Origin of the sequence: Nocardioides sp. Root240 (assembly GCF_001428825.1) — a bacterium.
In the GTDB taxonomy this organism is placed as follows: domain Bacteria; phylum Actinomycetota; class Actinomycetes; order Propionibacteriales; family Nocardioidaceae; genus Nocardioides.
On sequence record NZ_LMIT01000013.1, the window covers coordinates 71,105 to 115,313 of the forward strand.

General features: G+C 71.5%; 45 protein-coding genes and 1 pseudogene. 9 read left to right on the forward strand and 37 right to left on the reverse strand.

Annotated features, from left to right (window positions below; all coding sequences use genetic code 11):
• Window positions 1-330 precede the first annotated feature (330 nt).
• Window positions 331-1,176 carry a serine protein kinase RIO gene (locus ASE20_RS17705; protein ID WP_056895909.1) on the forward strand — a complete coding sequence of 282 codons (846 nt, stop codon included), beginning with the start codon at window positions 331-333 and terminating at the stop codon, window positions 1,174-1,176.
• Window positions 1,177-1,183: 7 nt separating this feature from the next.
• Here ASE20_RS17705 and metX read toward each other — a convergent pair whose 3' ends face one another.
• Both metX and ASE20_RS17715 read right to left on the reverse strand, forming a co-directional pair.
• Complete coding sequence (gene metX / locus ASE20_RS17710) at window positions 1,184-2,278, reverse strand: homoserine O-acetyltransferase MetX (RefSeq protein ID WP_056895910.1); 1,095 nt, start codon at window positions 2,276-2,278, stop codon at window positions 1,184-1,186.
• 9 nt (window positions 2,279-2,287) lie between these two features.
• Entirely contained in the window at window positions 2,288-3,574 is a 1,287-nt protein-coding gene (locus tag ASE20_RS17715; RefSeq protein WP_056895911.1) for an O-acetylhomoserine aminocarboxypropyltransferase/cysteine synthase family protein, read from the reverse strand.
• A 76-nt stretch (window positions 3,575-3,650) separates the two neighbouring features.
• Here ASE20_RS17715 and ASE20_RS17720 point away from each other — a divergent pair, with 76 nt between their 5' ends.
• Window positions 3,651-4,586 carry an LOG family protein gene (locus ASE20_RS17720; RefSeq protein ID WP_157538686.1) on the forward strand — a complete coding sequence of 312 codons (936 nt, stop codon included), beginning with the start codon at window positions 3,651-3,653 and terminating at the stop codon, window positions 4,584-4,586.
• Here the strand turns inward: ASE20_RS17720 and ASE20_RS17725 are convergent, their stop codons facing one another.
• Complete coding sequence (locus tag ASE20_RS17725; protein ID WP_056895913.1) at window positions 4,587-5,729, reverse strand: glycosyltransferase family 4 protein; 1,143 nt, start codon at window positions 5,727-5,729, stop codon at window positions 4,587-4,589.
• A gap of 131 nt (window positions 5,730-5,860) precedes the next feature.
• On the opposite strand from ASE20_RS17725, the gene ASE20_RS17730 reads away from it, so the two are divergent.
• On the forward strand, window positions 5,861-7,573 hold the full coding sequence (locus ASE20_RS17730; RefSeq protein WP_056895914.1) for a TIGR03767 family metallophosphoesterase: 1,713 nt from the start codon (window positions 5,861-5,863) through the stop codon (window positions 7,571-7,573).
• Here ASE20_RS17730 and ASE20_RS17735 read toward each other — a convergent pair.
• The 3 genes from ASE20_RS17735 to ASE20_RS17745 all read right to left on the reverse strand — a co-directional run bounded on the left by ASE20_RS17735 (window position 7,566) and on the right by ASE20_RS17745 (window position 9,957).
• Window positions 7,566-8,366: a GNAT family N-acetyltransferase gene (locus tag ASE20_RS17735; protein WP_157538687.1), complete on the reverse strand. Its 801-nt coding sequence runs from the start codon at window positions 8,364-8,366 to the stop codon at window positions 7,566-7,568. The two genes, ASE20_RS17730 and ASE20_RS17735, sit on opposite strands and share 8 nt — an antisense overlap.
• A gap of 8 nt (window positions 8,367-8,374) precedes the next feature.
• Window positions 8,375-9,514 carry a 23S rRNA (adenine(2503)-C(2))-methyltransferase RlmN gene (gene rlmN, locus ASE20_RS17740; protein WP_056895916.1) on the reverse strand — a complete coding sequence of 380 codons (1,140 nt, stop codon included), beginning with the start codon at window positions 9,512-9,514 and terminating at the stop codon, window positions 8,375-8,377.
• Window positions 9,515-9,582: 68 nt separating this feature from the next.
• The gene (locus tag ASE20_RS17745) at window positions 9,583-9,957 is read right to left on the reverse strand and encodes a hypothetical protein (RefSeq protein ID WP_225869232.1); all 375 of its coding nucleotides are present in this window, start codon (window positions 9,955-9,957) and stop codon (window positions 9,583-9,585) included.
• A 77-nt stretch (window positions 9,958-10,034) separates the two neighbouring features.
• Between ASE20_RS17745 and ASE20_RS17750 the strand changes: the two genes are divergently transcribed.
• Both ASE20_RS17750 and ASE20_RS17755 read left to right on the forward strand, forming a co-directional pair.
• The gene (locus ASE20_RS17750; protein WP_056895917.1) at window positions 10,035-10,826 is read left to right on the forward strand and encodes a tryptophan 2,3-dioxygenase; all 792 of its coding nucleotides are present in this window, start codon (window positions 10,035-10,037) and stop codon (window positions 10,824-10,826) included.
• Complete coding sequence (locus ASE20_RS17755) at window positions 10,823-11,938, forward strand: hypothetical protein (protein ID WP_200952861.1); 1,116 nt, start codon at window positions 10,823-10,825, stop codon at window positions 11,936-11,938. Before ASE20_RS17750 ends, ASE20_RS17755 begins: the two co-directional genes overlap by 4 nt.
• Here ASE20_RS17755 and ASE20_RS17760 read toward each other — a convergent pair.
• The 8 genes from ASE20_RS17760 to rpsB all read right to left on the reverse strand — a co-directional run bounded on the left by ASE20_RS17760 (window position 11,923) and on the right by rpsB (window position 18,792).
• Window positions 11,923-12,810 (reverse strand): phosphatidate cytidylyltransferase, encoded by an 888-nt coding sequence (locus tag ASE20_RS17760; RefSeq protein ID WP_056895919.1) that lies wholly within the window; start codon window positions 12,808-12,810, stop codon window positions 11,923-11,925. The genes ASE20_RS17755 and ASE20_RS17760 overlap by 16 nt on opposite strands.
• A 25-nt stretch (window positions 12,811-12,835) precedes the next feature.
• Window positions 12,836-13,390 (reverse strand): ribosome recycling factor, encoded by a 555-nt coding sequence (gene frr / locus ASE20_RS17765; RefSeq protein WP_200952884.1) that lies wholly within the window; start codon window positions 13,388-13,390, stop codon window positions 12,836-12,838.
• Between the two features lie 45 nt (window positions 13,391-13,435).
• Entirely contained in the window at window positions 13,436-14,149 is a 714-nt protein-coding gene (pyrH, locus tag ASE20_RS17770; protein ID WP_056895921.1) for a UMP kinase, read from the reverse strand.
• Window positions 14,150-14,207: 58 nt separating this feature from the next.
• Window positions 14,208-14,480, reverse strand: coding sequence for a hypothetical protein (locus ASE20_RS17775; protein WP_056895922.1), 273 nt, complete (start codon window positions 14,478-14,480; stop codon window positions 14,208-14,210).
• On the reverse strand, window positions 14,477-15,733 hold the full coding sequence (locus ASE20_RS17780) for a hypothetical protein (protein ID WP_056895923.1): 1,257 nt from the start codon (window positions 15,731-15,733) through the stop codon (window positions 14,477-14,479). Before ASE20_RS17780 ends, ASE20_RS17775 begins: the two co-directional genes overlap by 4 nt.
• Window position 15,734: 1 nt before the next feature.
• Window positions 15,735-16,931 (reverse strand): SPFH domain-containing protein, encoded by a 1,197-nt coding sequence (locus ASE20_RS17785; protein WP_056895924.1) that lies wholly within the window; start codon window positions 16,929-16,931, stop codon window positions 15,735-15,737.
• Window positions 16,932-17,084: 153 nt separating this feature from the next.
• On the reverse strand, window positions 17,085-17,894 hold the full coding sequence (tsf, locus tag ASE20_RS17790; RefSeq protein WP_056895925.1) for a translation elongation factor Ts: 810 nt from the start codon (window positions 17,892-17,894) through the stop codon (window positions 17,085-17,087).
• A 40-nt stretch (window positions 17,895-17,934) separates the two neighbouring features.
• Complete coding sequence (rpsB, locus tag ASE20_RS17795) at window positions 17,935-18,792, reverse strand: 30S ribosomal protein S2 (protein WP_056895926.1); 858 nt, start codon at window positions 18,790-18,792, stop codon at window positions 17,935-17,937.
• A 311-nt stretch (window positions 18,793-19,103) separates the two neighbouring features.
• On the opposite strand from rpsB, the gene ASE20_RS17800 reads away from it, so the two are divergent.
• Window positions 19,104-19,688 (forward strand): M23 family metallopeptidase, encoded by a 585-nt coding sequence (locus ASE20_RS17800; RefSeq protein WP_082612540.1) that lies wholly within the window; start codon window positions 19,104-19,106, stop codon window positions 19,686-19,688.
• On the opposite strand, the gene ASE20_RS17805 is transcribed toward ASE20_RS17800, so the two are convergent.
• The 11 genes from ASE20_RS17805 to rplS form a co-directional block, all read right to left on the reverse strand.
• The gene (locus tag ASE20_RS17805; protein ID WP_056896372.1) at window positions 19,636-20,532 is read right to left on the reverse strand and encodes a tyrosine recombinase XerC; all 897 of its coding nucleotides are present in this window, start codon (window positions 20,530-20,532) and stop codon (window positions 19,636-19,638) included. The genes ASE20_RS17800 and ASE20_RS17805 overlap by 53 nt on opposite strands.
• 85 nt (window positions 20,533-20,617) lie before the next feature.
• Complete coding sequence (dprA, locus tag ASE20_RS17810) at window positions 20,618-21,763, reverse strand: DNA-processing protein DprA (protein WP_056895927.1); 1,146 nt, start codon at window positions 21,761-21,763, stop codon at window positions 20,618-20,620.
• Entirely contained in the window at window positions 21,760-23,367 is a 1,608-nt protein-coding gene (locus ASE20_RS17815; RefSeq protein ID WP_056895928.1) for a YifB family Mg chelatase-like AAA ATPase, read from the reverse strand. Before ASE20_RS17815 ends, dprA begins: the two co-directional genes overlap by 4 nt.
• Window positions 23,367-23,735 (reverse strand): YraN family protein, encoded by a 369-nt coding sequence (locus tag ASE20_RS17820; RefSeq protein ID WP_056895929.1) that lies wholly within the window; start codon window positions 23,733-23,735, stop codon window positions 23,367-23,369. The genes ASE20_RS17815 and ASE20_RS17820 overlap by 1 nt, the downstream gene beginning before the upstream one ends.
• A gap of 128 nt (window positions 23,736-23,863) precedes the next feature.
• A complete protein-coding gene (locus ASE20_RS17825; protein WP_056895930.1) occupies window positions 23,864-25,471 on the reverse strand; it encodes a pilus assembly protein TadG-related protein in 1,608 nt (535 codons plus the stop codon).
• On the reverse strand, window positions 25,471-25,959 hold the full coding sequence (locus ASE20_RS17830; RefSeq protein ID WP_082612542.1) for a TadE/TadG family type IV pilus assembly protein: 489 nt from the start codon (window positions 25,957-25,959) through the stop codon (window positions 25,471-25,473). The genes ASE20_RS17825 and ASE20_RS17830 overlap by 1 nt, the downstream gene beginning before the upstream one ends.
• Window positions 25,960-26,124: 165 nt before the next feature.
• On the reverse strand, window positions 26,125-27,891 hold the full coding sequence (locus ASE20_RS17835) for a pilus assembly protein TadG-related protein (RefSeq protein ID WP_157538688.1): 1,767 nt from the start codon (window positions 27,889-27,891) through the stop codon (window positions 26,125-26,127).
• A gap of 123 nt (window positions 27,892-28,014) precedes the next feature.
• Window positions 28,015-28,323: a DUF2469 domain-containing protein gene (locus ASE20_RS17840; RefSeq protein ID WP_036546742.1), complete on the reverse strand. Its 309-nt coding sequence runs from the start codon at window positions 28,321-28,323 to the stop codon at window positions 28,015-28,017.
• Between the two features lie 10 nt (window positions 28,324-28,333).
• Window positions 28,334-29,020, reverse strand: a complete 687-nt coding sequence (locus tag ASE20_RS17845) for a ribonuclease HII (RefSeq protein WP_056895933.1) — start codon at window positions 29,018-29,020, stop codon at window positions 28,334-28,336.
• A gap of 8 nt (window positions 29,021-29,028) precedes the next feature.
• Window positions 29,029-29,901, reverse strand: coding sequence for a signal peptidase I (lepB, locus tag ASE20_RS17850; protein ID WP_082612543.1), 873 nt, complete (start codon window positions 29,899-29,901; stop codon window positions 29,029-29,031).
• Window positions 29,902-30,052: 151 nt separating this feature from the next.
• Window positions 30,053-30,415: a 50S ribosomal protein L19 gene (gene rplS / locus ASE20_RS17855; RefSeq protein ID WP_056895934.1), complete on the reverse strand. Its 363-nt coding sequence runs from the start codon at window positions 30,413-30,415 to the stop codon at window positions 30,053-30,055.
• A 186-nt stretch (window positions 30,416-30,601) separates the two neighbouring features.
• Between rplS and ASE20_RS17860 the strand changes: the two genes are divergently transcribed.
• Window positions 30,602-31,801 carry a Fic family protein gene (locus tag ASE20_RS17860; RefSeq protein WP_056895935.1) on the forward strand — a complete coding sequence of 400 codons (1,200 nt, stop codon included), beginning with the start codon at window positions 30,602-30,604 and terminating at the stop codon, window positions 31,799-31,801.
• 61 nt (window positions 31,802-31,862) lie between these two features.
• Here the strand turns inward: ASE20_RS17860 and ASE20_RS17865 are convergent, their stop codons facing one another.
• The 6 genes and pseudogenes from ASE20_RS17865 to rpsP all read right to left on the reverse strand — a co-directional run bounded on the left by ASE20_RS17865 (window position 31,863) and on the right by rpsP (window position 35,832).
• A complete protein-coding gene (locus ASE20_RS17865) occupies window positions 31,863-33,119 on the reverse strand; it encodes an ammonium transporter (protein WP_056895936.1) in 1,257 nt (418 codons plus the stop codon).
• Between the two features lie 173 nt (window positions 33,120-33,292).
• Window positions 33,293-33,760: a GNAT family N-acetyltransferase gene (locus ASE20_RS25660; protein ID WP_225869258.1), complete on the reverse strand. Its 468-nt coding sequence runs from the start codon at window positions 33,758-33,760 to the stop codon at window positions 33,293-33,295.
• Between the two features lie 12 nt (window positions 33,761-33,772).
• A pseudogene (gene trmD, locus ASE20_RS25665) lies at window positions 33,773-34,447 on the reverse strand (tRNA (guanosine(37)-N1)-methyltransferase TrmD); the annotation flags it as partial.
• Window positions 34,444-35,013 carry a ribosome maturation factor RimM gene (rimM, locus tag ASE20_RS17875; protein ID WP_200952862.1) on the reverse strand — a complete coding sequence of 190 codons (570 nt, stop codon included), beginning with the start codon at window positions 35,011-35,013 and terminating at the stop codon, window positions 34,444-34,446. The pseudogene trmD and the gene rimM, both read right to left, overlap by 4 nt.
• Before the next feature lie 83 nt (window positions 35,014-35,096).
• The gene (locus ASE20_RS17880; protein WP_056895938.1) at window positions 35,097-35,336 is read right to left on the reverse strand and encodes an RNA-binding protein; all 240 of its coding nucleotides are present in this window, start codon (window positions 35,334-35,336) and stop codon (window positions 35,097-35,099) included.
• Window positions 35,337-35,340: 4 nt separating this feature from the next.
• On the reverse strand, window positions 35,341-35,832 hold the full coding sequence (gene rpsP, locus ASE20_RS17885; RefSeq protein ID WP_056895939.1) for a 30S ribosomal protein S16: 492 nt from the start codon (window positions 35,830-35,832) through the stop codon (window positions 35,341-35,343).
• Between the two features lie 311 nt (window positions 35,833-36,143).
• On the opposite strand from rpsP, the gene ASE20_RS25325 reads away from it, so the two are divergent.
• The gene (locus ASE20_RS25325; protein WP_056895940.1) at window positions 36,144-36,878 is read left to right on the forward strand and encodes a hypothetical protein; all 735 of its coding nucleotides are present in this window, start codon (window positions 36,144-36,146) and stop codon (window positions 36,876-36,878) included.
• A 15-nt stretch (window positions 36,879-36,893) separates the two neighbouring features.
• On the opposite strand, the gene ASE20_RS17895 is transcribed toward ASE20_RS25325, so the two are convergent.
• Genes ASE20_RS17895 through ffh form a run of 4 tightly spaced genes read right to left on the reverse strand, consistent with a single transcriptional unit; the run spans window position 36,894 to window position 40,680 of the window.
• Window positions 36,894-37,976, reverse strand: coding sequence for an amidohydrolase family protein (locus ASE20_RS17895; RefSeq protein ID WP_056895941.1), 1,083 nt, complete (start codon window positions 37,974-37,976; stop codon window positions 36,894-36,896).
• Between the two features lie 43 nt (window positions 37,977-38,019).
• Complete coding sequence (locus ASE20_RS17900) at window positions 38,020-38,388, reverse strand: NYN domain-containing protein (protein ID WP_056895942.1); 369 nt, start codon at window positions 38,386-38,388, stop codon at window positions 38,020-38,022.
• On the reverse strand, window positions 38,385-39,104 hold the full coding sequence (locus ASE20_RS17905; protein ID WP_056895943.1) for a hypothetical protein: 720 nt from the start codon (window positions 39,102-39,104) through the stop codon (window positions 38,385-38,387). The genes ASE20_RS17900 and ASE20_RS17905 overlap by 4 nt, the downstream gene beginning before the upstream one ends.
• Before the next feature lie 7 nt (window positions 39,105-39,111).
• The gene (gene ffh, locus ASE20_RS17910) at window positions 39,112-40,680 is read right to left on the reverse strand and encodes a signal recognition particle protein (protein ID WP_056895944.1); all 1,569 of its coding nucleotides are present in this window, start codon (window positions 40,678-40,680) and stop codon (window positions 39,112-39,114) included.
• 251 nt (window positions 40,681-40,931) lie between these two features.
• Here ffh and ASE20_RS17915 point away from each other — a divergent pair, with 251 nt between their 5' ends.
• Complete coding sequence (locus ASE20_RS17915; RefSeq protein ID WP_056895945.1) at window positions 40,932-41,711, forward strand: histidine phosphatase family protein; 780 nt, start codon at window positions 40,932-40,934, stop codon at window positions 41,709-41,711.
• Between the two features lie 13 nt (window positions 41,712-41,724).
• Here the strand turns inward: ASE20_RS17915 and ASE20_RS17920 are convergent, their stop codons facing one another.
• The gene (locus tag ASE20_RS17920) at window positions 41,725-43,962 is read right to left on the reverse strand and encodes a [protein-PII] uridylyltransferase (protein WP_056895946.1); all 2,238 of its coding nucleotides are present in this window, start codon (window positions 43,960-43,962) and stop codon (window positions 41,725-41,727) included.
• 7 nt (window positions 43,963-43,969) lie between these two features.
• On the reverse strand, window positions 43,970-44,209 hold a 240-nt coding region (locus ASE20_RS17925; RefSeq protein WP_225869233.1), incomplete at its 5' end, for a P-II family nitrogen regulator.

Here is a 44,209-nt window from a genome sequence, read left to right on the forward strand (position 1 = left end):
GTTGACCCGCCACGCGCACCGAGCCAAGACACATCTCGGCTACGAGGTCCACCAGCTCGGACCCGACCGCTGGATCTGGCGCACCCCCNAGCGAGGGCACGAGCACGATCGCCCCGGCCGAGTACTCGTTCCTGCGCTGCTTCCGGATCGAGCTCGCCCTCGCCGCCTGACGGTTCGTCGCAAATCGGTTGCCGCCGGGCGCTCCGGTCCTCCACCATCGAGCTGTCGTCCGCGATCGCGCGGACGCCCGTCGAGAGGAGCGCGACATGTCCATGACTGTCATCGGCCTGCCCGCAGACCGTTTCCTCTCGACCCACAGGAGCACCTGTCTTGTTCCAGGAGAACCTCTCCCCTGACATCGATCCACGCTTCGTCTTCGACTACCAGTCCTACGACGAGCTCGAGCCCGGCCAACGGTGGTCGACCTGGCTCTCTGTCGAACCGCTGTCCCGCGGCCCCGAGCCCCGCCCCGACTGGGTGGTCACCTCACAGGGCGCGATCGACACCGACCTCGGCATCCTGAAGACCGGCAAGGAGGCCGACGTCTTCCTGCTCGACCGCACCGACCCGCACGACCCGGCCCAGTCCGTGGTGATGGCGGCGAAGCGGTACCGCGCGCCCGACCACCGGACCTTCCACCGGTCGGCGAGCTACACCGAGGGACGCAGCATGAAGCGCTCCCGCGACGAGCGCGCCATCAAGCGCAAGAGCACCTTCGGCCGCGAGGTCGCCGCGGGCGAGTGGGCGATCTCCGAGTGGAGCGCGCTCAACCGCTGCTGGGAGCTGGGGCTGCCGGTCCCCTACCCGGTGCAGGTCGACGGCACCGAGATCCTGATGGAGTGGATCTCGGTCGACGGCGAGACCGCGCCCCGCCTGGCCCAGACCCGGCCCGACCCCGCGCTGCTGGCGTCGTACTTCGACCAGCTGCGCGACGCGATGGCCGTCCTCGTCCAGGCGGGACTCGTGCACGGCGACCTGTCGCCGTACAACATCCTCGCCGCCGGCGACCGCCTCGTGGTGATCGACCTGCCCCAGCTGGTCGACCTGGTCGGCAACGCCCAGGGCTTCGACTTCCTGCTGCGCGACTGCACGAACGTGTGCTCGTGGTTCGTGCGACGGGGGCTCGAGGTGGACCCGCAGGAGCTGTTCGGCGACCTGATGGCGCACGCGTTCTGAGCGCCGTTCAGCGCAGGAACTCCGCGACCATGTCGTGGTAGCCCGGCGGCTCCAGCAGGAACGAGTCGTGGCCCCACGGGGAGCTGATCTCCGTGTGGGCCACGGCCACCCCGCGCGCGGCCAGCTCGTCGCGGATGCGCAGCGAGTGGGTCGTCGGGAAGCGCCAGTCGGAGTCGAAGGACAGCAGCCGGAACCGGGTCGACGGTACGACGCCCGGGTGGCTCCCGAACGGGTCGAAGTAGTCCATCGGCCGGGTCAGGTGGAGGTAGGACAACGCGTCGAAGCGGCGCAGGAAGGACTCCCCCTGGTGCTGCAGGTAGTCCTCGACCTCGAAGTCGGCGTCGAGCCGCTTGGCCAGCCCCGACGTGGCGCGCCGGTGGCCGAACTTCGCCTCGAGCGAGGAGCCCGAGACGTAGGTGATGTGGGCCATCATCCGGGCGACCTTGAGGCCGTGGCGCGGGGTGACGCCGTGCTCGGCGTACCGGCCTGCGTGGAAGTCGGGGTCCTCGAGGATCGCCGCGCGGGCGACGGAGGAGAACGCGATGTTCTCGGTGGTCAGGCGTGAGCTGGCGGCGACGAGGACCGCGCGGTCGATCCGGTCCGGCTCCTGCAGCGCCCACTCCAGGACCTGCATGCCGCCGAGGGACCCGCCGACGGCGGCGTGCAGCCGGTCGATGCCGAGGTGGTCGAGCAGGCCGCGGTGGGCGGCGACCAGGTCGGCCATGTCGAGCAGCGGGAAGTCGGGGCCGTACGCGCGGCCGGTGGCCGGGTCGATCGACTGCGGACCGGTGGTGCCCGAGCAACCGCCGAGCAGGTTCGCGGAGACGACGAAGAGGCGCTGGGTGTCCAGCGCCTTGCCGGGACCGATCAGGTTGTCCCACCAGCCCGGCCGTCGGGCGCCCTCGTGCCAGCCGGCGGCGTGCGCGTCGCCGGTGAGTGCGTGGCAGACGACGACGGCGTTGTCGCGCGCGGCGTTCAGCTCGCCGTAGGTCTCGTAGGCGACCTCGACGTGCGCCAGCTCGGCGCCGGAGGCGAGCACCAGCGGGCCGCGCTGCGTGAGCACGGCCCGCTGGGTCGCGACGACCCCGACGGAGTCAGTCACTGGCGACGGTCACTTCGCGGCGATCAGGGCCTGCTCGAGGTCGGCGAGGATGTCGTCGATGTTCTCGATGCCGACCGAGAGCCGGACCAGGTCCTCGGGCACACCGGCCGCCTCGAGCTCCTCGGGCGTGAGCTGCGAGTGGGTGGTGCTGGCGTTGTGGACCGCGAGGGACTTGGCGTCGCCGATGTTCACGAGGTGGCTGAACAGCTCCAGCGACTCGATGAAGCGCTTGCCGCCGTCGCGGCCACTCGTGAGGCCGAAGGAGACCAGGCCGCCGTACCCCTTGCCGGTGAAGAGCCGGTCCGCGACCGCCTTGGACGGGTCCCCCTCGAGGCCCGGGTAGTTCACCCAGGCGACGGCCTCGTGGGCCTGGAGGTACTTCGCGACGGCGAGCGCGTTCTCGCTGTGCCGCTCCAGGCGCAGGTGCAGCGTCTCCAGGCCCTGCAGGAAGAGGAACGAGTTGAGCGGCGCGATCGCAGCGCCGGTGTTGCGGAGCAGGACCGTGCGGGCGCGGATGATGTAGGCGAGGTTGCCGACGGCCTCCGTCCACACGACACCGTGGTACGCCGAGTCCGGCGTGGTCAGGCCCGGGAACCGCTCGGAGTGGGCGGCCCAGTCGAAGTTGCCGGAGTCGACGATGACGCCGCCGATCGACGTGCCGTGCCCACCGATGTACTTGGTCGCGGAGTGCACCGCGACGTCGGCACCGTGGTCGAAGACCCGCTCCAGGTACGGCGTGGTGACCGTGTTGTCGACCACGAGCGGCAGCCCGGCGGCGTGCGCGGCGTCGGCCCAGGCGCGGGTGTCGACGACATTGATCTTCGGGTTGCCGATGGTCTCGGCGAAGACCAGCTTGGTCCTCTCGTCGACGTGCTTCGCGAGGTCCTCGGGCCGGTTCGGGTCGACGAAGCGGACCTCGATGCCGTACTGCGGCAGCGTGTGCGCGAAGAGGGCGTAGGTGCCGCCGTACAGCGTCGAGATGGCCACGATGTTGTCGCCGGCGTAGGTCAGGTTGAGCACGGCGTAGGTGATCGCGGCCGATCCCGACGCCACGGCGAGGGCCCCGACACCGCCCTCGAGCTGCGCGACGCGCTCCTCGAACGCCGACTGCGTCGGGTTCATGATCCGCGTGTAGATGTTGCCGGGCTCGGCGAGGGCGAACAGGTTCGCTGCGTGCTCGGTGTCGTTGAAGACGTACGACGTGGTCTGGTAGATCGGCACGGCGCGCGCATTGGTCGCGGGGTCGGGCTGCTCCTGACCGGCGTGCACGGCGAGGGTCTCGGGACGGTGGGTCATGAGTTAACTGTAGTGACTTGATCAAGAAACATGTGAACAAGGCGTCCAGCCCTTGAACCGGGTAGCGTCCGGCGGCGTGAGGAGCACCCGCAGCAGGACCGTCGTCGTCGAGGCCCGCACCGACACCGACCGCCAGTGGCAGTCCGGCGCCGCCGAGGCCGCCGCGGCCCACCTCGCCGGCCTCGACGTCACCCGCGACGCGCTTTACTCCCCCGCCGAGCTCTACGACCGTGACGTCTACGCCGACACCTTCGACGCCCGCGCCAACGTGTGGGCGCGGGCGGCCTGCGGCCCGGCCGAGGCCCTCGCCGAGGTGTTGCACGACCAGGCGGTCGACACCGCGCTCGCCACCTGGGTCCGCGACCGGCCGCTCGTCGGCGTGATGGGCGGGCACGCCGCGGACCGCGGGACGGTGGCGTACGCCGACGCCGCCCGGCTCGGCGCGCTGCTCGGCGACCGTCACGTGGTCGCGACCGGCGGCGGTCCGGGCGCGATGGAGGCGGCCAACCTCGGCGGGCGGATGGCGGGCCTGTCGGCAGCGGCACTGGAGGAGGCGCTCGGGTTGGTGGCCGCCGTACCGTCGTTCCGGCCGTCGATCGACGCCTGGGTCGGCGCCGCCCGCGCGGCGCTCGCCCTGTCGCCCGACCCGCGGCCCTCGCTCGGCGTCCCGACCTGGCACTACGGCCACGAGCCGCCGAACCTCTTCGCCACGGCGATCGCCAAGTACTTCCGCAACGCGCTGCGCGAGGCGATCCTGCTGCAGGTCTGCGACGCAGGCATCGTGTTCCTGCCCGGGGCCGGCGGCACGGTGCAGGAGATCTTCCAGGACGCATGCGAGAACTACTACGCGACCGACGCGGCCGTCGCGCCGATGGTGCTGGTCGGGCGCACCTACTGGACCCGGACGCTGCCGGCCTGGCCGCTGCTGCAGGCCCTCGCGCAGGGCCGGGCGATGGAGGGCCACGTGCACCTCGTCGACACGGTCGACGAGGCGGCCGCCCTGTTCAGCTGATCACGCCGCCCGGTACGACGGCCGCTCGGACGCCTGCGGCCCGATGACCGCGCGGTAGTGCTCCAGCAGCTGCTCGTTGATCGCGAACCACGACCGCTCCTGGACCGCCCGCAGCGCGGTGGCGCCCATGGCGGCCCGGAGCTCGGGGTCGGACGCGAGCCGGTCGACCGCGGCAGCCAGGTCCCGGCCGTCGCTGGGCCGGTAGAGCAGGCCGGTCGCACCGTGGGCGACGACGTCGATCGGTCCGCCCGCGGCGGGGGCGACCACCGGCACGCCGGAGGCCAGCGCCTCCTGGGCGGACTGGCAGAAGGTCTCGTAGCGGCCGGTGTGCACGAAGACGTCGAGCGAGGCGTAGGCGCGGCTCAGGTCGTCACCGTGCAGCAGGCCGAGGAAGCTCGCGCGGTCGCCGAGCAGGTTCCGCAGTCGGGGCTCGTCCGGACCGCCACCCACCACGACGAGTGCGTAGCGCGGGTCGTCGGCGAGGTGGGTGAGTAGGTCGAGCTCCTTCTCGGCGGCCACGCGGCCGACGTACCCGATGACGAGGCGGCCGTCGGGCGCGAGCCGGCGGCGCAGCGCCTCGTCGCGGTGGCGCGGGTGGAAGGCCACGAGGTCGACGCCACGCCCCCAGCGGTGCACGTCGGGGACGCCGAGCTGCTCGAGCTGGTCGATGCTGGCGGTCGACGGGGCGAGCGTGCGGTCCACCTGGAGGTGGATGCGGCGGGTCAGGCCGGCCATCGCCCGGGCGCCGCCCGGCAGGTCGTAGCGCTCGGCGAAGCCGACCAGGTCCGTCTGGTAGATCGCGACCGTCGGGATGCCGAGCTCGTGGGCGGCGCGTGCGGCCTGGTAGCCGAGGGTCGCCGGCGAGGCGATGTGGACCACGTCGGGGCGGTACTGCGTCATCAGGTGGCGCAGCCGGCGACGGGTCTCCAGGCCCAGGCGGAAGTCGGGGTAGAACGGCAGGTTCGCGCCGCGGGCCCGGTGCACGCGGAAGCCGGCGTACGTCTCGGGGCCGGTCGGGGCGACCAGCTGGGCGTGGTGCCCCTCGGCCGACAGGTGCTCGAGCACACGGCGTACCGAGTTGGTGACACCGTTGATCTGCGGCAGGAACGACTCGGCGACGACGAGGACCCGGAGCTTGTTCATGGGGCTGACGCTAAGGACGTCGCGTCAACACCTCGTCACCTGGTCGCGAGTGTCCGGCGACCGACAGGTGAACGGCGAGGGTCCCTGAAATCTGAACGTGACTCAGGTCATAAACCCGTCGTTGAGTCCGCGTGGAGATCTCTCGCCGTGACCTGATCCGCAAGACCATCGCTGCCGGCGGGCTCGCCGCTGCCGCCACCACGATGCCCGGCATCCTCCGGTCCTCCGCCCACGCGGACCCGGCACCGGTGTCGCTGCCCCCGACCTACGCCCCCGGTACGCCGGGCTTCGGCGGCTACCGACCCGTGATCGCGGTCGCCGCCGAGGACCACACCGTCCGCGCCGGGCTCGGCGTCCCTGCGAACGCCGGCCGCGCCCGCCAGGGCCTGCTCGCCTTCGTCCAGCTCAGCGACGTGCACGTCGTCGACGCCCAGTCCCCGATGCGCCTGGAGTGGACCGACCGTCTCGACGACCCGAGCCCGCTGCCCGCCACCGGGTTGTTCTCGTCGTCGTACCGTCCGCACGAGATGCTCACCGGACAGGTCGCCGACTCGATGGTGCGCGCGATCAACCAGATCGCCGCCGGCCCCGTCACCGGCAAGCCGCTGGCGCTGGCGATCCAGACGGGCGACAACTCCGACAACTCGCAGCTCAACGAGGTCCGCTGGAACATCGGGGTGCTCAACGGCGGCCAGGTGCGCGTCGACTCCGGCAACCTGACGCGGTGGGAGGGCGTCGCCGACAGCACGGCGGCGACCTACGACACGGCGTACTGGCACCCGCACGGCAACCCGGCCGGCAAGCCGGTGGACCGGCCGCGCGCGGAGTACGGCTTCCCCGTCGTACCGGGGCTGCTGGACGCGGCCCGCCGGCCGTTCACCGCCGAGGGCCTGAACATGCCGTGGTACTCGGTGTTCGGCAACCACGACGGACTCGTGCAGGGCAACTTCCCCACCAGCACGCTGCAGCTCAACCTGCTCGCACTCGGTGCGCTCAAGATCGTCTCGCCGCCGCTCGGCCTCAACCCGGCCCAGCTGCTCGACGACCTCATGACCGACCCGGCCGACCTGCTGACCAACCTGCTCGGCGGCGCGCTCAACACCGTGGTCCGCGCCGTGACGCCCGACCTCAACCGCCGCCTGCTGACGCGCAAGCAGGTCGTCGAGCAGCACTTCACGATGGGCGGCCTGCCGTTCGGCCACGGCTTCACCGCCACCAACCGCCAGCAGGGCACGGCGTACTACAGCTTCGACCGGGGCGCCTTCCGTTTCATCGTCATGGACACGGTCAACCCGAACGGGTACGCCGACGGCTCGCTCGACAAGACGCAGTTCGCCTGGCTGACGGCGCTCCTCGAGCAGTCGGCCGACAAGGTCGTGATGGTGTTCAGCCACCACACCTCCGACACCATGGGCAACCCGCTCGTCGCGACCGGCGGCAGCATCGAACCGCGCGTCACCGGCGGCACCGTCCTCGACGCCCTGCTCGCCACGCCCAACGTGGTCGCGTGGATCAACGGCCACACCCACCGCAACAAGATCACCCCGCGCCCGCGCCCCGCCGGCGGTGGCCTGTGGGAGATCACCACGGCCTCGCACATCGACTGGCCGCAGCAGGCCCGGATCATCGAGGTCGCCGACAACCACGACGGCACCCTGTCGATCTTCACCACGATGGTCGACCACGCCGGTCCGGCCTCCTCCGGCGCGGGCACCGCCAACGCCCAGGAGCTCGCCGGTCTCGCCCGCGAGCTGTCGGCCAACGACTGGCACCACCACCTCGACGGCTCGGGCGCGCCCGAGGACCGCAACGTGGAGCTCCTGGTCACGAACCCGCTCAGCTGATGGGGAGCAGCCAGGACCGCTCCTGACCGAAGCCCGCGAAGCCGGCCCGGCGCAGGATCGGGCCGGACGTCTGCACGCGTCCCTTGACGATCGCGAGGTCGGCTCCGTGCTGCCGCGCGTAGGCCAGGCGCGCGGCGAGGACCGCGCGGTAGATCCCCCGCCCGCGCGCCTCGGGGACGACCACCCCTCCCCAGAGCCGGGCGTCGGCGCCGGCCATGGTGAGCCCGCCGGAGCCGACAGCCCGGCCGTGCTCGTCGTACGCGACGACGGCTCCCCCGCCCCCGGTGCGCACCTTGGCCTGCTCGCCGGGGAAGGTCGCCTCGAGCGTGGCCCGGTCGGTCGCCGTACCCCCGAACACCTCGGCGCTCAGCCGGACGGCATCGGCGAAGACCGCCAGGTCGTCGCTCCAGCGCAGCTCGACGTCCGGCGCCGGCAGGTCGTCCTCGTCGCCGAGCGAGCAGGCCAGCACGTCCACCGTCTCGTCCAGCACCGCCCCGCGGGCGACGAGCGCCTGCTCGAGCCCCACCGGCGCATCGAGCCGCACCCACCACGCGACGTCTGCTGACGCCGGTACGGCGGGATCGACCATCGGGCGGGCACGCTCGAGCACCTCGTCGACGACCTGCTCGATGGGCCTGCCGGCGAGGGTGTGGACGACCTGGACCGGGCGCTCGGTCCAGTCGGGGTAGCGGACGAGCAAGTACTCGTCAGCCTCGGCGCGGGGCGCACCGGCGGGCACGAACGCCCAGGCGGCGCTCGCGGCCAGCACCCGGTCCCGAGGTGGTGGGGTCATGCCCCAGGTCACTCCGAGGCGGCCAGCTGCCCGCAGGCCGCGTCGATCTCGCTTCCCCGCGTGTCCCGCAGCGTCGTCGCGATGCCACGGCCGTTGAGGATCCGGACGAACTCGTCCATGTCCTCCTCGCGCGAGCGCGTGAACTGCGAGCCGGGGATGTCGTTGAGCGGGATCGGGTTGATGTGGACCCAGCCGGTGCCGCGACCCTCCGCCGACAGGACGTCGGCGAGCAGGTCGGCCCGCCAGGCCTGGTCGTTGATGTCGCGCATCAGGGCGTACTCGATCGAGACGCGGCGGCCGGTCTTCGAGAAGTACTCGTGGGCGGCGTCGACGGTCTCGGCGACGGAGAAGCGGGTGTTGATCGGGACCAGGTCGTTGCGCAGCTCGTCGTCGGGCGCGTGGAGCGACAGCGCGAGGGTCACCGGGATGCCCTCGTCGGCGAGCTGGCGGATCCGTGGGACCAGGCCGACGGTGGAGACGGTGACGTGGCGGGCGGAGAGGCCGAGGCCCGAGGGGGCCTCCTCGGTGAGCCGTCGCACGGCGCCGAGGGTCGCCTTGTAGTTGGCGAGCGGCTCGCCCATGCCCATGAACACGACGTTGGACAGGCGGCCGGGACCGCCGGCGACCTCGCCGGAGGCCATGGCACGGGCGCCGACGACGACCTGGTGCACGATCTCGGCGGTCGACATGTTGCGGGTCAGGCCGCCCTGGCCGGTCGCGCAGAACGGGCAGGCCATGCCGCAGCCGGCCTGGCTGGAGATGCAGATGGTGGCGCGGTCCTTGTAGCGCATCAGCACCGACTCGACGAGCGAGCCGTCGAAGAGCTTCCACAGCGTCTTGACCGTCTTGCCCTTGTCGGCGCTCTGCTGCCGGATCGGGTCCATCAGGTCGGGCAGCAGCGCGCCCACCAGCTCGGCGCGCTGCGCGGCCGGCAGGTCGGTCATCTCGGCGGGGTCGTGGACCAGCCGGCCGAAGTAGTGGGTGGACAGCTGCTTGGCGCGGAAGCCCGGCAGGCCCATCTCGACCAGCAGGTCCTTGCGCTCGTCCGAGGTCAGGTCGGCCAGGTGCCGGGGAGGCTTCTTGCGTCCACGCGGCTCGGCGAAGACGAGGGGAAGCGACTTCGGGGCGGTCGCGGGCTGCTCGGACATCACCGTCGATTGTCCCACCGTCGGCGTACGGCGCCCAATCCCGCGAGGTCAGCCTCGGTGGGCGGGGCTCAGGCGTCCTTCTTCAGCAGGAAGAACAGCACCGCGGCCGCGACACCGCCGACCACCACGATGGTCGCGACCATGCCGAGCAGCATGTAGCGCGCGAACCGGCGGGTGCGGCGCGGCACCAGCATCGCGATGGGTACGACGAGCAGCAGGAGCACGAACGGGAAGAGCTCCTCGGCGCGGTCGTAGCCGGCGAGGCCCTTGATGACGGCGGCGTACACGCCGGGCACGACGATGATGGAGACCATGCCGGTGAAGAAGCCGGCGAGCGGGAAGAAGACCGGGTGCCCGCGGTGGAACCAGTCGGGCCGCCGCGACCGCTCGGTCCCGTCGTCCGTCTCGTCCGCCGTGGGGCGGCCCTCGATTCGCTGGTTCATGTCCGGGCGATCGTAGCCAACCCGTGCGCAGCGCGTCGTGCTGGCCGCCACCCGGGCCGACCTGTGACAGTAGTCGGGTGACCGACCAGCACCCCGCGTTGACCTACAGCAGCTACCTCGCCCTCGACGACGTCCTCGCCGCCCAGCACCCCCGCTCGGACGAGCACGACGAGCTGCTCTTCATCGTCATCCACCAGGTCTACGAGCTCTGGTTCAAGCAGATGCTGCACGAGCTCACCGGCCTGCAGCAGCGCCTCGAGGACGGCGACACCGCGCGCTCACTGCACACGCTGGGCCGCGTGCTGGCGATCCTCAAGGTGGCCGTCGCGCAGGTCGACGTCCTGGAGACGATGACGCCGCGCCAGTTCACCAGCTTCCGCGGCCGGCTCGACGCGTCGAGCGGCTTCCAGTCCGAGCAGTTCCGCGAGCTCGAGGCGACCCTGGGCCGCCGTGACCGCCGCGTCTTCGAGCACTACCCCGAGGGCAGTCCCGGCCGCGGGCGGATCGCGGCCGCGATGTCGCGCCCCTCCGTCTTCGACTCCTTCCTGCGCTACCTGGACCAGCTGGGCTACGACGTCCCGCCGGCCGCCCTCGAGCGGGACCTCACGACCCCGTGGGAGCCCTCCCCCGACGTCCAGCGCCTCCTCCTCGCCGCGTACGCCGACGACGGCGGTGCCGCGCAGGTGGCCGAACGGCTGGTCGACCTCGACGAGGGCCTCCAGGAGTGGCGCTACCGGCACGTGAAGATGGTCGAGCGGACCATCGGCGCGAAGATGGGCACCGGCGGCTCCTCCGGGGCGCAGTACCTGTGGAGCACGGTCACCCACCAGCTCTTCCCTGACCTGTGGGCGATCCGGAGCGAGATGTGAGCCTGGCCACTCACTACACGCACTTCCGCGTCGCCGAGCGGCTGCTCCTCACCGGCCACGCCCACCAGGCCTGGCCGGACGTCGCCCGCGACGCGGTGCTCGAGGCCTACGACGACGCCGCGCTCGCCGTCGACGAGAAGTGGGCCAGGGCCGAGGTCCGCGCGGAACGGCTGCGGACCGGGGTCCGGACGCTGCTCGACGACCCCGGTGCCGAGGTGACGCTCGGGGCCAGCGCGCACGAGCTGCTGGTGCGCTTCCTGTCCGCGCTCCCCCTGCGCGCGCGGCCGCGGCTGGTCACCACCGACGGCGAGTTCCACTCCACCCGGCGTCAGCTCGACCGGCTCGAGGAGGAGGGCGTCGAGGTGGTGCGGGTGCCGACCGCGCCCGCCGAGACACTCGCCGAACGGCTCGCCGGCGCCGTGGACGACCGTACGGCGGCGGTCGTGGTCTCGTCCGTCCTGTTCGAGACCGCGCGCATCGTGCCGGGTCTCGCGGCGGTGGCGCAGGCCTGCGAGCGCTCAGGCACGGAGCTGCTCGTCGACGCCTACCACCAGCTCGGCGTCGTACCGCTCTCGGTGCGGGACGACGGTCTCGCCGAGGCCTGGGTCGTCGGCGGCGGCTACAAGTACCTCCAGCTCGGCGAGGGCTGCTGCTTCCTACGGGTCCCGCCGCACGCGGCCGGGACGCGGCCGGTGGTCACCGGTTGGTTCGCGCACGACGGGGACCGGTTCGCGGGGTCGACGTACGACCCGACGAGCCACTACCGCGCGGCGCGCGTGCTCGACTTCTTCGACGAGCAGGGGCTGACGCCGGCAGTGCTGCGGGAGACCTCCCGACGCCAGCGCGGGATCCTCACCGACGCCTTCGACGCGCTCGACCTGCCCGAGGACGTCGTCACCCGCGACCGGGACACCCCGGCCGAGGAGTTCGGCGGCTTCCTCGCGCTCAGCTCACCGCACGCGGCACGACTCCGGGCGACGCTGGCCGAGCGCGGGGTGCGCGCGGACCACCGCGGGCCGTACTTGCGGCTCGGCCCGGCGCCGTACCTCTCGGACGAGCAGCTGACGACTGCCGTGGCGCTGCTCGGCGAGGTCGGTCAGAAGACGCCGTAGTGCAGCAGCAGCCAGATCGGGGCGATCGTTGCGAGCAGCGAGTCGAGGCGGTCCATCAGGCCGCCGTGGCCCGGGATCACCTGGCTCATGTCCTTGATGCCGAGGTCGCGCTTGATCACCGACTCGCACAGGTCGCCGAGCGTGGCCATCACGACCGCGATCAGGCCCAGCGCGACGCCGATCCACCAGTCGCCCTCGAGCAGGTAGACCACCAGCGCGACACCCGCGCCGACGGTGGCGATCGCCGAGCCGGCGAAGCCCTCCCACGACTTCTTGGGCGAGATCACCGGCGCCATCGGGTGCTTGCCGAAGAGCACGCCCGCGATGTAGCCGCCGATGTCGGAGGCGATCGTCACCAGGATGAAGGTGATGATCCCCTGGACGCCCTTGTCGTCGAGGCCGCCGCCGTTGCGGCCGCCCTCCGCGAGGAGGAGCGCCACGAACGAGCCCAGGAAGGGCAGGTAGACCAGCGAGAACACCGACGCGGTGGCGTTCTTGACGTAGCCGTCGATGCCGCGGCGCAGCAGCCACAGCATGATCACCAGGGCTGCGACCGCGGTGGCGGTGACGAGCGCGGCCGAGCCCCACAGGTAGGCGACGACGACCATCACGACCCCGCCGACCATCAGCGGCTGCTCCGGGAGGTCGATGTCCTTGGCCAGCAGCCCCTTCCGGAGCTCCCAGACGGCCACCACCACGGCGATCGCGACGATCGCCATGAAGGCGGGCTTCCAGATCAGCAGGGACGCGGCGATCGCGCTCAGGAGCACGACGGCGGAGCCGACGGCGGCCTTGAGGTCGCGGCCGGCCCGGCCGTGGTCCTTCTGGGGTACGGACGCGGCAGGTTGTCCAGACGACGGCGTTGTCGACATCGGGTGCGGATGAGTGCTCTGAGGATCAGACCTCGAGCAGCTCCGCTTCCTTGCTCTTGAGGAGCTCGTCGATGGCGTCGGTGTGCTTCTTGGTGAAGCCGTCGAGCCGCTTCTCGGCGCCGGTGACGTCGTCCTTGCCGACCTCGCCGTCCTTCTCGAGCTTCTCGAGGCCCTGCTTGGCCTTCTGGCGGACCTGGCGGACGGCGACCTTGCCGCCCTCGGCCTTCTCCTTGGCGAGCTTGATGAAGCCCTTGCGGCGCTCCTCGGTCAGCTCGGGGAACACGCAACGCAGCACCTGGCCGTCGTCGGACGGGTTGATGCCGAGGTCGGAGTCGCGGATCGCCTTCTCGATGTTGACCTTGGCGCCGGCGTCGAACGGCGAAATGATGATCACCCGCGGCTCGGGCGCGCTGAACGACGCGAGCTGCTGGATCGGGGTCGGGGCGCCGTAGTAGTCGACGAGGATCTTGCTGAACATGCTCGGGTGCGCCCGGCCTGCCCGGATCGCCGCAAACTCCTCACGGGTCGCGTCGACCGACTTGCCCATCTTCTGGTCGGCCTCGTTGAGGATGTCGTTGATCACCGGATCTCCATTCTTGCCTGGTTCGGGGGCGTGCAGCAGGCTTCAGCCTGCGCTGACCCGCGTGCCGATCTTCTCACCCTGCACCACCCGCAGGATGTTGCCCTCGGGCTCCATGCCGAACACGATCATCGGCAGCTTGTTCTCACCGCACAGGGCGAAGGCGGTCTGGTCCATGATGCGCAGGCCCTGGGCGATCGCGTGGTCGTAGGTCAGCTCGTCGTACTTGGTGGCGGTCGGGTCGATCTTGGGGTCGGCGCTGTAGACGCCGTCGACACCGCTCTTGGCGACCAGCACCACGTCGCACTTGCTCTCCAGCGCGCGCTGGACGGCAACCGTGTCGGTCGAGAAGTAGGGCATGCCCATGCCGGCGCCGAAGATCACGACCCGGCCCTTCTCCATGTGGCGGATCGCGCGACGCGGGATGTAGGGCTCGGCGACCTGGCCCATGGTGATCGCGGTCTGCACGCGAGTCTCGACGCCCATCTTCTCGAGGAAGTCCTGCAGCGCCAGGCAGTTCATGACGATGCCGAGCATGCCCATGTAGTCGGCGCGGACGCGGTCCATGCCGCGCTGCTGGAGCTCGGCTCCGCGGAAGAAGTTGCCACCGCCGGTCACGACCGCGATCTGCACACCGGCGTCCACGACGGCTTTCACCTCGCGGGCGATGGCCTGCACGACGTCCGGGTCGACACCGACCTTGCCGCCGCCGAAGACCTCTCCGGAGAGCTTCAGCAGGACTCGCTTGTAACCGGGCACCAGGGTCCTTCCAGTCAGGGGTGGGGAGCGGTCCGAGGCTATCAGTGCTCCCCCGGACTCACCGGATGCGCTGGACCCTGGCGCGGTAGTTGCCGCTGTTGTCGCCGTCGATGTCGGAGTCGCGGGTCTTCGAGATGTGGTCGACCCGCTCCTCGCCGCCCTGGACCGGCTGGGCCTCGATGATCGTCTCGCGCTCGAAGGAGTGCGACTTGTCGTTGTTGCGGTAGTAGCGGTAGATCAGCCAGTAGGTACCGGCGCCGCCCGCGGGCCCGGCCGCGAGCAGCCAGATCGGGGAGTCGTCGCCGGCCTGGGCGATGAGGTCGAGGATCATGCTGTCGCCACCAGGATCGCGCCGGCGACGCCTTCGAGGAAGGTGCCGACCGTGAACGCCGCGAGCAGCAGCTTGGGCTGCGAGACCGGGATGCTGCCCATGGTCTCGCCGGTGCGCGCGTTGACCGCGATGTAGTGCAGCAACCCGTTGCTCTCCTGTCGGTAGGAGTACAGCCAGACCGGCAGGTACATCGACACCCAGCGGGAGCCGCCGACGTCGAGCTGCTCCTGCTCCCAGCGCACCCCGCGGTCGAACCGGCCGAGCGAGGAGTGCACCTGCGAGCGGCCGATCGACAGCAGCTGGTCCTCGAGGACCGGCTTGAGCGCCTCCACGTTGAGGTTGCGCTTCTCGCTCGTGAAGCCGACGAGGTAGCTGGCGTTCCACTTCACGGCGTTCTTGGTGTCGAACGGCAGGATCGTGTTGACGATGTTGTTGGTGTTGCCGCTGCTGAAGTCGGCGCGCTCCGCGGCGCCCTCGACGGTCAGGTCGTCGACGGTGAAGGACACCTGACGGGCGACCTGGTAGACGTCGGCGGCGTAGTAGGTGACCGTGTTGTCGCCCTGCTTCTCGGTCCAGCGGCGGGTCTGCACCTCGCCCTTGCCCCAGTACTGCGACTGCGCGCGGGCGTCGATCACGAGGTACGGCAGGTAGACGCCCAGCACGTTCTCCGGGATGAACTCCTTCTTGAACCGCTTGTGCGCGAACAGCCGCCGCTTCGAGGCGAACGCCCGGATCTTCTCGACCGCCTCGTCCTTGGTCAGGCGGAAGGGCAGCACCGCGTCGGGCACGGCACCGTTGGGGATCTGGGTGTTGACGTTGAGCGTGTGCCGGCACCAGTGGCAGCGCGCGTTGAGCGAGTGGGCCGTGTCGACCACGACCTCCGCCCCGCACGCCTCGCACTTGAAGGTGACCATGTCGGCCGCATCGGCGGCGATGTCCTCGGCGCCGCTGGCGATGATCGTGCCCTCGAGCTGGTCGATGCCCTCGCCGAGGCCGAACTCCTCCTCGACGCGGGCCTCCTGCCACTCGTTGCGGCAGAACAGGCAGATCAGCATGCCCGTGGAGCCGCGGAGCTGGACGTCGGTCGAGCCGCACTTCGGGCAGCGGTTCAGGCCGTCCTTGAGCGACTCGTTGACGGTCTCGATGCTCGGCCCGGCCTCGGGCTCGGCCTTCGCCGCAGCCAGCTCCTCCTCGAGCGACAGCGGCGGGCCGTCGAAGGTGGGCCGCTGCGGCTCCACGGACTCCTGGGACATGTCAGAGACCGAGCGCCTTCGCCTTTGCCGCGTCGTAGTCGGCCTGGGTGATCAGGCCGGCGTCGAGCATCTCCTTGGCGCGCTTGAGGACGGCCATCGGGTCCTCCGCGGCTGCCTCCGCGGGTGCGGCGGGGGGCGCGGTCGCGGCGGGGGCCGCCGGCGCTCCGGCCGGCGGGACGGGCTGCTGCAGGCCGCCCAGGCCCATGCCTCCGGTCGCCATGCCCATGCCGATCAGGCCGCCCGGGCCGGCGTTCTCGCCCGCCGCCTCGATGCCGGCCGCGACCGACGCCTGGAGGTTGGAGTTGCCGCGGGAGCCGGAGAGGGCGTCGGCGCGCTGGACGTTCTTGAGCAGCTCGCGGGTGTTGGCGTCGTACTCGATGGAGATGATCGCCGTCTTCACGATCTCGATGCCGCGGTCGGTGCGCCACTGGTAGTTCTGCTCGACGGCGGCCGACAGCGACTGCGCGAAGCCGATGGAGTCCTGCTGCAGCTTGGTGATCCGGTTGCCCTTGGCCGGGTCGTTCGTGTACATCGAGAACGCCGGCGCCAGCGAACCGACGACCTCGTTGAACAGCTGCTCACCGGCCGGGTTGTCGATGTCGGTGAAGTCGAACGACTTGCGGCCGCCGATGACCTCGGCGGGCACGAAGTTGCGGATGAAGGTCAGCGGGTCGGTGATCTTCAGGGTGTAGGTGCCGCGGGTGATCGCGCCGACCTGGGTGTTGAGGAAGGCGTCGTCCCAGTAGATCTCGGACTGCGTGCCGAACTTGTTGTTGGGCAGCTCCTTGAGCGTCACGAAGATCGCGGACTGCTGCGCCGACGGGCGACCGCCGAACTTGAAGCGCTCCCAGCTCTGCTTGATGATCGAGTCGACGAGGCCACCGCCGGTGAAGACCGACTGCGAGGCCGGGTCGTCGGAGTTCCAGATGTAGGCGCCGGGCTCGGCGGCGAACCCCGTGAAGGCCCCGTCCTCGAGCAGCACCAGGCCGTAGCCCTCGGGAACGATGATCTTGGAGCCGTTGGTGATGACGCCCTCGGAGCCCTGGGTGTTGCTGCCGCGACCGGCGTTCTGGCCCTTGGCGACGGCCGGGAAGACGGCGACGGTCGAGCCGATGCCGTCCGGAACGCCGTAGAAGTCGACCCACTGGTCAGCGAGCGTGCCGCCGATGGCGCCGATTGCAGCCTGGATGAGTCCCACTGACGTTCTCCTTTTGCAGACGCGTGCGTCCGCGGTGGGCGCACGTCACCGGTCACTTCTCCGCGGGCCGGGCCCGACAAACCTACACACGGACGACAACGGCCGGCACCACTTTCGTGGTACCGGCCGTGATGCCGTCGAGCGGTGCCTGGATCAGGCGCCGACCTCGAATCGGGCGAAACGCTTGACCGTCGTGCCGGCCTCGTCGAGGACGGCCTTGACCGTCTTCTTCGACTCCGAGACGGACTCCTGCTCGAGGAGCACCAGCTCCTTGAAGAAGCCACCCAGGCGACCCTCGACGATCTTGGCGACGGCAGCCTCCGGCTTGCCCTCCTCGATCGTCTTCTTGGTCAGGACGTCCTTCTCCGCGGCGACGATGTCGGCGGGGACCTCGTCACGGGTGAGGTACTGGGCCTTGAGCGCCGCGACCTGCATGGCGGCGGCGCGCGCAGCGGCCTCGTTGCCGTCGTACTCGACCAGGACGCCGACGGCCGGCGGGAGGTCGGCCGCACGCTTGTGCAGGTAGACCGCGACGGGGCCGTCGAAGTACGCCACGCCACCGAGCTCGATCTTCTCGCCGATGGTGATGGCGAGGTGCTCGACGACCGCACCGACGGTGCTGTCGCCCAGCGGCAGCGCCTTGGCGGCCTCGGTGTCGGTGGCCTTGCCCGCGTCGACCGCCTCGGCGATCTGCTGGGCAGCCTTGATGAACTCCTCGTTCTTGGCGACGAAGTCGGTCTCCGACTTCAGCTCGATGAGCGCGCCACCGGCGTTGGCCACGAGGCCGGCCGACGTCTCGCGCTCGGCGCCACGAGCGGCAGCCTTGGCCGCACCCTTGACGCGGAGCAGCTCGACGGCCTTGTCGAAGTCGCCGTCGGTCTCGTCGAGCGCCTTCTTGCAGTCCATCATCCCGGCGCTGGTCAGCTCACGGAGCTTCTTGACGTCAGCAGCAGTGAATGCCATGAATCCTCTATCGCTCTCTGGAAGAAGTGGTGGGTGTCGCTCAGGCCTCGGCCGGGGCGTCAGCGGCCTCGGCGACGGGCGCCTCAGCAGCAGGCGCCTCGGTGGCCTCGGCAGCGGCGTCGGCGGCCGGCGTCTCGGCGCCCTCGAGCAGCTCGCGCTCCCACTCGGCCAGCGGCTCGGCGGCCGCGGGGGTCGTCGCACCGGCACCCGAGCGGGCCATCAGGCCCTCGGCGGCGGCGTCGGCGATGACGCGGGTGAGGAGGCCGACCGCGCGGATGGCGTCGTCGTTGCCCGGGATCGGGAAGTCGACGTCGTCCGGGTCGCAGTTGGAGTCGAGGATGGCGATGATCGGGATGCGCAGCTTGCGCGCCTCCTCGACGGCCAGGTGCTCCTTGTTGGTGTCGACGATCCACACCGCGGAGGGGGTGCGGGTCATCTCACGGATACCGCCGAGCGACTTGTTCAGCTTGTCGCGCTCGCGGCGCATCTGCAGCAGCTCCTTCTTGGTGCGGCTGCTGCCGGCGACGTCCTCGAAGTCGACCTCGTCGAGCTCCTTGAGGCGGTTGATCCGCTGGTGCACGGTCTGGAAGTTGGTGAGCATGCCGCCGAGCCAACGCTGGTTGACGTAGGGCATGCCGACGCGCGTCGCCTGCTCGGCGATGGCCTCCTGCGCCTGCTTCTTCGTGCCGACGAACATGATCGTGCCGCCCTTGGCCACGGTCTCCTTGACGAAGGCGTAGCTGCGGTCGATGTAGGCCAGCGACTGCTGCAGGTCGATGATGTAGATGCCGTTGCGGTCCGTGAGGATGAACCGCTTCATCTTCGGGTTCCAACGACGGGTCTGGTGTCCGAAGTGGACGCCGCTCTCGAGGAGCTGGCGCATGGTCACGACAGCCATGATGATTTTCTCCTGTTTGGTTTTCAGTTGGTCCTGTCGCCTGCGCGCCGTCCCACCACCCAGCCTTGCGGCTCGGGTGGACCGAGGATCGACGCCCACGGGTGATGCGGCTCCGGAGGGGAGTCGCCGTGGTCTGCGGACGAGCGAATTCCGGTCCAGGGCGGACCGGTACGTCCCAGCGTACGGCGTCCGGCGGCCGCTGGCCCAATTGCGGCCGGGAGCCGTCCACAGACCGCTCACCCCTCCCCTGTCCTCCACAGGCTGGCCCCACGAACGTCCGGTTCGTCGGACCCCGCGCGCACCATCCCTGCATGCGCCCGTCCGCCCCTTCCTTCCGGCTCCTGCTCCTGTTCCTCCTGCTGCTCTGCCTGCTCGCCTGCCCTTCCCCCGCGCAGGCTGAGGGTCCCGGTGCCCACGACCCGGTGGGCGCCTGGCCGCTGCGCCCGCAACCGGAGGTGGTCGCCGGCTTCGACCCGCCCGACGTGACCTGGGGCGCGGGACACCGCGGCGTCGACCTGGCCGGCAGCCCGGGCCAGCCGGTCCTCGCCGCCCTTCCCGGGCAGGTCGTGTTCGCCGGCCGGATCGCCGGGCGCGGGGTGGTCGTGGTCGGCCACGGAGACACCCGGACCACCTACGAGCCCGTCACCGCCAGGGTCGCCGTCGGATCCCCCGTGGCTGCCGGCGCAGTGCTCGGACAGCTCGAGCTCGTGGGCTCGCACTGCTTCCCACGCGCCTGCCTGCACTGGGGGTGGATCCGGGGCGAGACCTACCTCGACCCGCTGCGGCTCGTCGGTGCGGGTCCGGTCCGCCTGCTGCCGCTGTGGGGCGAGCTGCCGGCGCTGTTCAGGCCCTGGGGTGTGCCTGCTGGTAGGCCCGGCGTAGGCGGTCCGTGGTGACGTGGGTGTACCGCTGCGTCGTCGCCAGCGACGCGTGGCCGAGCAGCTCCTGCACCGAGCGCAGGTCGGCACCGCCCTCGAGGAGGTGGGTCGCGGCCGTGTGGCGCAGGCCGTGCGGGCCGAGGTCGGGGGCGCCGGGGACGTCGGCCAGCCGCCGGTGGACCAGGGTGCGGACGGCGCGCTGGTCGATCCGACCACCGCGCGCGCCGAGGAACAGGGCGCCGCCCGAGCCGGGCCGGGCGAGCTGGGGGCGGCCGCCGACCGTCCACCGGTCGAGGGCCACCGCGGCGGGAGCGCCGAACGGGATGGTCCGCTCCTTGCGGCCCTTGCCGAAGACCCGGACGACGTTGCGGTCGCGGTCGAGGTCGTCGACGTCGAGCGCGCAGAGCTCGCCGACGCGCATCCCGGTGGCGTAGAGCAGCTCGAGCATCGCCACGTCGCGCAACCCGACGGGACTGCCGTCGTCGGCGAGCTCGGTCGCGGCCGCGATCAGGTCGCGCGCCTCGTCGACACGCAGGACGTCGGGCAGGGTGCGGTGCGGCTTCGGCGAGCCGAGCGAGGAACCGACGTCCGCCCGCGCCCGGCCGGTCCGCGCCAACCATCCGGTGAACACGCGCGCCGCGGTGGCCCGTCGGGCGAGGGTGGTGCGGGACAGGCCGGAGCTCTGCTGACGCGCCAGCCAGCTGCGGAGGGTGCGCAGGTCGAGCTCGTCGACGCCCTCGAGCCCGTAGCGCGCGGCGTGGTCGAGCAGGCCGCCGATGTCGGCGAGGTAGGCCTTCACCGTGTGCGGGGCGAGGTCACGCTCGGCGACGAGGTGGCGCTCGTAGGCGCCGAGCACGCCCATCGCCCACTCGGGCAGCACGGGGGGCTGCGCGTCCGGAACCTCCGCAGCAGCACCCACGCGCTCATCGTAGGTCCGCCGGCCGCGCTCACCCGCGGCCCTCGGCGGTGAGTCGCCAACCGGTCGGGAGCCGCTCGACGAGGTCGGCCTCGGCCATACCGGAGAGAAGGCGGCGTACGTCCTCGACGCCGAGTCCGGCGACCCGGGCGATCGAGTCGGCCGGGACCGGCGTCGCGACCGGGACCGCGTCGAGGACCTGGCGCGCCCGGACGGACAGCCGGTCGCGGGGCCGGTCGGGTGCACGCGGCTCGGGCGCGAGGTCCTGGCCCGCGACGCCGACCAGCTCGAGCACCTCCGCCGCCGAGGTGACCAGGGTCGCCGAGCCCCGGCGGATCAGCTGGTGGGTGCCCTCGGAGGCGGCGCTGCTGACCAGTCCGGGCGTGGCCATCACGACCCGGTTGAGGCGTTCGGCCCAGCTCGCCGTGTTGAGGGCTCCACTGCGGATGGCCGCCTCGACGACGAGCGTGCCGCGACTCAGGCCAGCGATGAGGCGGTTGCGGGCGAGGAAGCGGATTCGGAACGGAGCCGAGCCGGGCGGCGCCTCCGAGATGACCGCGTGGCGCTCGGCAAGGTGCGCGAGGAGCTGTCGGTGCGCCACCGGGTACGCCCGATCGACGCCGCACGCGATCACCGCCACCGTCGGGGCGTCGGCGCTCAGCGCCCCGCGATGGGCTGCGTAGTCGATGCCGAAGGCCGCACCGCTGATCACCGGACGTCCCGCCGCGCCGATGGACGCCGACAGGTCGGACCCGATCTGGTCGCCGTCGGTGGTCGAGGAGCGTGCGCCGACCACCGCCACGGACTCGCCCACCGTGTCCAGGCGCAACGGGCCCCTCGCCCAGAGGCCGACAGGGACGCCGCCTCGTTCGTGCAGCACCCCGGCTCGCGCGAGGTCGTCGAGCTGACGGGGCCACTCGTCGTCGCCCGGAACGACGAAGCGGATGCCCCGGCTGGCCGACCGCTCGAGGACGCGCTCGGCATCGGTCTCGGCCAGCCGGGCCGCTGCGGCGCCGAACTCGGGACGCGCTTCAGGCTGGTGGCGCAGCACGTCGAGGAACTGCTGCGGTCCGAGCTCCCGGGTCAGGCCGAGAGCGCGCCAGTCGCCCGGCTCGATCGCCAGGCTGATGGCCGCGCGCGCGATCCGGTCCTCGTCGGCGCGGTTCCCGGTGCTCATGCCACGCCCTCGGCGGGCCGGACCGTCGCGACGTCGAGCGGCCGCCCCGTTCGCAGCCGCAGCGCGACGGCGACCTCGGCCTCCCCGGGGTCGATGTCACGACCACTGCGGACGGACTGGAGGTCGGCGACCGTCCAGGCCAGCCGTTGGACCCGGACGGCTCCGCGGGCGCTCAGCCGGCCGCCGAAGGTCTCGGCATCGATGAGCGCCTTGCCGTCGGGGTGGACCGGCCAGGTGTCCTTGAGGCGCGGGCTCGGGATCTGCGAGTTGAGGCGCCAGTCCCTGCCCTCGAACCGGCTCAGCTGTCGGCGGCGTGCCTCCGCGACCCGTGCCTGCACCTCGCTCGAGCCCTCCACGGGCCGGAAGGGGTCCTGGGCAGCGGGCGAGGCCGACCTGACGTGCCGCACGATGTCGATGCGGTCGGCGATGGGGCCCGACATGCGCGCCTGGTAGCGCCGCCGGACGGTCTCCGGGCAGGTGCACCTGTTGCTGCGGGCAGCGGCGGTCCAGTTGCCACAGGGACAGGGGTTGCTGGCGACGACGAGCATCCCGCGGGCGGGCAGGGTCACCGATTCGTCACGGCGCGCGATGGTGATGTCGCCGTTCTCGAGTGGCTGGCGCAGTGCCTCGATGATGTCCGAGCGGAACAGCGGGAACTCGTCGAGGAAGAGCACGCCCGCGTGGGCGCGCGAGATCTCTCCCGGCTGCACGCGCCCCTGCCCTCCGCCGATCACGCTGGCCTTGCTGGCGTCGTGGTGAGGGGCCGCGAACGGAGGCCGGACGATCATGCCCTGGCCCGGGTCGAGCGCGCCGGCGAGCGAGTGCAGCGCGGTCAGCTCGAGCGACTCCTCGGTCGTCAGGTCGGGAAGGATGGTCGGCAGTCGCTCGGCCAGACTGGTCTTGCCGCAGCCCTTCGGTCCCGACAGCAGCAGCGCGTGTCCTCCAGCCGCGGCCACCTCGGCGGCGTACTTCTCGTCGAGCATCCCGCGCAGGTCGGCGAAGTCGAGGTCGTCGAGCCGGCCGGCGCCTCGCCACACGATCAGGTCGGTGCCCGACGCGGACACGACCGGCGGTGCTTCCGGGGGTACCTCACCCGCCACGAGGGCGACCACCTGGGCGAGGGAGCGGGCACCGATGATGTCGAGGCCGGGCACCATCGCTGCCTCGGCAGCCTGTGGCTCGGGGACGACGAGGCGCCGGACCCCTCGGTCGGCGGCGGCCAGAGCCATCGGCAGCACTCCCACTGCAGGTCGCAGGCTGCCGGCGAGCGTCAGCTCGCCGATGAAGGCGGTCCCCGCGAGGCCGGTCCGCGGGACCTGCCCCGTGGCGGCGAGCACGGTCATCGCCATCGCGAGGTCGAAGTGGGTTCCCGACTTCGGCAGGTCGGCCGGCGCCAGGAGGATGGTGGTCCGCATCGAGGACGGCCAGCTGAGGTCGCTGTTGGCGATGGCCATCCTGACGCGGTCGAGCCCCTCGCGCAGCGCCGCTCCGGCGCGACCGACCACGGTGATGCCTGCCTGTCCGGTCGACACATCCGCCTGGACGTCGATCAGGTGGCCGCGGGCCCCGTCGAGCGCGACGCAGTGCGTGGTGGCGAACGGCATCAGTACAACCCCGGGACGTGCTCGATGACCGGCGCTCCGCGCCGTGGACGCAGCACGGCGACGAGGTCGATGCGGATCCCGTCGGGGTGGATTTCGCGCGCAGCTGCCCACCGCTCCCCCAGCCGTTGCAGCCGGGCGAGCTTGGTGGCGGTGATCGCCTCGTGGGGGGTGCCGGCGACATCGCTGGTGCGGGTCTTCACCTCGCACACGACGAGGGTCGCGCCGTCGCGCAGCACGATGTCGATCTCGCCCTCGTCGCAGCGCCAGTTGCGCTCGAGCACCATCATGCCGAGCGCGACGAGGTACCGGGCGGCGCGCTCCTCGCCGTAGGCCCCGATGGCCCGGCGGGCCTGTGCTGTGGTGGTCATGCCGCACAGCGTGCGGGTTCGGCCCGACGCAGGGGCAGTACGACGGACGCCGGCTGGGGAGGACCGCGGTCATCCCCAGCCGGCGCGTCGTCAGGTGGCTCGGAATGGAGCCGGTGGAACGGGTGGGGTCAGCCGACCAGCTTGGGCGCGTCGCACTTCGGCGTACGGAACTTCCTGATGTCCGCACCGCTGAGGTCGGCGCCGAGCGCACCGAGCAGCGGCGTGAGCAGCGCGCTGTCGAGGCTGCTGACCAGCGGGTTGACGAGCCCGGAGACCAAGGTGTTGACGATCGGGCCGAGCACGATGCCGACGGGTAGGCCGATCAGGGCTAGGCCGGACGTGTTGACCGTGAGGACAGGCAGACCGGAGCTCCCGGCGCCGACCTCGCTGAGCTGGTCGTAGTCGCTGTCGTTGGCGATCTCGATCACGGCATCACCGCCCGAGGTGCTCTGGCCCTTGATCGTGATCGGACCTCCGACGACCGGGATCTTGATGCCGAGCACATTGGCGTACACCGTCACCTGAAGCTTGAGGTCGACGCTGAGCAGTCCGTTGCCGACCTGGATCGTGAGACCCGTCGGGCTGCAGCGCACGTCCGTCAGCTGGCCGACCGCTTGGGCGACGTTCACCGACCCGCTCAGCTCGACGTCTGTGCCCGCGAGGAGGAGGTTCAGGTTCAGCGCCCTGGCCGAGAGGTTGATCTTCACCTGGGTCGATTCGGCCTTCGACGAGGTGTCGTTCTTCCGACCACAGGCGAGCTTCGGCGCCTCGATGGCGCTGAGGTTCACCCCGACGTTCGCGAGCGGGCCGAGGTTGACCGACGCCTGCGGGATGACGAGCGCATTGGTGCCCGTCGCAGCGGCCGCCGCGGCGGTGACGAGGTCGAGCAGGTTGAGGTCGGCGTCGAGCCCGTTGGAGCCGGTCGTGCCGAGGTCGATCAGGTCGCCGGCGTTCAGCTTGACGTTGTTGAGACCGACGGACATCGCCTGCAGGACCGACGCGGCCGCCGCCTGCCCGTTCTTGGACAGCACGCTCGCCGTGGCGACGTAGAACTGCCCGAGGCTCACCAGCTGGTTGCCCTGGACGAGCTCCTCGAGCGTGCCGGCACCGAGGTTCACGCCGATCAGGTCGAGCAGGCTGATCTTGGTGGTGGCGAGGCCGTTGTAGTCGATCGCGCTCACGTTGATGTTGCTGCCCAGTGGTCCGAGGAGCGTGCTCAGCAGCGGCGACTTGGCCGTGTTCAGGCGGGCGGCGTAGGAGCCGAGGGCGTAGCAGGCGCCCCCCTCGGACTGCGCGATGGCCGTGCGGTGGGCGTCGCCGGAATCCATCCCTGTCAGGCGTCCGAGCGCGAAGCCGACCGTGGTGTTGGCGCGCACCCGTACCGCGTTCGGGACGGCACTGCCGGAGACGACCGCGAAGTTGCCGTCCTTGAACGTGCCGAGCTGCCACTCCAGGTCCGGCGCGGTGCCGACCGTGTCGGCGTTGCGCTCGAGGCTCTTGGCCATCTCGCTGTCCATGGTGGAGGCGAGGGCAGTGGCACTTCGGCCATCGAGGTTGCGGGACAGGTCGAGCGCGACGACGTCGGCCAGGGCCTGCATGTCGCGACGGGCGGTGCGCTGCATGCCGAGGTCGACGGCGAACGCGGAGATGATGACGAGGAGCAGGGCGATGCCGACGCCCATGAGGACGGCGACGGCACCACGTTCGTCCGCGCGACGATCGCGTCGGCGCGCCATCAGCTGACCCTCGCGACGGCGGTGTACTCCAGCTCGTCCGGGAGGACCATGCCCATCATGGGCACCCCGAGGAGCGGGTGGTCCGCGTAGTCGTAGGTGATCCGCACGCTCGCGCACTTCACCGTGGCGGGCTCGCCGTCGCAGGTGGCGATCGTGACGGCGCAGCTGCCCACCGTGACGCCGTCACGCGTCAGCGAGCTCCCGGAACAGGTGACGCCGTAGCCCTCGAGCGCCTCGTTGACCGCCGCACGGGCGTTCGGGACCTGGTCGGCGTCACGCTGGGCGACCGCTGCGGCGCGGGCGCCCTCGGCGGCTGCCTGGCTGATCGCCTGGCGGAAGCTCAGCATCATGCCGTAGCTGATGATGCCGAAGATCAGGATCATCAGGATCGGCAGGATCAGGGCGAACTCGACGGCTGCAGCCCCTCGCTGACCCTCGTCATGCGCACGTCGCTCTCGCGCGCGCCCCCACAGCACACAACGCCTCATCGGCCGGCCTCCCCGCCCTAGCTCCCATGACGCCTCCCGAGTGGCGATCTCCGCACCATAGTGGTCGTCCTGACAACGAGGGAACGGATCCCGGGTGATTCTGCCCGGACGAGCGATCGGTACTAGTTCCTTCGGACTAGTCACCCCGTGGACCCGTCAGCGACCTCAGCCGACCAACCGCGGACGGGCGCAGGTGATGCCCACGCCGTAGACGTCGGCACCCCCGAGTCGGAGGCCGATCATCCTCGCCACGGGACCGATGAACATGTTGTTGATGTTGTTGATCAGGGGCGTGAGGGTCTTCTCGACGAAGCCCTTGCCGGTGGTGACGAGCACGTTGGCGATCGGGTTGGTGATCGCGGTGACCAGCGGCAGCTGCGCGCTCTTGCCGTTGAGCTTGACCGAGAGCACCGTCGGGATGATCGTGCTCGGGTCCAGGGTCATCGCGTAGCCCGTGGAGATCGGCGTCTGGTCGTTCGGCGGGATCTTGAGGTCCGCGCGCCCGCCGCCCGCGCCGGCGACCGTGCCCACCGTCAGCCGTACGTCGACCTCGAGCGAGATCTTGCTGCCGAGGGTGAGGATGTTGCCGAGCAGGTTGGTCAGCACCGAGGTCAGCCCCAGCGAGACCAGGTCGGTCAGCTTCACGTCGGCGGCCACCGACACGTCCGCATGCATCTGGTACGACGCCAGACCGGTCGCGACCTGGACGCTGAAGGTCGACGGGTCGACCACCGAACCGTCACCGCAGTGCCCGGCGGGCGGTGCGACGAGCTGGCCGGTGCCGCTGCCCGCGACGACCTGCAGGTTGCCGCTGCCCTTCGGGGTCTGCAGGGTCCCGAGGGTCGGGACGCTGATGCTCGGGAGGTTCGTGAACTCGATGCCGAGGGTCCCGTCGAGCTGGGCCGTGTCGGCCTTGGCCTGTGCGGAGTTCGGCGTCCCGCAGGCGAGCTCCGCGGCCGAGACGAGGTTGATCCCGCCGGTGTACTGGTAACCGACGCCGGGGACCTGGCCCTGGATGTTCGGGACGCCGAGGAAGTGCTTGCCGTCGGACAGGCGCGCCGAGCCGACCAGGTCGAGCACGTCGAGCTCGACGTCCATCGCGGCGTTGTCGGTCGGCGCGACGTGCAGGACGTTGCTGAGGTTGATGGGCCCGATCGAGGCGGTGACCGCCGACGACGCGATCCGGCTCAGGGCCTGGAGGGCGACGGTGTTGTCGCCGGGCTCGCGGGTGAGCGCCTCGATGGTGGCGTTGATCAGCTGCGCGTAGGTGATCGAGCCGTTGAGGAGCGCCTCGGGGCTGCCGATCGCGGACGTCGAGGTGAGCTGGTCGAGGCGGACGTCGGCGAACGCCAGGCCCTGGTACGACACCAGGGTGAGGTTCACCCCGAGCAGGTCGTTGAGCGGCTCGAGCACCGTGCTGTCACTCGCGCGGATCGCGGCCACGAAGCTGCCGAGCCGGAAGCATGCGGTCGAGGCGCTCTCGGCGGCGGCCGAGCGGCGCGCTCCCCCGGAATCGGCGCCCGTCACGGACGCGAACGCGAAGGTGACGTCGGTCTGGGCGACCACCCGGACCGCGGAGGGTACGCCGGACGTCATCGGCGCGAAGCCACTCGTCGCCATGCGGCCCAGCTGGTAGCTGAGCTGCGGCGGCTCGTCGCCGACCGCCGAGGCGTTGCGTGTCCTGCTCCGTGTGAGCTCGGCGTTCATCACGGGCGTGAGCTCGCCGACGCTGCGACCGTCCAGCTCACGCGCGAGGTCGAGCGCGACCAGGTCCGCGACCGCCTGCATGTCGGTGCGGGCCACGCGCTGCAGGCCGATGTCGAGCACGAACGCCGAGCCGATCATGATCAGGACGATCACGAACGCCATCAGGAGCGTGACCACTCCGCGCTCGTCGTCGCCCCTGCGGGCGTGCTGACGCCGGTGCCACATGGCGCCCTCCCCGATGCCGTGTCGCAGACGGGGCGGATTCCTCACCCCTCACGGTTCATCGTCGGCAGAGTGGGCGCCGGGGCAAGGTCCCGGCGCCGAATTGGGGACCAAGGTCCCCGGGCCTCAGGACTTCGGGAGCTCGAGGTCCGAGGTCGCCAGCTCCTCCACGTTGACGTCCTTGAAGGTCAGCACCTTGACGTTCTTGGCGAACCGGGCCGGGCGGTACATGTCCCACACCCACGCGTCGGCGATGGTGACCTCGAAGAAGACGTCGGTCCCCTCCGAGCGTGCCTTCACGTCGACCGAGTTGCACAGGTAGAAACGGCGGTCGGTCTCCACGACGTACTTGAAGATCCCGACGACGTCGCGGTACTCCCGGTAGAGGTTCAGCTCCTGCTCGGTCTCGTACTTCTCGAGGTCCTCGGCGCTCACGAGGGCGACTCTAGCCCTCGTCCCCCATCTCGTCCGGCAACGGCTCCAGTCCCGCCGCGCGTCGGACGTTCACGAACCGCATCCGGTGGATCGGCGAGGGGCCGTGCTCCTCGAGCGCCGCCGTGTGGGTGGCGGTGATGTAGCCCTTGTGCGTCTTGAAGTCGTACGCCGGCCACTGCTCGTCGAGGTCCGTCATGATCCGGTCGCGGGTGACCTTCGCCAGCACCGATGCGGCAGCGACGCAGGCCGCCACGCGGTCGCCCTTCCAGACGGCGAGGCCCGGCGAGCCGAGCCCGTCGACCGGGAACCCGTCGGTCAGCACGTACGACGGCGCGACGGCCAGCTTCGCGACCGCCCGGCGCAGCGCCTCGACGTTGGCGACGTGCATGCCCAGCCGGTCGCACTCCTCCTGCGAGACCACCACGACCGACCAGGCCACGGCGCGGCGAACGACCTGCTCGTAGCACCGCTCCCGGGCAGCCGCCGTCAGGAGCTTGGAGTCGGCCAGTCCCGGCACGATCCCCGCCTTGCCGGGCGGCAGGATCGCGGCGCCGGCGACCAACGGGCCGGCGCAGGCACCGCGGCCGGCCTCGTCGACGCCGGCGACCGGCTCGAGGCCGTGGCGGCGCAGGGCCCGCTCGTAGCCGTAGATGCCGGCGTCGCGACGGACCGTCGCTCCCTTGGGCAAGGTGGTCATCGAGCCGTTCAGCTCCCGGTGATGGCGCCGACCTTCTTGGCCTTCTCGACCAGGTCGGCGGGCGGGGAGTCGGGGACGTCGTCGAAGACCTCGGGGCGGCTGATCCAGCGCCAGCGGTCGCGCGGCCAGATCAGCGTGAAGACCTTGCCGACGACGAGGTCGGTGTCGACCCAGGGGCTCTGGGTGCACGGGTCCTCGTCGGGGCCGCACAGGTGGGCGCGCGAGTCGGCGGAGTGGCCGCGGTTGTCGCCGAGCACGAGCACCTTGCCGGCGGGGATCGGGCCGATGGTCCAGTCGCAGCGACCGGAGAAGGCCGTGCCCTTCTCGACGTACCAGTCGTCGAGCAGCTCGGCGTTGCAGGCGCCCGGGTCGGGGCCGAGGTAGTCGGACTCGTCGATCGCCTTGCCGTTGACCGAGATCCGGCCCTGCTCGTCGCAGCAGGTGACGATGTCCCCCGCGACGCCGATGACGCGCTTCACGAGGTGGCCGCCCGTCGGGTAGAGGCCGACCTTCGACAGCACGCTGGCGAAGCCGGTCGGGCCCTGCGCGTCGGCCGGGCCCAGCCACTCGCCCGGGTCCTCGAACACGATGACGTCGCCGCGCTTCGGCGTACCGCCGAACCAGTAGGAGACCTTCTGGACGAGGATCCGGTCGTTCTTGACCAGTCCCGGCTCCATCGACTCCGACGGGATGTAGAACGCCTGCACGAAGATCGCCTTGATCAGCACGGCGAGGCCGAGGGCCACGGCGAGGAGCAGGATGCTCTCCTGCCACACGGGGAGGTGCTTGCGGGGCGGGGAGGCGGGCGATCGGTGCCGCCCGTCGCCGTCGGCCTTCTCGAAGGCTTCGGGGCGCTCGTCGGGCGTCTCGTCGGTCGTCACGTTGACCGAGTCTAGGCAGGGTGCCCCCGGGAAAAGCACGAAGGCCCGACCTTGCCGGTCGGGCCTTCGGAAAGCGGGGAGGCTCAGGCCTCGCGACTGGGCGCATCGGGCGTCGCTACGCTCCGCCGATCAAGGAGCCCAGTCACAAGGCTCACGCCTCGCGACGCTCCTTGATCTTGGCCTTCTTGCCGGTGAGGTTGCGCAGGTAGTAGAGCTTCGCGCGACGCACGTCACCGCGGGTGACGACCTCGATCTGCTCGAAGATCGGCGAGTGGAGCGGGAAGGTCCGCTCGACACCGACGCCGAAGGAGACCTTGCGGACCGTGAAGGTGCGGCCGACGCCGGAGCCGTGGATCCGGATGACGACGCCCTGGAAGACCTGGACGCGGGACCGGCTGCCCTCGACGACCTTCACGTGGACCTTGATCGTGTCACCGGCGCGGAAGGCGGGGACGTCGTCGCGCTTGGCGGCGTTGCCGATCTCGGTGACGACAGCGGGGCTGGGCTTGCTCATGGTTCTCCTCGCGAGTGCACACAGGCCAACCGCGGTAGTGGATGGATCGAGGTGGTGGATCTGGCGTGCGGACGACGATTCCCCTGTGGCAGAAGCGTCCGCGACACCGACCAGCGATCTTCCCACAACCGGTCGGGTACGCCGAAATCCACGGGGCGGGCAGAGCGGTGCTGGAAGGATGTCGTCATGGACTGGGCGCCACACACGTTCGAGGTGCGGCCCTGGCGCCAGCGCAGCCCCCGCGGGCCGGCCGCCGACCGCAGGCTCCGCGAGATCACGGTCTCGCTGCCGCCGTACATCCGCGGGCTCGAGCTGCCCATGGACCGCGCGCTCACCGCGATGGCGACGGCGAGCGCGGGCGACCTGAGCCACCTCGACCTGGTCCACGGTCGCACCCTCAGCGCGCTCAACCACCTGCAGCTGCGCACCGAGGCGGTCGACTCGTCGAAGATCGAGAACGTCGATGCCAGCCTCGCCGACTACGGACGGGCGCTGCTGGGTGTCGGGGCGAACGCCTCGGCGGTCTCGATGGCCTCGGCCACCACGGCCCTGACCCGGATGATCGCCGACGCCGACGCGACCCGGTCGATCCGGCCGGAGGCGATCCTGACGGCGCACCGCGAGCTGTTCCGGCGCAACCCCGACGAGGCGCACCGCGCCGGGAGCTTCCGTACGACGCAGAACTGGGTCGGGGGCAGCGACTGGTCGCCGCTCGGGTCGCTCCACGTCCCTCCCCCGCCGGAGACGGTGCCGTCGTACCTCGAGGACCTGTTCGCCTTCGCGAACCGCGAGGACCTGCCGGCCGTGGCGCAGGCGGCGATCGTGCACGCGCAGTTCGAGTCGATCCACCCGTTCATCGACGGCAACGGCCGGATCGGGCGGACCCTGATCCACGCCGTGCTGCGGCGCCGGCGCGCGACCCGGCACCTGACGGTGCCGATCGCGTCCGCGCTGGTGGCGCACCGCGAGAGCTACTTCGACGCGCTCAACGACTACCGCGGCGGCGAGGCGCGCACCATCGTCGCGATGATGGCGACCGCGGTCCGGATCTCGACGGCGGAGTCGTGGGTGACCGCGACCAACGTGCTGGCGATCCGCGAGCGCTGGGGCGAGGCCGCACCCGGTGCGCGGCCGGGGCACCCGCTGTTCCGGCTGCTCGACCTCATGGCCGAGGAGCCGATCCTCAACGTGGAGCTGGTCGCGGGCCGGCTCGGCACGACCGAGGAGGTGGCGCAGCAGGCGATCGACGCCGCGGCGGACGCCGGGGTCCTGGTGCGCGCCCGTCGTAGCCGGAGGGCGCCGGTGTGGCTGGCGCAGGACCTGCTGAGCGAGGTCGAGGAGCTGAGTGCCCGGATCCAGGACTCGGCACGCCGTCTGCGGGCGTGAACGGCCGCAGGCCCGCCCCGGCGAACCGGGACGGGCCTGCGTCGTACGACGGGTGTCGGACTCAGTCGAGGGCGTAGCCCTCGCCGTGCAGGGCGAGGTCGATGCCGGCGACCTCGTCCTCCTCCTTGACGCGGAAGCCGATGGTCTTCTCGATCACCGTGGCGAAGACGAAGGAGACCACGAACGAGAACGCGATCACGGTGAGCGACGAGAGCAGCTGGGCGAGGAACAGCTTGACCTCGCCGCCGAAGACCAGGCTGCCGCCGGTCAGCGCCTCGGCACCGAAGATGCCGACCCAGATGCAGCCGATGAAGCCGGCGACCAGGTGGATGCCCACGACGTCGAGGCTGTCGTCGAAGCCGAGCTTGAACTTCAGGTCGATCGCGAAGGCGCAGATGGCGCCGGACACCAGGCCGAGGACCATCGCCCAGATCGGGGTGACGAAGGCGCACGCCGGGGTGATGGCGACCAGGCCGGTGACGATGCCGGAGGCCGCGCCGACGGCGGTGGCCTTGCCCTCGCGGACCGACTCGACGGCGATCCAGCCGAGCAGCGCGGCGGCCGGGGCGACGAGCGTGTTGAAGAAGATCAGCGAGGTCTGGCCCTCGTCGGCGCCGAAGACGCCGGTGTTGAAGCCGTACCAGCCGAACCACAGGATCGCGGCACCGATGAGCACCAGCGGGACGTTGTGGGCGACGCTCTCCTCCTTGGAGAAGCCGACCTTGCGCTTGCCGAGGACCAGTGCGAGAGCGAGGGCGGACGCGCCGGCGGACTGGTGGATCACGGTGCCACCGGCCCAGTCGAGCGCGCCCTGGCCGAGGCCCCACACGTCGTTCGCGAGCCAGCCGTAGAACTCACCGTCGCCGTTGACGCCCCAGATCCAGCGGAAGGTGGGGAACACGACGAAGGTGGTGAAGAGCGCGGCGAAGAGCATCCACGGCCAGAAGCGCGCACGGTCGGCGACGGCTCCCGAGACCAGCGCCACCGTGATGATGCAGAACGCGACGAGGAAGGCGTGGCTGCCGAACGCGTTGGCCGCGTCACCGCCGCCCACACCGGTCATCAGGTCGGACATGCCGACGTCCTGGAACGGGTTGCCGAACAGCTTGCTGCCGCCGTCGGTGCCGTTGCCCGCGATGCCCGTGCCACCGATGAGCAGGTAGAGCAGGGTGACGACGGCGATCGAGCCGAAGCTCAGCATCATCATGGACACGACGGACTTCTGCTTGACCAGACCGCCGTAGAAGAACGCCAGGCCGGGCGTCATGAACAGGACTAGAGCAGCACAGATCAGCTGCCACGAAAGCTCGACAGACATGCAGGTCCTCACAGGTCTCGGGAGTGGGGCTTCGGGCCGGGCAACGCTGCCGGCCTCGTCTGCGCCGATACTTGCGAGGGCTCGTTTCACCGAGACCCGACGGACGTTTCGAGCCTGTTACAGGTTCGACGAGCGTGTGTCACGCCCGTGAACGCACACGCACTGCGCCCCGGTCAGCGGCGTTTGGTGAGGGTGACTGCGTGCGGCGGTCCGGGCAGGTCGGGCCGGATGCGGAAGCCCGCCTTGCGGTACATCCGCTGGTTGCGGGCGCTCGCGGCTCCCGTGAAGAGGACGTACGACGTCGCCTGGTCCGGCGCGACCGCCTGGATGTGCTCCAGCAGGACCCGCCCGAGGCCGGAGCCCTGCAGGTCGGGGGCGACCATGATCCGGCCGATGTCCCACCGGTCCTCGCCGTCGAGCTTGCCGCGCACCGCGCCGACGAGCCGGCCGGCCCGGCGTACGACCCAGGTCTCCCACTCCTCGAGGCCGGCCCGGACGTCGTCGAGCGACTCCTGCAGGGCGGGGATGTCGAGGGTGTCGTTGGCGAGCGCCTCCTGCAGCCAGCAGGCGCGCTGCAGGGTCAGGATCTCGCCGGCGTCGCCCGGGACGGCCCGCACGATCGGCGTGCCGTCGTCGAGCACCGACGGGTGGAGCAGGTCCGGCCGCCGCGACGCCGTACGACGGCGGGCCTCCTCGTGGCGCCACGCGGCGACCTTGCCGTGGTCGCCCGAGCGCAGCACGGCCGGGACGTCGTGGCCGCGCCAGGAGGCGGGTTTGGTGTAGACGGGGTACTCCAGCAGCCCGCCCTCGGCGTGCGACTCCTCGACGAGCGACTCCGCGTTGCCCATGAAGCCGGGCAGCAGCCGCACGACCGCCTCGGTGATCGCGAGCGCGGCGACCTCTCCCCCGTTGAGGACGTAGTCGCCCAGGCTGATCTCGCGAACCTCGGCGCGCTCGCGAGCGTGGTCGATGACGCGCTGGTCGATGCCCTCGTAGCGGCCGCAGGCGAACAGGAGGTGCTCACGGGTGGCGAGCTCCTCGGCGAGGCGTTGGTCGAAGGGCTCGCCAGAGGGCGTGGTGAACACGACGGTGGTCCCCGCGTCGACGCCGAGCGCGTCGAAGGCCTCGCCCCACGGCTCCGGCTTCATGACCATGCCCGCGCCGCCGCCGTAGGGCGTGTCGTCGACGCGGTGGTGCTTGTCGTGGGAGTAGCCGCGCAGGTCGTGGACGTGGAACTCGACGAGGCGCTTACCAGCCGCCTTGCCCGGCAGCGACAGGTCGAGGGGCGCGAAGAAGTCGGGGAAGATCGTGAGGTAGTCGAGCCTCATTCCCCGGCTTCCTCGCTGTCCTCGCTGTCCTCGGGGAACGGGGTGACCAGGCCGGGCCGGTCGGCGATCACGACACGGCCGCCGGCGACGTCGACCTCCGACACCAGTGCGACGACGAAGGGCACCAGCGCCTCGCGCCCGTCGGGGGTCTTGATGCGGAGCAGGTCCTGGGCGCCGTGCACCAGGCCGACCAGCTCGCCGAGGTGGTTGCCCTCGAGGTCGTGGGCCGCCAGGCCGATCAGCTGGTGGTCGTAGAACTCCTCGGGGTCCTCCGGCACCTCGTCGGCGGGTACGACGGCCCGCAGCACCACTCCGCGCGCCGCCTCAGCGGCGTTGCGGTCCGGGAGCTCGCCGAAGACGACCAGCAGGGTGCCCTGGTGCCAGCGGGTGCGCTCGACGGTGAGGGTGCGCGCGGAGAACGCCGAGCCACGGGGGGACTCCGCCTGGAGGACCGCGCCGGCGACGTAGCGGCGGTCGGGCTCGTCGGTGCGGACGTCGACGGTGACCTCGCCCTTGATGCCGTGCGGCTTGCCGATCCGGCCGACCACGACCTCGATGCTCTCCACGGGTCCGAGATTAGGGCCAGCCGCCCGGGAACGACGAACGGGCGCCTCCCCCGGAGGGGAGACGCCCGTTCGGCTGCTTCAGGTCAGCGGCGGTCCGTGTCGACGAAGTCGATCCGGGTGTTGCCGTTGCCGGCGATCGCGGAGACGACCGTGCGGAACGCGGTCGCCGTGCGGCCACCGCGACCGATCACCTTGCCGAGATCGTCGGGGTGGACCCGGACCTCGAGCACGGATCCACGGCGCAGCTGCTTGTCGCGCACGACCACGTCGTCGGGGTGTTCGACCACTCCGCGGACGAGGTGCTCCAGCGCGTCAGCCAACATCGACTCAGGCCTCGGTGCTCTCGGCGGCGGGAGCCTCGGCCTCGGCGGCCGGCTCCTCGGCGGGAGTCTCCTCGGCGGCGGCCTCGACCGGCGCCTCCTCGACCTTCTTCTCGGCCTTCTTCTTGGTGGTCACCGCGGCGCCCTTGGGCTCGTTGGCGGCCTCCTTGAGGGCCTCGTTGAAGACCTCGAGCTTGTCGCGCTTGGGCTCCTTGACCTTGAGGGTGCCCTCGGCGCCGTCGATGCCCTTGAACTTCTGCCAGTCACCGGTGACCTTGAGGATCGCCTCGACGGCCTCGGACGGCTGCGCGCCCACGCCGAGCCAGTACTGCGCCCGCTCGGAGACGACGTCGATGTACGACGGGTCCTCCTTGGGGTGGTACTTGCCGATCTCCTCGATCACGGCGCCGTCGCGCTTCTTGCGCGAGTCGACGATGACGATGCGGTACTGCGGAACCCGGACCTTGCCCAGGCGCTTCAGACGGATCTTGACGGCCACGTTTGTGGTGTCTCCTTGAGAACTAGTGTGGGTGAGGCGCGGGCGACCAGGTGGGGAACACCGGGGCCCGGACTCGGATGGGTCCTGCACCCACCGGTTGAGAGGGTCCGGAAGTTGCAGAACTCAGCCGCCAAGTCTGCCAGATGACCTGACCTCGGAAGAAATCGCCTCGGCATCTCGGCTCCGGCCGGGCCCACGTCCCGGATCGATGGTTCGATCCGCCCAGCCCGCCGCGACCGCGCGGAGGTGCCGGGTGAGGGGGCCTCGCAGGGAGCATCGAGGCGACGAACTGCTCCTCCGGAGGGAATCCCATGCACACGATCCGCCGTACCGCCGTCGCCGCGCTCGCCGCGGCGACCCTGTCGATCGCCCCCCTGTCGGTGGCCGAGGCCGCCGTCCACGCCAAGCCGGCGGGCTCGCACTCCTCCCACGGCGGCAAGGGCGGCGGCGCGTCGCACCACCTGTCGGCCCAGACCCGCGGCGTGCTGCGCCAGGTCACGGTCCGCGACCGCGCGCTGGCCCGGGTGGCCGCCTCCCGGGCGATCACCGGCCTCGCCGACGAGCAGGAGAGCGTGCTGACCGCCTCGATCGCCCAGGACCGCGCCGACCTCGCCGCCCTGAAGGACGCGGTCTCCGCCGGGACGACGAAGCCACGCGCGGCGAAGGCCGCCCTGCGCGCCGTCCGGGTCGAGAACTACCTGCGGGCCGTCGCCGTGCTGCGCGACGCAGCCGAGCTCGCGGACGCCGCGGTCGACCTCCCCGAGGTGCTCGATCTCGTCGACGCCGTGGTGGCCGGCGTGCTGGAGGTGTCCGCGACCGGTGGCCGGACGGTGCTCCGCACCGCGCGGGCCGACCTCGAGGACGCCTGGGCGCTGTACGACGAGCTGACCGCCGAGCCCGAGGAGTGCACGGCCGACGAGACCGACGACTGCACCGACGACGGCACCGACGACGGCACGGACGACGGCACCGGCGACGGCACCGAGGACGGCACCGGCGGCTCCGACGACGGCGGCGACACGCCTGAGGTCGAGCCGCTCGGCTGACGCGGGGGAACCCCCTCAGCCGTAGACCCGGCCGCGCAGCACCACGCAGGTCGGCTCGGTGAGCACCGAGAGGTCGTCGACCGGGTTGCGCGGGTAGACCACGAAGTCGGCGGTGTCGCCCTCGTCGAGGCCCGGGTTCCAGCCGAGCCAGGCGCGGGCCCGCCACGACGCGGCACCGAGGACGTCCTCGTTCGAGAGACCCATCGCGGCCATCGCCCGGATCTCCTCGTGCAGCACGCCGTGACGTGCCGAGCCGCCGCCGTCGCTGCCGACGTACAGCGCGACACCGGCGTCATGGGCGTTCATCAACACCTCACGGCGGCGCTCGAAGAGCCGGTCCATCGTGGCGGAGTACGCCGGGAACCTGGCCCGGCCGGACGAGGCGAAGCCCGGGAACTTCGAGGTCTGCAGCACGGTCGGCACCAGGGCGACCCCGCGCTCCACCATCTGCGCGATGTGGGCCTCGGTGAGACCGGTGCCGTGCTCGATGCAGTCGATCCCCGCGTCGAGCAGCGGGGAGAGCGAGTCCTCGCCGAAGCAGTGCGCGGTGACCTTGGCGCCGTGCGCATGGGCCACCTCGATCGCGGCGGTGACCGCGTCGGCCGGGAACGAGGGCGCCAGGTCGCCGGCCTCGCGGGAGATCCAGTCGCCGACCAGCTTCACCCAGCCGTCGCCCGCCTGCGCCTGCTCGGCGACGGCGTCGACCAGGCCGTCGGGCTCGACCTCCTGGCCGTAGTTCTGGATGTAGCGACGGGTGCGGGCGACGTGACGGCCGCACCGGATCAGGCGCGGCAGGTCCTCGCGCTCATGCACCCAGCGGGTGTCGGCGGGCGAGCCACAGTCCCGGGTCAGGAGCACGCCGTTGTCGCGGTCGAGGATCGCGGTCCGCTCGATCTCCTCGTCGGGGACCGCTCCCCCGTCCTCGAGGCCGAGGTGGTTGTGGGCATCGACGAGGCCGGGGACGATCCAGCCCTGCGCGGCCGTCTCGGCGCCCGACAGCCCGGCAGGGCGCTCGTAGGTGATGCGCCCGTCGACGACGTACACCTCCCGCGTCTCGCCGTCGGGCAGGACCGGACCGGAGAACCGCAGCGCACTCACCCGGCGAACCTACCAACGCGGCGTGCCGGCCCGGCGCCCCCTTTCAGAGGTACGACAGCAGCCAGGTCGGCGACAGCGTGGTCGCCCCGACGCCGTGGACGCGCGCGTCGAGGGCACGGTCGGCCGTGACCACGACGGTGCGGTGGCCCTGCTCGACGGCCTTCGCCGCCTCCGCGACGATCGTCGCGTCGCCGTCCTTCGCGGCGTGCACGGTGCGCACGTGGGCGTCCTTGCCGGCCCGGACACCGCCCTTGGCCTGGCCCTCGAGGACGAGCACGACGACGTCGTAGGGCACGTCGGCGACGAGGAGCTGGTCGTGCAGCCGCAGCGCGGCGCCCGCGCGGTCCTTCCACCAGCCGTCGGGGCGTGCCCCGACGACGTTCGCGCCGTCGACGACGAGGGTCGACCTCACTGTCCGTCACCGCCCGCGGGCGTGAGGTGACCGAGCTCCCACAGGGCGAGCTGGAGGGCGACGAACTCCGCGCGGTCGAGCGTGATGTCGAGGCTGCGCCGCCTCGCGCCCTGCTCCCAGCCGGTCCACGTGCGGCGGAACACGCCACCGGTCCGGCAGTGCACGGTGATCCGGCGGCGTCCCGAGCACAGCTGGAGGTAGACCCCGACCCGTACGTCGACGGTCTCGTAGGTCTCGCTGCCCGCGCCACCGGCGGGACGGCCCTCCCAGGCGCCCCCCAGGACCACACGGTCGAGCGAGGCGAGCCGGCGCCGGCCCAGTCCGTAGGTGTGGCGCAGGAGGGCGCCACGCTCGTCGACCCGGAGCCGGCCGGGGAAGAGCGGAGCACCCCAGCCGACGGCACCCCACACGACCAGCGCCACCGCGAGCAACCCGACGGTGCCGAGGACGAGGCGGTCGTCGGGCTCGCCCGAGGTCCCCCAGACCACCGCACAGACCACGACCGCCAGCACGCCCAGCGCCAGGAGCCACCGCGAGCCGACGCGCTCGGGGCCGCGCCAGCTCGTCGTGCCGGCCGCGGCGTCGTCGCCGCCGTGGACCTTCGTCAGGTGCCGGTCGAGGTTGGCGCCGTTGACGCCCTCGGCGCACACCGGGCAGGGCACCGGACCGTCCGGGCGCGCAGCGGCGAGCCGTCGCGCCCGGTCGCCCGTCGTCATCGCCCGATCACTTCAGGAACTTGGAGAAGTCCTTCGGGAGCTGCAGGTTCTCGGCGGCGGCCTCGTAGTCGATGTCCTCGCCGATGCCGAACGGGTTCGGCTTCGCCTCGGCGGCCCTGGCCTGCGCCGCCGCGGCGTCCTGTGCTGCCTTGGCCGGGTTGCCCGAGCGACGCGCGCCCTTGCCCTTGGTCTGCTTGGCCTTCTGCTTGGCGCTGACCCGCTTGCCGCCGCCGGGACCACCCATGCCGGGCATGCCCGGCATCCCCGGCATGCCGCCGCCGCGCGCCATCTGCATCATCATCTTGCGCGCCTCGAAGAAGCGGTCGACGAGGCCGTTGACGTCCGAGACGGCGCGGCCCGAGCCCTTGGCGATGCGGGCGCGGCGCGAGCCGTCGATGATCTTCGGGTTGGCGCGCTCTGCCGGCGTCATCGAGCGGATGATCGCCTCGACCCGGTCGATCTCGCGCTCGTCGAAGTTCTCGATCTGGTCGCGGATCTGGCCCATGCCCGGGAGCATCTTGAGGATGCTGGTCATCGAGCCCAGCTTCTTCAGCTGCTGCATCTGGGCCAGGAAGTCGTCGAGGGTGAAGTCGCCACCGGTCAGCTTCTCGGCGGCGCGCATCGCCTCCTCCTGGTCGAAGGCCTTCTCGGCCTGCTCGATCAGGGTGAGGACGTCGCCCATGTCCAGGATGCGCGAGGCCATCCGGTCGGGGTGGAAGACGTCGAAGTCGGTCATCTTCTCGCCCGTGGAGGCGAACATGACCGGACGGCCGGTGACCTGGCGGATCGACAACGCGGCGCCACCGCGGGCGTCGCCGTCGAGCTTGGTCAGGACGACGCCGTCGTAGCCGACGCCGTCGAGGAAGGCCTGCGCGGTGGTGAGCGCGTCCTGGCCGATCATCGCGTCGACGACGAACAGGACCTCGTCGGGCTGGACCGCGTCGCGGATGCCAGCGGCCTGCGCCATCATCTCGGCGTCCACGCCGAGACGGCCCGCGGTGTCGACGATGACGACGTCGTGGAGCTTGCGCTTGGCCTCCTCGATCGAGGCCTTCGCGACGGAGACCGGGTCGCCAGTGCCGTTGCCGGGCTCGGGCGCGAAGACAGGTACGCCGACCTTCTCGCCGTTGACCTGGAGCTGCTGGACGGCGTTGGGCCGCTGGAGGTCGCAGGCGACGAGGAGCGGGGTCTTGCCCTGCTCCTTGAGCCACAGCGCGAGCTTGGCCGCGAGCGTGGTCTTGCCGGCGCCCTGGAGGCCCGCGAGCATGATCACGGTCGGGCCGGTCTTGGCGTAGCGCAGACGACGGGTCTCGCCGCCGAGGATGGTGACCAGCTCGTCGTTGACGATCTTGACCACCTGCTGGGCGGGGTTCAGCGCCTGGCTGACCTCCTCGCCCCGTGCCCGCTCCTTGACCGCGGCCACGAAGTCCTTGACGACCGGCAGGGCGACGTCGGCCTCGAGCAGCGCGATCCGGATCTCCCGGGCGGTCGCGTCGATGTCGGCCTCGGAGAGCCGTCCCTTGCCGCGGAGGTTCTTGAAGGTCGCGGCGAGGCGGTCTGACAGTGTGGCGAACAAGTGCGGTCCTCGTGGAGACGGGAGTCGGCGAACAGGCCGCAAAACGGCCAAGGGCCACTCTAGTTGAGCCGTCCGCACTCGACTGCATGACGGTGGCGGTCCAGCCGGGCGCGGGCGTGCTGCTGCTCGATCCGGTCCTGACCGGGCCTCACCCCGCGGACGTGACGCAGGTCTCACTCAACGGGACCTGGTGTCCACCCCGTCGTACCGCTCCCGATGCTCGGGCCTCCGCTCAACCGCTGGAGGACACCATGAAGCGCCGTACCCGACTCTCCGCCCTCGCGGCCACGATCGCCGTCCTGGCGACCACGCCCGCCGTCGCGGGCCTGCAGGCCGACGCCGACCCGAAGCCGAAGGTGAACGACCCCGGCTACGACATCCTGTTCGTGCGCCACGCCAAGTCCGTCTACCCCGTGCCCGAGGAGGAGCTGAACGCGCTCGGCATCCAGCAGGCCGCGAAGCTGGTCGAGTACCTCCACGACGCGCCGATCCGCTCGGTCGACTCCTCGATCATGGTCCGGACCTACCAGACCGCCGACGGCGTCGCGGCCGACCACGACGTGCCGGTGCTGGCCGACGAGGACCTCCGCGAGGTCGAGCTCGTGTCGAAGGACGAGCGGGTGGCCGGCGGGATCATGGCCAGCTGGGTGATGGACCCGTCGACGCGCGGCAACGCCTTCGGCGGCGCCGAGGACTACTACGACGTGCAGGAGCGCTGGGACCGTTGGTGGACCCAGTACGCCCGCGAGCACCGCAACGACCGCGGCACCGGTGTCGTCGTCGCCCACGGTGGCATCTACGGCCTGATGCTCCCGGAGACCTGCGCGAACAAGCCGCAGCTGCCCTTCTCGGAGCGCTTCCCGGGCAACACCGAGTTCATCAAGGCGCACCTCAACCCGAACGGGACCCTGGTCTGCACCGCGTTCGGCGTCAGCCCCGACCCGGCCGCGATGCCCAACCCGGACGGCTCCCCGCACCACTACTACGAGGTCGACCCGGTCACCGGCGCCTCGACCAAGGTCGTCTCCTGACCGTCAGTCCTGATCAGTCGGAGCTGATCGCCCTCCGGACGGCGTGGGCGGCCTCGGCCGCCCGCGTCTCCGAGAGGGCTCCGGCCGAGGCCTCCTGCACGTAGAACACGTCGACGGCCTGCGGTCCCAGCGTCGAGACGTGCGCCGAGCGCACGGTCATGTCGAGCCCGGCGAGCGCGGCACTGACCTGGTAGACGACGCCGAGCCGGTCGCCCGCGCGGACCTCGACCACGGTGGCGTGGTCGCTCGCCTCCGGTCGTACGACGACAGTCGGCGCCAGCTCGCCCTCGTTCACCAGCCGCGGCGCGAGCCGCGTGGCCGGGTCGACGCGGCGGGCCGCGATCCCGTCGAGCTGGTTGCGCAGCGCGCCCGCGTCGAGGAACTCGTCCGCGACGTCCCAGACCGAGACGCCGTAGTCGCCCTGCGACCAGATCCGGGCCGCGCGCACGGGCACCCGGCGCAGCGCGAACATCGCCGCCACGTCGGCCAGCAGACCGACCCGGTCGGGCGCCACGGTCGTCACGCGGGCGCCGTCGCCGACGGGCTCGACCACGATCGACGTACCGCCGGCGAGGGCGGCGGCCGGGACCTCGATCTCCTCGACCCGGAACGGCGGCGGCACGCTCCCCCGCTCCAGCGAGGCACGCGCCCGGCGCGACAGGTCGAGGACCAGGCCCGCGCGCCACGACGACCAGGCCTTCGCGGAGGCGGCCTTGGCATCGGCCTCGGTGAGTGCGGTCAGCAGGGCCAGCGCCTCGGGGGTGTCGATGTGCTCGGTGAGCGCGTCGATGGTCGCCGGGTCGTCCGGGTCGCGGGTCGTCGCGATGTCGGCGAGCAGCAGGTGCCAGCGCACCAGCTGCGCGATCAGCTCGACCTCGTCGGCCGCGAAGCCCATCCGCTCGGCGATCTCGCGGGCGATCGGGGAACCCGCGACGCTGTGCTCGGTCAGCCCGCCCTTGCCGATGTCGTGCAGCAGCGCCGCCACGACCAGCACGTCGGGACGTGCGACGTGCCGGATCAGCGCGGAGGCCTCGACGCAGGTCTCGACGACGTGGCGGTCGACGGTGAAGCGGTGGATCACCGAGGCGTGCGGCAGCAGCCGGATCCGCTCCCACTCGGGCAGGATCCGCGACAGCGCTCCGGTCTCCTCCAGCGTCTCCCAGACACCGAGCAGGCCGCGGCCTGCGGCGAGCAGCCGGACCATCTGCTGCCGGGCCTCGGTCGGCCACGGCGTCGGGAGCGGTGGCGACTCGCGCACCAGACGCGCGGCCGTCGGCGGCGCGAGGACCAGGTCGCGGGTGGCGGCCTCGGCTGCCGCGCGGAGCAGCAGGACCGGGTCGTCCGCCGGGCGGGCGCCCTTGTCGAGGACGACCTCGCCCTTCGACAGGGCCACCCCGGGGGCCAGCCGCTCGAGCTCGGGGCGTCGCGGCTTCGCGGCCGGCGTACGACGCAGGGCGTCGTCGGCGCGCCGCCAGGCGAGCCGCGACAGGTGGGTCAGCCGACGGCCGAGCTCGCGCACGTGCCGCTGCGCCGTCCGCTCGTCGGGCAGGTCGAGCCCCTCGGCGAGGGCCGCCCAGTGCTCCGGGGCGATCCGGTCGGTGGCCCGGCCGGCGGCCGCGTGGAGCACGTCGCGGACGTCGAGCAGCTGCACGCGGCAGCGCTGGAGGTCGGCGGCCGGTACGTCGACGAGCCAGGTCGCGGTCAGGCTCTTGAGGACGGTCGCGTCGCGCAGCCCGCCCTCGGCCTCCTTGAGGTCGGGCATCGACAGGTGCGCCAGCTCGCCGATCAACCGGTGGCGGGTGCGCACCATCTCGTGCAGCTCGGGCAGGCGCTCGCGCGCCTGCCGCCGCCACTGCGCGAGGACCGTGGTGCGCAGCCGGAGGCTCAGGCTGTGGTCGCCGGCGACGTGCCGGACGTCGAGCAGGCCCGAGGCCACCCGGACGTCGGACTCGGCCGCGGTGAGCATCTCCGACAGCGAGCGGACCGAGTGGTCCAGCTTCACGCCGGTGTCCCACAGCGGGTACCAGACCTGGCCCGCGAACTCGGCCCACGCCTCTCCCTGCGCCTGGGCCACTCCCTCGTCGGAGACGAGGACGAGGTCGAGGTCGGAGAAGGGCGCCATGTCGCCCCGGCCGTAGCCGCCGACCGCCACCAGTGCGACCCCGGTGTCGGGGCCGCCCGCGTCGTCGTAGGCCTTGACGCACAGGGCGTCGGCGGCCTCGGTACGGGCGACGCGGTCGGCAGCGGTCATCGAGGGGTCAGACCGCCGCGGGGCCGGTGTCGCCGGTACGGACCCGGACGACCGACTCGACCGGGGTGACCCAGATCTTGCCGTCGCCGACCTTCCCGGTCTGCGCCGCCTTCGTGATGGTCTCGACGATCTGGTCGACGTCGTGGTCGTCGGCGACGATCTCGATGCGCACCTTCGGCACCATCGCGATGTCGTACTCCGCGCCGCGGTAGACCTCGGTGTGGCCCTTCTGGCGGCCGTAGCCGCT

Coding starts and splice junctions, on each gene's coding strand:
- ASE20_RS17715 (WP_056895911.1), bottom strand. CDS start 3,574: ATGACCCACCGTCCCGAGACCCTCGCCGTGCACGCCGGTCAGGAGCAG.
- ASE20_RS17725 (WP_056895913.1), bottom strand. CDS start 5,729: ATGAACAAGCTCCGGGTCCTCGTCGTCGCCGAGTCGTTCCTGCCGCAG.
- ASE20_RS17735 (WP_157538687.1), bottom strand. CDS start 8,366: ATGACCCCACCACCTCGGGACCGGGTGCTGGCCGCGAGCGCCGCCTGG.
- rlmN (WP_056895916.1), bottom strand. CDS start 9,514: ATGTCCGAGCAGCCCGCGACCGCCCCGAAGTCGCTTCCCCTCGTCTTC.
- ASE20_RS17745 (WP_225869232.1), bottom strand. CDS start 9,957: ATGAACCAGCGAATCGAGGGCCGCCCCACGGCGGACGAGACGGACGAC.
- ASE20_RS17760 (WP_056895919.1), bottom strand. CDS start 12,810: ATGTCGACAACGCCGTCGTCTGGACAACCTGCCGCGTCCGTACCCCAG.
- ASE20_RS17775 (WP_056895922.1), bottom strand. CDS start 14,480: ATGATCCTCGACCTCATCGCCCAGGCCGGCGACGACTCCCCGATCTGG.
- ASE20_RS17780 (WP_056895923.1), bottom strand. CDS start 15,733: ATGTCCCAGGAGTCCGTGGAGCCGCAGCGGCCCACCTTCGACGGCCCG.
- tsf (WP_056895925.1), bottom strand. CDS start 17,894: ATGGCATTCACTGCTGCTGACGTCAAGAAGCTCCGTGAGCTGACCAGC.
- rpsB (WP_056895926.1), bottom strand. CDS start 18,792: ATGGCTGTCGTGACCATGCGCCAGCTCCTCGAGAGCGGCGTCCACTTC.
- ASE20_RS17800 (WP_082612540.1), top strand. CDS start 19,104: ATGCGCCCGTCCGCCCCTTCCTTCCGGCTCCTGCTCCTGTTCCTCCTG.
- ASE20_RS17805 (WP_056896372.1), bottom strand. CDS start 20,532: ATGGGCGTGCTCGGCGCCTACGAGCGCCACCTCGTCGCCGAGCGTGAC.
- dprA (WP_056895927.1), bottom strand. CDS start 21,763: ATGAGCACCGGGAACCGCGCCGACGAGGACCGGATCGCGCGCGCGGCC.
- ASE20_RS17815 (WP_056895928.1), bottom strand. CDS start 23,367: ATGCCGTTCGCCACCACGCACTGCGTCGCGCTCGACGGGGCCCGCGGC.
- ASE20_RS17820 (WP_056895929.1), bottom strand. CDS start 23,735: ATGACCACCACAGCACAGGCCCGCCGGGCCATCGGGGCCTACGGCGAG.
- ASE20_RS17825 (WP_056895930.1), bottom strand. CDS start 25,471: ATGGCGCGCCGACGCGATCGTCGCGCGGACGAACGTGGTGCCGTCGCC.
- ASE20_RS17830 (WP_082612542.1), bottom strand. CDS start 25,959: ATGAGGCGTTGTGTGCTGTGGGGGCGCGCGCGAGAGCGACGTGCGCAT.
- ASE20_RS17835 (WP_157538688.1), bottom strand. CDS start 27,891: ATGTGGCACCGGCGTCAGCACGCCCGCAGGGGCGACGACGAGCGCGGA.
- ASE20_RS17845 (WP_056895933.1), bottom strand. CDS start 29,020: ATGACCACCTTGCCCAAGGGAGCGACGGTCCGTCGCGACGCCGGCATC.
- rplS (WP_056895934.1), bottom strand. CDS start 30,415: ATGAGCAAGCCCAGCCCCGCTGTCGTCACCGAGATCGGCAACGCCGCC.
- ASE20_RS17860 (WP_056895935.1), top strand. CDS start 30,602: ATGGACTGGGCGCCACACACGTTCGAGGTGCGGCCCTGGCGCCAGCGC.
- ASE20_RS17865 (WP_056895936.1), bottom strand. CDS start 33,119: ATGTCTGTCGAGCTTTCGTGGCAGCTGATCTGTGCTGCTCTAGTCCTG.
- ASE20_RS17880 (WP_056895938.1), bottom strand. CDS start 35,336: ATGTTGGCTGACGCGCTGGAGCACCTCGTCCGCGGAGTGGTCGAACAC.
- ASE20_RS25325 (WP_056895940.1), top strand. CDS start 36,144: ATGCACACGATCCGCCGTACCGCCGTCGCCGCGCTCGCCGCGGCGACC.
- ASE20_RS17905 (WP_056895943.1), bottom strand. CDS start 39,104: ATGACGACGGGCGACCGGGCGCGACGGCTCGCCGCTGCGCGCCCGGAC.
- ASE20_RS17915 (WP_056895945.1), top strand. CDS start 40,932: ATGAAGCGCCGTACCCGACTCTCCGCCCTCGCGGCCACGATCGCCGTC.
- ASE20_RS17920 (WP_056895946.1), bottom strand. CDS start 43,962: ATGACCGCTGCCGACCGCGTCGCCCGTACCGAGGCCGCCGACGCCCTG.